We start from the raw sequence: 57,671 nt of genomic DNA, 5'->3' as shown, positions 1-57,671 counted from the left end.
AACACAGGACATAACCAAAACCTTTACTTCTCTTACCGAAAGGAATATGGCCAAATCGGAGGAATCGAACCAGGTTCAAAGAAAGGTGTTCAATGTAATGGTTGAATGTTTACAAAACATCAGCAAACATGCCGACACACTTTCTGAGGACGATGAGGATGAGCGCCGTGGTATTGTGATGGTCAGCCGGGGAGAAGAGAGCTATAAAATCATCACAGGAAATGTGATCAGGAATGCTAAAATTCCCGGACTTAAAGAGAGTCTTGAACACATCAACAGCCTGGACAAAGCAGGTTTGTCATCTCTCTACAAACAACAGATTGTGGAGAGTAAAATTTCCGAAAAGGGTGGTGCCGGCCTGGGACTGATTGATATTGCCAAGAAAACAGGCAGTAAATTATCCTATCAGTTTAAGGAGCTCAACGAAGAGGTCTCTTTCTTCATCCTTACTTCTACCATTAACAGAAACAGATAAAAAGATATAATATGGACGTGATAAACATTCAGGGAACCGACGATACCCCTAACGTTATTTTGGACAAAGCAAGTGGTCAATTTGAAATTTCAGGCCGATCATTGCCCGAGGACGTAAACATGTTTTACGAGCCTATCCTTGACTGGATTGACCAATACTCTGAAGATCCCAACGATCATACCGAGTTTAACTTCAAGCTGGAGTACTTTAATACCGCTTCTTCAAAAGTGATTCTGGATATTCTTTTGAAATTTGAAGAGATTGTGGAGAACGGGAAAGAGGTAGTTATTAAATGGCATTACCACGAAGACGAAGAAGATATGCTGGAGGCCGGTGAGGAGTATTCAGACATCGTGGAAATCCCATTCGATTACGTGCTTTACACCGATTAATTGACAGTTTGCCAACCCACCTTTTAATACTGATCGATGAGTGAAGAAATTCTAAAAGCCCTAATGCAACTGTTTGGATTGATTGCCAAACAGGATGGAGGAGCTGAATCTAATGAAACAGAGTATGTAAGAGTGTTTCTGGAGCAACAGCTGAATGCTGAAGCTGTGGAAGAGTATTATGCGCTTTTTCTGAAACATTCCACCGATCAAAAAGGGGGTAAAGACGAGGAGGAGGGAAAGGTTCGCCTTACCTCAATGAAAGACTCGGTCAGGATTCTGGGAATCTGTAAGAAGATCAATAAACAGCTTAACCGGGAACAAAAGGTCGTTGTGTTGGTTCGTCTGTACGAGCTGGTTAATGCTGATCATAAGTTTACCGAGCAACGCATGGCTATCATCAATACGGTGGCCGATGTATTTAAACTGCCGAGAAACGAGATTTCGCACATCGAGAATTTCGTGATTAAAAATGAGCCCGGGAGTCTCGATTTTGAAGAGCTGATGATGGTCAGGGATGAAAATCCTGGTCTTGAAAAAGGCGGATTTATTCATGCTCCGGGTCTTGACGGTTCCATCATTATTCTTCGGGTTAAGAGTGCCGATCTCTATTTTATGCGTTACACAGGTGATCAGGAGATTTTCCTGAACGGCCTGGTGATCAACACACGTCGTATATATCTTTTCCCCAATGGTAGCTTTATTCGCGTGCCAAAGGGAAAACCCATCTACTTTACTGATGTTGTGGGGCATTTTCTTACCGATGCCGACTCTCCGCGTATTACGTATGAAGTCAAAGATGTGGAGTTTCAGTTTAAATCGGGAGATATCGGTCTTCGCAACATCCAGATTGCTGAAGAGCAGGGGAAACTCATTGGTGTGATGGGGGCCAGTGGTGCGGGTAAGACCACATTGCTCAACGTGCTTTCAGGCATCGAAACGCCTACCAAAGGGCAGGTGCTCATTAACGGACACGACCTTCACCACGACAAGGAGGCATTGGAAGGAGTTATAGGTGTTATTCCACAGGATGACCTTCTGATTGAAGAGCTAACTGTTTTTGAGAATCTCTATTACAACGCCAAACTCTGCTTCAAGGATAAGAATGAGGAGGAAATCAATCAGCTGGTTAACGATACGCTTAAAAGTCTGGGGCTTTATGAACGTCGTTTGCTGAAAGTGGGCTCACCGCTCAATAAGATGATCAGTGGTGGGCAGCGAAAACGACTGAATATTGCGTTGGAGCTCATCCGCGAACCGGGTGTGCTCTTTGTTGATGAGCCTACGTCCGGTTTGTCTTCGCGCGACTCGGAAAATGTGATGAATCTTCTGCGGGAGTTGTCACTCAAAGGGAAGTTGATCTTTGTGGTGATTCACCAGCCGTCATCCGACATCTACAAGATGTTCGATAAGATGTATATTCTTGATACAGGCGGATACCCTGTTTATTACGGAAACCCGAGTGAATCACTGATATATTTTAAGCGACTCGATGCTCAGATCAACAGTGATGTGGGAGAGTGCCCTACCTGTGGTAACCTCAACCCTGAACTTATTTTCAACATCATTGATTCCAATGTGATCGATGAGTATGGAAATTATACCGATAAGCGGAAAGTGTCGCCCGAAGAATGGCATGGTCATTTTCAGGAGAAAATTCCCATTCCGTCTGTCAGTCAGGTGAATGACACCCCGCCTAAGAGTCTTAATATTCCGTCGTGGTTCAATCAGTTTAAGATTTATACACTTCGCGACTTTTTCTCTAAAATCAGTAATACCCAATACATCTCGTTAAACCTGCTGGAGGCCCCCTTATTGGGCTTTATCCTGGCTTACCTGGTGAGGTATATTGCTGATCCCACCTCCAGCCTGTATATTTTCAGGGAAAATGAGAACATCCCGCCCTATATCTTTATGGGGATTGTGGTGGCATTGTTCTTTGGTTTAATTATCAGTGCCGAGGAGATCTTTAAGGATGCAAAGATTTTGAAACGGGAAGCCTTTCTGAATCTTAGCCGGTCCAGTTACCTTGTATCCAAGATTCTGATTCTTTTTACCATCTCTGCTATTCAGATGGTATTGTTTGTAGGTGTTGCCAATACGGTTCTGGGGATTAAAGATATGTACTTTGAATTTTGGCTGGCATTGTTCTCTGTCTCTGCTTTTGCCAATATTCTGGGGTTGATTATTTCTGCCTCATTTAACTCCATCATCACCATTTATATTCTAATCCCCTTGTTGATGATTCCTCAAATGGTGCTGGGCGGTGCCATGTTTACTTTTGATAAACTGAATAAAGATTTTACCAGCCCCGATGTGGTGCCTGCCATTGCTGAATTTATGCCCTCCCGCTGGGTTTATGAAGGTCTGATGGTGCATCAGTACAAGAATAATAATTTTAAGAAGAATATTTTTGAGGTTGAGCGGAAAGAGAGTGCTGCCGACTTTAAACAGGTTTATTACATTCCTGAATTGAGAGATATCATTTCCGAATCGGTTCGTTATGCCGAAGGAGATTCAAATATCACCCGTAAGGAATATGTCAGCAACGTGGAGTTGATTGCCAATGAAATTTCCCTTGAGGTGGAGCGTGTTGCCGGTATATCTTTTGATGAGTTTGAACCCATAACGCCCGAGAATTTTTCTGCGGAAATGGCTGCCGACATCAATAAGTTTCTGGATCAGTTGCTGGCCTATTACCAGAATGAGTTTTACAAGGCAAACACCATTAAGGAAGAATTTCTCACTGCCAACATATCAGCCAATCGTGAGAAATTTGAGCGGATTAAGAATGATTACTTTAACGAAAGTATCAACGACATTGTGAGAAAGGTTTTCGATAAAAATAAGATTTTGAGAGAGGACAATCATTTGATTCAGATGGTTGATCCCATTTATCAGAAGCCGGAACCGAGCGGGGCGTTGGATTTCAGAACACATTTTTTTGCTCCTTCCAAGCATTTTATGGGCCATTATTATGAGACACTTTGGTTCAATATTGCAGTTGTGTGGATCATTACCGCCTTTTTATATGTGGTGCTTTATTTTGATTTGTTAAAAAAAGGACTGAATTTTGCAGGCAATATAAAATGGAAAAGAAAGAAATCTTAGTAACTTTTTTATTATCATTGCAGTATAAGAACCATAATTAAGAAATTAGGAAAAATAAATCTATAAGTTATGATTAGGAATCTGATTTTTGCTCTGTTAATATTGACCGGTGGCAGCTTTTTGTACTCATGTGCCGGAAATTCAGAAAAGAAAAGTGCTCAACAGGATGATGAGCTTGCATTACCCGATTCAATTACCGGGGAGGCGCCATTGAAGCTTTCTGAGGAAATTATTGGAGATGTAATTCAGAACATTTCCTCACCTGTGGAGATGGCCAACCTCATTAAGTCCACCGGGGTGGATTTCTCGCAACAAATACTTAACAATCCTGAGAATATATCGGATTACAGCACCAGCTTTAAAAGAGCATTGAACCTTGGTGTTTTTAGTGCCGATTTGGGATACATCAACTCATATGACAAAAGTAACATTGTTGTCTCGTATCTCCTGGCAGTTAAAAATCTGGCCGATGGAATCAGGGTTGGACAGTTTTTCGATTTTGAATCTTTGAAAAGGATGGCTACCAACTCCAGCAATCTGGATTCACTGATGCAGATGTCTGTCTCAAGTTTTAACCAGATGGACTCATATTTGCGTCAGCAGAACCGGAGCAATGTCAGCGCCCTGGTAATTGCAGGAGCCTGGGTTGAAGGTTTATATATTGCCGCCAATGTCATTGAGAATACCAATGATGAAGAGCTGATCAATCGTCTGGGTGAGCAGAAGGAGATTGTGGACATTCTTTACATCATTCTTCAGAATTATGAGCAAAACAGCAGCTTCAAAATGCTGATTGATCATTTGTCTGAACTTAAAGCGCTGTACAAACAGGTGAAAATAACCAAGGAAGTTGGTGAACCTAAGACCATTGAACAAGATGGAATGCTTATTATCGTTCAGGACGAGGTAAGTCATGTGGAAATTTCACCCGAAACGCTTGGCACAATAATTGATAAAATTAAGGAAATTCGTACTGATATTGTTAAATAAGGCTGTATCAGCATCTTTGTATCATTCCTTTTTACAGTACGATTAAAATTTTGAACGATGAGAAAATTAATATTTACACTTCTTCTTTTGGTGGGCGTTGGGTTTTCCGGTGCTAATGCTCAGTGCAATCATGAGGCGCTTTTGAAGGATGCCCTGGCTCAAATGGGAGACGGACAATATATCAAAGACTTTATTGTTGATTTGAAAAATGACAAAGGCGGTGAAAGCGGAACCGTAAAATATTCTGTTATCCTGAACAGTCGCAGCCAGTACAAATTTAATGTGGTGAATGGCGGAGCCAATTCTGAGAAGGTTCACATGCAGCTGTACGACGGCGATAAATTGCTTGTAAGTAACAAAGCCCAGGGTAAGATGTATAGTGCTTTTGGATTTGTGTGCCGATCTACCAAAGTTTACAGCCTTGTTTTTTCTTTCCCCGAGGGTAATGAAGGATGTGCAAGAGCTGTCCTTTCCCTGCAAAAGCAGTTTGCTGCAGGAGAGGGAGGATTCTGATACTAACGCAAGAAACTCTTATAAAAAAACACCATCAGAATTTTTGATGGTGTTTTTTTATACATGAGAATGCAACCTTTTCCGGTTTTTTTCGTCTTCAGTATAGTGTTATGGTAACCCTATGTTATTAAACCCATTAAAAAACCATTCATTATGTCTTTAAAAAAGAGTTATTCATTCGATTTGCCTCAGCGTATTCTGCTAGCACAGGCTATTATTGTTTTTGGCCTTCTTTTTCTGATTGTGTTTTAATTCGAAATTGTGCACTACTAACCCGAAAGTCCGGGTTAAAAAACATTCTTCACCCCGTTGAAATTGGTTCTGAATTCTGATGGGGTGCAATTTTGTTTTTTCTTAAAGGTTCGGTTGAAGTTTGAAATGTTGTTGAATCCGCATTCGTAACAGATTTCTGATACGCTTTTGTTGGTTTCAATGAGCATTCTTGTTGCATAACCCAGCCTTATTTCATTTACAAAATCGACAAAAGACTTTCCTGTTCGTTGTTTGATAAGGCGGCTGAAAGAGACGATGGACATATTCAGAAGTCCTGCTGCGTCTTCCAGCATTATCCTTTTGTTGTAATTCTCGCGTACGTAATTGTATATTTTCTCAATTCGGTCGCTGTTGAAAAAATCGCTTGTTTTCTGGAATGAGATATTTGTCAGCAATCGCTGATCTCTGGAGATGGCAAGGTCGTATAGCAGTGATTGAAATTCCATGTAAGAGTCAAAGCCTCTTTTTTTGCTGATCTCCATTAACCTTTCCGAGGCCATTTCCGTGGTTTGTTCCGAAAATAGAATTCCACGGTTGGCATTTTGCATCATCTCTCTTATTGGTTTCAGGATGTTCTTCTGCAGCAGATGTTCCTGAAACAGGTCTCTCGGAAATTGAATGGTGATCTCATGATGCATATGATCACTGATGTTTTTGTAATTCTCCCAGCCATGATACAGGTTCGGTCCCACCATTACCAGTTCCATATCAGTAATTTCTCCTATGTGGTCGCCAACTACTCTTCTGGCTCCTTTTGCTTTGGCGATGAAGTTAATCTCATATTCCGGGTGAAAATGAATGGGGAAAGTGAAAAGGTCGCGCTCCCTGTCGAAAACCAGAAAACAATCATCTTCCTGTAAAGGGGTAATTTCTCTGTGTATCTGATTTCTCATGGCTGTAAGTTGAAATTTTGTAATGCAAAAGTAGCGAAAGAGATAATATAGTACAAGGGTGTTGTGTGGAATTATTAAAAATTGAATTCATTAATTCCTGATAACCAGTGAGTGACTTTAGCATGACATTCCTGCAAAGTAAGATTGAGTTGATATTTCCTCTTAAAAAGTTTAAAATAGTATATAAAAATGAGTGGAAAGTATTAGTAAGGGGGTGTTTTAAGAAAATTTTTTTGAAGAATTCGATCTCTTAAATCACAGAAAATCAAGCTTGTAGTTAGGAGCACACTCTCATAAATTAAAAAAACTTAAAAAAGGTTTCATTTTTCCGGGACTATACCTTATATTTGTCGAACCACATAGAACAGAACAGTTGAGATTTTGTAGAGCGGGAGATGATTGTCTGGTAAAGAATATATGTGGCTTCCAACTTTACAAGCAGTTGGTTTAACCTGGTTTTAGTGATAATTAATAAAACGAGTAGTGTGAATAAAAGTGAATTGTAATCTCTAATTTTTAATTTTAACTCTATGGCTATGAAAAAAAGAGTTTTGTTTTTAATCTTTGGCTTATGTCTTAGCATTGCCTCCTTTGCACAAGTGCAGGTGAGTGGTAGTGTTAGTGACTCACAGGGCGAACCTATTCCGGGCGTGACAGTGCTGGAAAAAGGTACGCAAAATGGAGTGATTACCGATATTGATGGTAATTACAATTTAAGTGTTGCCGGACAGGAGTCTGTTCTGGTATTTTCGTTTGTGGGTATGCAAACCCAGGAGGTAACGGTAGGTGGTCAGACAACCATTGATGTTGTTTTGTCTGAGACTTTCACTGACCTCGACGAAGTTGTGGTTGTTGGTTATGGTGTTCAGAAGAAAAAACTGACTACCGGTGCTAACCTGAATGTTAGCAGTGATGATCTTCAGGCCCAGAATACTAGTGAGCCTTTGGAGGCTATTCAAAGTATGTCGCCTGGTGTTAATATTACTCAAAGCTCGGGGATGCCTGGGTCTGGTTATAAAGTAAATATTCGTGGCTTGGGTACTATTGGTAATTCACAGCCACTGTATGTAATTGATGGTGTTGCAGGTGGTGATATTAATAACTTGAATCCTGCTGATATTGAATCTATTGATGTTCTGAAAGATGCTGCATCTGCCGCAATTTATGGAGCAAGGGCTGCAAATGGTGTTATCCTCGTGACAACCAAGCAGGGACGTCAGGGGAATATTGAGGTTACCTATGATGGGTATTATGGGGTTCAGGATATTGAGAATATTGCAGAACCGCTTAATGCCCAACAGTGGATGGATATTTACAATAAAGAAGCCGGTTTGGTTGGCGGAAATGTACTGGATTGGGCTGCTGTTGTTCCCGAATTATATCAACGTGTTCAAAACGGTTGGGAAGGAACAGACTGGATGCAGGAAACCTATAATAAAAATGCCCCTGTTCAGAATCATGCTATAAATATTTCTGGTGGTTCCGAGCAATCGATTTTCTCTATGGGGTTTTCTTATTCTTCTCAGGAAGGTGTCTTGGGGAAACCTGTTGAACCTAAACATGATAAATATACTTTTCGTTTGAATAGTGATCATGTTATTTATGAAAATAATGGTCTGGAAATAATTAAGGTTGGTCAAACGCTTAATTATAGCCATCGAAAGAGATCCGGGGTTGCTATTGGTGGAATGTATTATAATGATATACGAAACATGTTGCAGGGAAATCCTTTAGTTCCTGTTTATGATGAAGAGGGTAATTACACTGATCGAGATTTTATGCTTGAATCTGGCCTTGAAAAGGAAGTAAACTCTCGAATTTATAACCCTATCGCGTTGATGGATGTTAACCGGGGAATGAATGAAACCAAAAATTATAATATTAATGGTAGTGCTTATTTCCAGGTGCAACCGATACAAGGTCTTACGTTTAAGAGTAATTTGGGATATCGTTATGGTGGAAACAGTTACCGGAGTTACCAACCGGAATATAGCCTGGCTTCTGATGTGTCAATGAGCCCTGGACGTATCACTCAGTCTTCTGGCAATGGACATCATTGGACATTTGAAAATACTCTCAATTATAGTTTTGATCTGGGGCTCAATTCTTTTGATGTACTTGTTGGTCAGTCTGTTGAAAAATGGGGTATTGGAGAGGGTATGAACACTACTAATGCAAATCCGACCTTTATTGGATATGATTATGCTTATATTGACAATACCGATGGGCACACTCCAGGTGTTTCAACAATGGAAGGCAGTCCGTGGGATAAAGGCTCTCTGTCCTCCCTTTTTGGTCGATTAACTTATGATTTTGATGAAAAATATTTGTTAACGCTGGTTATGAGGGCAGATGGATCCTCTAATTTTGCTGAGGGTAATCGTTGGGGTTATTTCCCCTCTGTTTCTGCAGGATGGGTTGTTTCTGAAGAGAGTTTTATGGAAAATAGTGATGTTTTTGATTTCTTAAAGCTTCGTGCTAGTTGGGGTCAAAATGGTAATTCAGATATAGATCGTTTTCAATATTTGAGTTTAATTGGCTTCGATACTGAAAATAATTATTCTTTTGGAAACAACAGAAGTCAGCAGCAACTAGGTGGATACCCTGCAATTCTACCTAATCCAGACGTTACATGGGAAACCTCAGAGCAGTTGGATATCGGTTTGGATGCTTATTTTCTTAATTCACGTTTACAAGTTGCTTTTGATTACTATAATAAAGAAACCAAAGACTGGTTGGTTCAGGCCCCTCTTCCAGATATTTTCGGCCCAGAAGCACCTTTTGTTAATGCTGGTGATGTTGAAAATAAAGGTTTTGAATTGGCCCTTCGATGGAATGATTCCCTGGGAGATTTAGACTATGGTCTTCAATTTAACGTATCCAAGAATGAAAATGAAGTAACAAAACTTGGTAATGCAACAGGGTTTATTCAAAGCGAGGATGGTATCATAGCTGAGCAAACAGGACCTGTATGGAGAGTGCAAACAGGTTATCCGGTAGGATATTTTTATGGATATAAAACAGAAGGTGTTTTTCAAAACCAACAGCAAATAGACGATTGGTCTTTCGGCTTTTTACAAGAAAACCCTGAGCCTGGAGACTTGATTTTTTCTGATACAAATTTAGATGGGGATGTTACTGAGGAAGATAAAACTATGATTGGTAATCCTCACCCAGACGTTAGAATCGGTTTTGGAATAAACCTAGCTTACAAAGGATTCGATTTTTCCGTAAGTGGGAAGGGAGCTTTTGGACATCAAATAATGAAGTCGTATCGATCGTTTGTGGATAACTATTGGCACAATTATACTACAGATATTATTGGCAAATACTGGGATGGAGAAGGTACCTCCAATTCATACCCTTCTCTTAAGCTGGGTACAAGTAGAAATAGTATTTCCGATATTTATGTAGAGGATGGCGATTTTATTAAGATTCAAAATGTTACTCTTGGATATGATTTTAAAGAGTTATTTCCCGAAATGCCTTTTGGCCAAGCTCGTCTTTATGTAGCTGGTCGTAATCTTCTTACCATCACAGATTATTCAGGTATGGATCCTGAAGTGGGTTTTGGAGATGAGCAGCCTTATGTGTCAGGTATTGATCTTGGTTTTTATCCTGCCCCACGTACTTATCTGGTAGGAATTAATTTGAAATTTTAAAAACCTAAATTAGTGATTGTTATGAAACGAATAATATATTTTGTTGCTGCGGCCTTAATGGTTGCAGGATCTGGGTGCGAGGACTTTTTACTTCAAGAGCCTCTAACTCAAAAGACTTCTGACAACTACCCGCAAACAGCAGCTGATGCTGCCCAGATGATGGCTGGTATCTATACAACCATGAATAATGAACAAAGATTTGTTGATAAAAGTTACTTCTTTGCAGTAGAAGTGGCTAGTGATGAGAAGCTTGGGGGCGGAGGCGCCGGAGATACCAAGGCTCAGGCTTATGAATGTTTTCAATATACAGGGCCTGATATGCTGGACCATATGTGGGAACAGCATTATGAAGGTATTCACAGAGCAAATTATGCTATTGAGAATATTGGTTTAATTTCTGATGAAGTTCTTAGCCCCGGTGTAAAAGATCAGTATAAAGGTGAAGCTTTATTTCTAAGAGCTTGGTTCTTTTATCGATTAGCCACTGTTTTTGGTGAAGTACCGCTTAAAATTTCAACAGAGGCTATTAATTTGCCTGCTGCTTCTGCATCTGACATTTATGGACAAATAGCAGCTGACCTTAAAAATGCTATTGATTTATTGCCTGATGTTTCATATGATCAAACACAGGATGGTAGAGCAACTAAATGGGCAGCTGAAGCTTTGATGGCCAGAGTTTACCTTTTTTATACCGGGTTCTACGGAGCAGCAGACATTGCTTTGCCTGAAGGAGGAACGGTAACTAAAGCAAATATTGAAACTTGGTTGCAAGATTGCATTACAAATAGTGGTCACACCCTTGTTAATGACTTTCATGAACTATGGCCCTATACCAATTCTGAGACAATAGATGAATATCAGTATATTCAGGATTATATGGCGGAGACAGGTAAAAACTTGACTTATGCTAGTGACAATGGTGCCAGAAATCCCGAAAGTATGTTTGCTTTGAAGTTTTCTACTTTTTCGGATTGGGGAGTGAAAAGAGGGTATTCCAACCAATATCAGTTGTATTATGCATTACGTGGATTGCAGAATCTGGAAAACACTTATCCCTTTGCCGGTGGTTGGGGTCAAGGAAATTCAGTTCCGGAATCTTTGGTTGACCAGTGGCTTGCAGATGAGCCTGATGATCCTAGGTTGTGGGCTTCAATTATTGATATTTCCAGTGAAGTTCCTGAATATAATATTAATCATTGGGGAGATCATGTTCTGGAATCTAACTGGTGGGGAAAGAAATATAATGGTGTTACAGCCAGAAATGAGAGTGGGGCTCTTATGAACGATTACAGTGTTGTCATGTATGATAATAATGATAATAATCAGCTTTCTCATTGTGATGATTTGATTTTTATTCGCTATGCAGATGTGCTACTGATGATGTCTGAAATAACGGAAGATGCGTCTTACATGAATCAGGTTAGAGATCGGGCTGATTTGCCCCCGGTTACTTATTCTTTAGAAAATATTCAGAAAGAGCGGCAGTATGAACTCGCATTTGAAGGCCTTCGATGGAATGATATGCGCCGGTGGGGGGATCAATATGCTAAAACAGCATTGGAGAGCCAAGTTGGTGTTCCCGTATATAATAAAGGAGTTCTTGAACCGAATGAAGCCTTACATTCCACTGGATATTCTGGCAGGTATGATGCAACCAAAGGTTTTTTCCCAATACCACAGTCACAGATTGACATGTCTGAGGGATTATTAGAACAAGTTGATGGGTATCAGAATGGAGAGGGATTGTATTCCGGATGGACAGACTAAATCCCGGGTAAAACCAATATTCTTTTTTCCAAGCCACCTCGTTTCGGGGTGGCTTTTTTTGTTATAAGACGACTTCCAGTCTAAAATTCAAGGAACATAAATAATGATCGGGTAAAATTGAAACTAAAATCAAAACGCAAAAAAATGTAAAAAAACAGCAAAAAAGTGAGTGAATTGTATTAGGAGAAGATTGTAAGCCAATATAACTTTGCAGCCATAATGTTATACATACACATCCTTAGAATACATATAAATAAGGCTATGTGTGTGTTTTTCTGCTGCAAAGCGTATTACATACAATTAAATAAGCTGTTTTGCTTGGCTGAAAACGACTGTTAAAAAAGTAAAACATACGCGTTTTTTTAGTTTTAATTTTAACTCTATTATTATGGAAAAAAGAGTGTTATTTTTTTTGATCGGCTTGTGTTTCAGCATTGCCACATTTGCCCAGACTCAGGTGAATGGCCATGTTACCGATTCGCAAGGTGATCCGGTTCCCGGTGTGACTGTCTTGGAACAGGGGACTCAAAATGGTGTGATTACCGATGTGGATGGTAATTACAATTTGAATGTGGCCGGACAGGAGTCTGTGCTGGTTTTTTCTTTTGTGGGAATGGAAACCCAGCAGGTCCCTGTGGGTAACCAGACTCAGGTTAATGTGGTAATGCGTGATGTCTTTACCGATCTGGATGAGGTAGTCGTAGTCGGTTATGGAGTGCAAAAGAAGGCGCTTACTACCGGTGCCAATTTGAATGTTTCAGGAGAGGATATTCAAAAAATGAACACTGTGAGTCCTTTGCAGGCCATGCAAAGTCAGAGTCCCGGTGTGAACATTACCCAATCTTCAGGGATGCCCGGTGAAGGATATAAAGTAAACGTTCGGGGACTTGGAACTGTAGGTAACTCCGATCCGCTTTATGTTATTGATGGTGTCACAGGCGGGGATATCAATGCCCTTAACCCTGCAGATATTGAATCAATTGATGTTCTTAAGGATGCTGCATCGGCAGCGATTTATGGTTCTCGAGCTGCCAACGGTGTGATTTTGGTGACCACCAAAAAAGGGAAGGCCGGGAAAGTTCAGGTAAGTTATGATGGTTATTATGGCGTTCAGAATGTATATAAAATGCCTGCACTTTTGGATGCCAGAGAGTATATGACCATGATGGACGAAACCCGTTTTAATGACGGGAAAGAAGGTTATGACTGGGCTAGTTTTGTTCCCAATTATGAGGCTATTATGGCTGGTGATTCTAATGGAACCAACTGGCTTGAGGAGATTCGGGAGGAGAATGCTCCTACCCAAAATCATGCACTTAATATTGCCGGGGGTAACGACAAATCTACCTATTCATTTGGGTTCTCTCATACTTCCCAGGATGGTATTCTGGGTAAACCGGTTAATCCCAGTTATGAAAGAACTACGGCGCGGGTTAATTCCGATCATGTTCTTTATCGTGTGAATGATTTGGATGTTGTACGCTTTGGTGAAAATCTGAACTACAGCTACAGTACCCGAAATGGTATTCAGATTGGAAACATCTATGCCAACGATATTCACTCTATGTTGGTTGCTTCTCCTCTGATGCCCGTTTACAATGAAGAAGGCGAATATTTCGATGCTGATGATAAAAGTTCTACCGGTTTGGTCAACTACGATTCACAAACCAGTAATCCCATTGCTTTGATGGAATACCGGAGCGGGCGTAATTTATCTAAAAATCATAATCTTCAGGGAAACGTATTTTTCGAATTACAGCCTCTGGCCGATCTGAAATTTAAAACCAGCTTCGGATATAAACTCTCTGCCAGTAGCTACCGACGCTATGTACCAACTTATGAATTGAGTACCGCAGGAGACGGGTATAATCCGGAGAATGATCAGACCCAGCAATCTATGAATCTTGGATTTCAGTGGCAGTGGGAAAACACTTTGAATTATTCTTTCCGTACCAATGGACATTTTATTGATGCGCTTGTTGGTCAGTCTGTTGAGAAGTTTGGACTTGGAGAAAATGTGGATGTAACCAATAGTCGTTCCATCTTTTCTGATTTTGACCATGCATGGCTGAGCAATACCAAGGGTTATACTGCCGGTGTGACCAGCATTAAAGGAGAGCCCTGGGGAGAAGGGGGAATTGCTTCTTTCTTCGGACGTGTTAACTACAACTTTAATGAAACTTATATGGCTTCTGTGGTCATGCGTGCTGATGGCTCTTCCAATTTTGCACAAGGGAATCGCTGGGGATATTTCCCTTCGGTTTCTGCCGGATGGGTAATGTCTAATGAAACTTTCATGGACGGAGTCAGTGGCATCCTTAATTTCTTTAAACTTCGGGGTAGCTGGGGCCAAAATGGAAACTGTAACATCGATAACTTCCAGTATATTGCTACAGTAGGGTTTCCCGAAACAGCAAAATACTCCTTTGGGAATACCAAAACAGAACAAAGTCAGGGAGGATATCAAAATATTCTGCCCAATGAGGATATTACCTGGGAAACATCTGAGCAGATTGACCTTGGATTTGATGCCCGATTGTTGAATTCCAAACTCGGGGTAGCTTTTGACTGGTATGTGAAAACAACAAAAGACTGGTTGGTTGTTGCTCCCGCGTTGGCCTCATACGGTACAGAGCCCCCCTTTATTAATGGTGGTGATGTGGAGAATAGTGGTATTGAACTGGCGTTGAACTGGAATGATCGCGCAGGTGATTTGGCTTACACCGTAGCTCTCAACGGGGCATATAATAAAAACGAAGTGACCCGGATTGCCAACAGTGAAGGAATTATACATGGTGAGCCGCACGTGTTGAGTCAGGGAACTACAGAGATGTATCGTGCCGAAGTTGGCAAACCCATTGGTTATTTCTGGGGTTACAAAACTGAAGGAATTTACCAGAATCAGACGCAAATTGATGCAAGACGTGCCGAAGGCCTGGGTGTGATGGAAGGTGCCCAGCCGGGTGATGTTATCTTCGCCGACACAGATAAAAACGGAGTCATTGATGACAATGATAAAACTGAAATTGGCAATCCTCATCCCGATTTCACTGCAGGGCTGAACCTCAGCTTGTCCTACAAAGGTCTTGACTTTGGTCTGACAGCCAATGGTGCTTTTGGACAGCAAATTGCAAAATCTTACCGGTCATTTGCTGATAGCGAACGTCAAAATTATACAACCGAAATTTTTGGTCGTTGGCACGGTGAAGGAACTTCCAATAAATTGCCGCGCCTTACCCCCGGTACAAATACCAACTGGCAGAATATTTCTGACATCTATATTGAAGATGGTGATTACGTAAAAATCAGCAATGTCACCCTTGGGTATGACTTCAAGAAACTCTTTACTAATTTGCCCTTACAGCAAGTGAGATTTTATGTTTCTGCTCAAAACCTGTACACTTTCACCAATTATTCGGGGATGGATCCGGAGGTAGGATATGGATATGACGGTGGATCCGGGAATCAGGGAAACTGGTCTTCCGGTATTGATCTTGGGTTCTATCCTGCCCCAAGAACTTATTTGGTTGGATTAAATCTCAAATTTTAATTAGGAGAAGAATATGAAAAGATTAATATATTTCGCAATAGCCATTCTGGTATTTACCAGTTGTGAAGATTTTCTTGACACAGAAAACCTCACCGAGAAAAATACCACTAATTTTCCCGCCAATGTGGAAGATGTGGAACAGGCAGTCATAGGGATTTACAATACTCTCAATACGGCCGTCGCCGATCCTCAGTGTACCTATTTTTATGCGGCCGAACTTGCCTCTGATGACCGCTTTGGCGGTGGAGGTGACAACGATAAGCTGATGCAGGCCTGGGATAAAATTATGAATCATGGAACTGATGCTTCCCGCCCTTTTTGGAAGGCCCGCTACCAGGGAATTTTTAGAGCCAATAGCGTTATTCTCTCCATTGAAAAGATGGGCTTGGAAGGCGATGAGGTTAACCAGTTGAAAGGCGAAGCTCATTTCTTGCGTGGTTTCTTTTATCATGAATTGGCTGAAATGTATGGAGAGGTTCCCATGCCTTTAAATTCGGATGAAGCAGAGAATCTGCCTAATGCACCTGCAGATTCACTTTATGCACAGATTGGGTATGATCTGGTGTCTGCCATTTCTTTGATGAAGGATGTGCCATACAATGAAACGGTTGCCGGGCATGCCACCAAATGGGCTGCAGAAGCTTTGCTGGCGCGTGTTTACCTGTTTTATACCGGATATTATAATAAAGATGCGATGCCTTTGGCTGATGGAAGTTCTCTCGGCAAAACGGATGTTGTAAGTTATCTGGAAGACTGTATTGCCAATAGTGGACATGGTCTGGTTGGAGATTTCAGGAATCTTTGGGCTTATACCAATGAATACACGCTTCCTGATTTTGATAAAATGACCGGTGAAACAGGGGTCAATGGAAATGATCTGAATTGGTCCGGAGATGGAAATCAGGAGTCCGTTTTTGCCATTAAGTTTTCCAATTTTGCCGATTGGAATACTACTATTGGATACTCTAATCAGTATTTACTTCATTTTGGTATTCGCGGAGGTCAGCCTTATGGTAATACTTTCCCTCTTGGTCAGGGATGGGGTGCCGGACCTGTCAACCCAACTCTTTGGGAGACCTGGGAAGATGCCGAACCCAGTGACCTGAGGAGAGAAGCCTCAATTATGCCTGTTGCCGATCTGCCGGATTATTCTTTTGGCGGCTGGACAATGATGGAAGAAACAGATTACTGGCAAATGAAGAGTGTTCATATTAGTGCCAAAACAGGCGAGGTGGACGGTGAAGGTAATCCGACATACTACTCATCTTTTTCAGTGCCAATGTTTGGAGCTTCTGATAACTTTCAGTTGGATGGTGTAAATGACCTGATGTTGATCCGATTTGCGGATGTCTTGTTAATGCACTCAGAATTGACAGAAACAGCTGATAAATTGAATGAGGTGCGTGCCCGGGCCGGACTGAATCCTGTGAGTTATTCATTGGAGGCCTTGAAGCGTGAACGTCGTTTTGAGCTTGCATTTGAAGGAAGGCGATATGCTGATATCCGGCGTTGGGGAGATGCTCCTGAATTGCTTGAAGGACAGTTGGGCGTGAAAGTATATGAAAGTGGAACCCCAACGGTTATGAAATCCTTTGGAGGAGGCTACAGAGCACGATACGAAGCGACAGGAGGATTTTTCCCAATTCCTGAGTCTGAAATTGCCTTGTCGGAAGGTGTATTGTCGCAAACTCCGGGTTATGGAACTGCTTCCAGTAATTTTACGGGTTGGTAAAACTTAAAAACAGAATCTTATGAAACGAGCATGGCAACGATTTCCACAACAGAATATGTATAAGTTTCTGCATGCGAGTTCCATTAGACTTTTATTATTAAATTTTATACTAATGAAAAGAATAATATTATATATTGCCCTTATTGCTGCTGTTTTTGCAGCTTGCGATCCCATCGAAGATCGTGATTCATTATCGGGTGTTGTTAGCCAGGAGAACCTTCAGGTATCAGCTGATCCGATAGTGGTCGATGGCAGGAATTCAAATGAAGTTATTGTAGAGAATAATTCTCCTCTTCTTTCGAGATGGATCTCGGATCGTTCTCAGGTTGAATCTTCTTATGCAACAGTTGTATTCGATAATGTCGGGACTAAAGAGGTTCAATTTGTTGGATTGAATGGAAACGGGTCAAAAGTGGAAGATAATCTTTCAGTTCAGATCGATACGATGACCAATCTTCCTGCAAATGTCAAGACACGTCTGGGTATAAAATACAAGGCAGATGGCTCAGTCGATAAAACTTCCAAACCCTATTTTTGGGGAAATGCCAATTATGTGGAGGGGGTTGATTACAATGTGAGTGTGGTACAGGAAGTTGCTGTTAACGGAAGACTTGGTAATAAACTGACGTTGAGTTGTGATGCACCTTATCTTTGTGATTGGACCTTTGGTGATGCTAAAGGAAATAAAAATCGTGTAGAGCTCTTTATCACAGCTCGTGGTACTTTTACGCTCTCGCTGGATCTGACCAAGGCTGATGGATCCGTTATTGAAAATGCTTATTCACAAGAGATTAATGTAGAAGAATTGACTACGGTTCCTGATGAATACGTAAATCTTTTTGGTGATTTCCTTTCTAACCCGGATGTATCTAAGTCCTGGCAATGGTCACGCAACGGGAAGGTTTGGGCCAATGGTCCTTATCATGGTTTTACCGATCCTGGTGCCGGATGGTGGCAGAATAGCTATGAGGATATGATTGGCCGTCAGGATGGAATCATGACCTTGAAGTATTCAGATATGACACTGACCAAAGAGGTTTTCGAGGGAGGTGATACCAGTATTGACGCTGTTGGGACTCATACCGGATCTATAGAATTGGATCTTGGGTCGAAGGTTGATGGTTATTCAGTGGGAACCATTAAGTTGGATGGTGTCAGTATCCTGTATGGTGTGAATGTAAATGGTGGAAATGCCGTCTTTACCGAATTGGCACTTGTGTCTGTAACCGAGAATACGCTTATCCTCGGGGGTGACAATGGGACAGGCGAGACCTGGCTCTATAAATTTGAGGCTGTCAATGAATAGTGTTTATCAATAATAATGGCTTAAGGGCGGGCAGTTTCTGCTCGCCCTTATTTGCTTAACAGAATACTATTTTTTTCGGAAGCCGCAGTATCTGTAATTACTACTGGTAAATGTTTTATTGACTGATTAGCTTTTATGTTGAAGAAGATATCTCTTTCCGGTTTAAGTTCCCTTTTCTTTGGGTTAGTTATCTTTTTGTTTTTTGGATTGTTTTATGCTTTCCACCTTCACTATCAGGAGCAGTACCAGTTATTTCTTTTTACTGCCCATTATTTTTTTGAAAGGGTAATGCAGCCAGGTGGTCTGAGTAATTATTTGGGGGCATTTTTTACTCAGTTCTATTTTTACCCATGGATCGGAAGTTTCATTCTGGCCACATTGTTAATTTTTTTTCAGAGGATTCTGCTTGGAACGGCCCGAAATCTTGGAGCTGCAAAGAACTTTTTTGTGCTTTCCTTCTTTCCTGTTTTGATGTACTGGGGACTCTTATGCGATGAGAATTACCTGACAGGCGGACTTGTTGCCATTCTTTTCGTAAGCTTGTCCAATTACTTATATACTTTTAGCAGATCGGGCACAGTGAAAATACTGTTTATCCTATTAGGAATCCCGCTACTATATTTAATTGCCGGAGGAAGCGTCCTCTTCTTCTTTTTGTTCCTCTTAATCTATGAATTGAATGAAAAAACACGTTCGTGGAAATTCCTGCTTTTATTTAATTTATTAGGTGTTTTACTTATTCTGACGATACCTTTTTTCCTGAAAAACAGGTTAGGAATGTTTCCTCCTGTTTCTTCTTTTTTAGGTGTTAATTACTTTCGTTTTCCCATAAATTTCCCGGTAATTGTAGTGGTTATCGGATTTCTGCTTGTGGCTTTGCCATTTGTGTCGAAATATCTTTCCAGCAGACAATTCCCATTAAAGAAGAGTATTCTTATTGTTCAGGTGATTGTTTTCTTACTTTTTGGAAGCTGGTTTATACATCGGTCGGTGGATTTTGAAAGAGAGGAAATAATGGAATATGATTTTTATGTAAGAATGCGTAAATGGGAAGAGATTATCCATAAGGCTGAAGTAAAAACTCCTCAAAGTCCGCTTTCTGTTACTTGTCTGAATCTGGCTTTAGGTAAAAAGGGACAACTGGGAGACAGAATGTTCGAATTCTTTCAAAAGGGGGACGAAGGATTGATCCCTGACTTTGTAAAAGATTTTACAATCCCTATGGTTGCTGGTGAAGTCTATTACCATTTGGGTTTGATTAATACAGCGCAGCGATTTTCTTTTGAAGCAATGGAGGCTTTACCTGATTATCAGAAGAGCGTGAGGACAATAAAACGGTTGGCCGAGACAAGTTTGATTAACGGCAATTATGTGCTTTCAAAGAAGTATTTGAAAATTCTTCAAAACACATTTTACTACCGTAAGTGGGCTACTTATCTTGATAGAGCCATGAAAAATGAGGATTTAATCAATCAACACCCTGAATATGGAGTCTTAAGAAGGATGAAGCTGGACAGAGATTTCTTCTTTAGTGATCAGGAAAAAGATATGATGCTTGGAATTATTTTTTCCGAAAAGAAGAGTAAGCTGGTTTTTGAGTACCTGATGGCTTACTGTTTGTTGAATAAAGATATTCAGCATTTTGTGCAGTATTTCCCTCTTGGTGAGACTTTGCCTTATTTTACAATTCCCCGGCATTTTCAGGAGGCTCTGGTTTATGCATGGGATGTGTCAAAGAGTGAGGTTATTAAGGATATACCGTATCCCATCAACCGGGAGATCCAGTCTTCATTGAATAAATACAGGAAGGTTTATACGTCCCAATCCAATCCGCAATCATTGTTGCGCAAAGATTTTGGCGATACTTATTGGTATTATTTTCATTTTAGGAATTAAAAGGTTTGTCATGAAGGGTTTTCATTTCTCAATACTCCTCAGTATTCTTTTTCTGGGAATTAGTTCTTGTGCCCGGGAGAAATCAGGCGTTCAGAAAACAGGGACACATCCTGATATTTTCCCGGATTATGTGGGAGTGACCATCCCGGAAGGGATTGCACCGCTCAATTTTCGAATTGAATGGGATTCTGTTCGTCACTCAGAATTGTTGATAGAGAACAGTAAAGGTAAGAGCTTGAGGGTGAGGGCAGGCCAGGCAATGAAGATTCCGTTGGATGAATGGAAGCATCTTCTTGAGACGTCGAAAGGAGATAGCCTTATGTTTCACCTTGAGGTAAATCGCAATGGAGCATGGTATCGGTTTTCGCCTTTCCCGGTTTATATCAGCAGTGACCCGATAGATTATGGACTTTCCTATCGACTGATCGCACCAGGATATGAGATTTACAGTAAAATGGGGATTTATCAGAGGTCTCTGAATAGTTTTGATCAGGATGCGATTGTTGAGAATACGCTTTTCCAGGGGAGTTGCATGAACTGTCATTCCTTCAGACAAACGGATGCTGAAAATATGAGTTTGCATATTCGCGGATCTCAGGGAGGCACAGTTTTGCTCAATGATGGAAACTTAAAAGTGCTGGATACCAAAACTAAAGAAACACTTTCAAATTGTGTGTATCCTTATTGGCATCCCGGTGGCAACTATATTGCTTATTCGGTAAACAAAACTCAGCAAACGTTTCATAGTGCCAATCCCAAAAGGATCGAAGTCTTTGACCATGCATCAGATATTGTAATCTTTGATGTTAAAAGGAATAAACTTTTTTCGTGTGATCCCCTGAGAAGTGGGAAGAATATGGAAACGTTTCCAGCTTTCTCGCCCGATGGTAAATCTTTATTCTTTTGTTCTTCAAAGGTTGACACTCTTCCTCTTCAAGTCAAAAATATTAAATACAATTTGTTGAGAATTGACTTCAATCCGGAATCCGGAAAGTTTGGAAGTTCTGTAGATACTATTGTCAATGCTTCTGCGTCAGATTACACTATATCCTTCCCACGGCCTTCTTATGATGGTCGGTTTATTGCTTATACCAGGTTTAACTATGGGAATTTTTCAATCTGGCACCCGGAGGCGGATTTGTGGTTGTATGACACGGAAACAGGAATTAATAAACCGCTTGAAGCACTTAACAGCGACCAGACAGAGAGTTACCATTCATGGTCTTCTAATTCCCGGTGGATTGTGTTTAGCAGTCGCAGAGTTAACGGTCTCTACACCATGCCTTTTATAGCACACATCGACGCTGATGGAAATGCAGCCAAACCATTTTTGTTGCCTCAGGAAGACCCTGATTTTTACGATATGACCTTCTACTCATTTAATGTGCCTGAGTTTATTAATCAACCTGTTAATATGAATCCTGATCGATTGGAAGAAGCTGTAAACAATGAGCATGTTCAGTTGAGGTTTGAAGAGAGGAACGATTGATAAAGGTATTAAAATATTAGTTGAGGTGAATTTTTCGAAAGATGATTCTATGGGGATAGAAAAGAGTTACAAGGTTTTAGGGCTTGAAAAAGACAATAATTCTATTGGAGGGATAATGAGGTTGCTGCACAAAGTTAAGAAATACGGGGCAGCAATAAATGGACAGGTTTTTAAATTAACTGTCTTTACGAGTTGTGAGGATGAAGATAGCTACAGAAGCAAAGCTGCTGATTTTTCCAGGGCCATTTTTGAGTATTTTCGTGATGAAGTTCCTGCCTTCAATATCGTTTCTCAAAAACCTTTTCCTGATTCTTTGTTTGCTGTGGAGGCGGGATTTGTAACCGGACAAAATTTGCAGATTCATTATAAAATGCATCGGGATACTCCGTACATTCTGATTGAGGATGCTATGGTTAAGGAATTATGGATGAGTGGAGCCGGAGAACCTGATCATTTTAGAGACATCGAGCAGGATGCCATTTGTGCCTTTGAACAGGTGGTCGAAATTCTGGAAAAAGAAAGCATGACGATGGATCATATCATTCGTCAATGGAACTATGTGGGAGAGATTTTGAAAATGAATGATGCCGATGGCCGGTATTTGCAGAATTATCAGGTTTTTAATGAAGTGCGTGGCCATTTTTATAAGCAGTATCGCACCCGGAAGGATTTTCCGGCAGCTACCGGAATCGGGGTTAAAATACCCGGAGTAACCATCGATTTTTGTGCAATAAAGTCATTGGAGAATCGTGTTGCATCAGTTCCTGTAAATAATCCAAACCAACAGAATGCTTATGTGTATGGACAGGAGGTGCTGGTTGGCTCAGCTCCGGCAACCAATGCTGTGAAGCAGCCCCCGCAGTTCGAAAGGGGCAGGTTGCTGAAGATGCAGGGGTATTCAACGTTGTTTTTGTCCGGAACGGCCTCCATTATTGGTCAGGAAACGATTGGAATTGACGATGTGAAGAAGCAAACTCGTGTTACCATTGACAATCTGGAAAGATTAAGCAGATCGCCGGAAGGATTTCCAAATCGGGAAACCTGGAGCTATAATTTGCTTCGGGTGTATGTGAAAAAGGAGGACGATTTTCCGGTTGTGCAACAAATTTGCAAGCGGCATTTCCCGGAGGTTCCGATGGTCTTTGTGCAGGCGGATGTTTGCCGGGATAACCTCCTCGTTGAGATTGAAGGGGAAATGGTTGCGAAGAATTGATCGCTGCGTTGAACTTTGGTTTTTCCACGATTGATTAGTATAGACCTACTTGTTTTGTGATGAAGCTGTCTGATTTTCAGGCGGCTTTTCTTTTTATAATACAATTTACCCCTCAATCAAATACAAATGAGCCCTGTTGTGAGTTGTTGATTTGTTTTTATTTGTTAAAAAAAGATTATTCAGTTCAATCGTTTCTTCAGGTATATTATGAAAATATCAGGATGAAACCTGTCTTGGTTGTTGAAAAGGTGAACAAACTGGGTAATAAATGATCAATTTTTGGAACTCATATTTCATTAATAATGGATGATGCTCATGAAGGTGATTAAAAATGCCATTTCGATCTCAGTGGCTCTGTTTTATTGATTATAGTGAGTTGTAGAAGTTATTTCCGGTTTCATATTACTTAAAATTAATTTTTTGATAGGGTTTGGGAATGATAAAGGGAATGTAAAAGTGTAAAAAAAGCAAAAGGAAATGATAGAAAAGTATTAGAATGAGATTGTGTCAAGCAATACATTTGTAATGTAAAAAAATGTAAAAAGACTTTCTGGCAATAATTGGATTTTACAGTGTAATTTTAATTTGTTTCTTATGAGAAAAAATCTGCGGTTTTTTTTAGCTATGTTTTTTCTGGCCTTTCAGGTAATGGCCTTTGGGCAGGGGAAAACAGTAACCGGAAACGTTACCGATGAAACCGGGGCACCGCTTCCCGGGGTGTCCGTTGTTATACAGGGTACCACACAGGGTACTATTACGGATATGGACGGTAACTACAGCGTAACTTTAGAGGAAGGACAAAACGTTCTTCAGTTTTCTTTCATTGGGTTTGAGAATCAGACCATCGATGTGAGCAACCAATCTGTTGTGGATGTTCAGATGGAGCCCGAAACCCGTTCCATAGATGAGGTTGTGGTAGTGGGGTATGGTAGTATGAAGAAAAGCGATGTTTCTACCGCGAGTGTCTCGGTAAAGGGTGAAGATTTGCAACAAACTGTTTCAGCCAACCTTGATCAGGCTTTACAAGGACGTGCAGCAGGTGTCACAGCTATTTCAACCTCCGGTCAACCGGGGGCATCTGTTTCTATACGCATCCGGGGCCAGAGTACTTTGAGTGCCGGTTCGGCAGAGCCGCTTTATGTGGTTGATGGTGTGCCCATTCAGAATGTTAGTCAGGGTGGCCATGGTGTTGGTCTTGGTGATAAATTGGGAAATGCTCCTGTAAGTACCTTTGGTGGTGGTTTGTCAAACATCAACCCCGCTGATATTGAATCGATGGAAATTCTGAAGGATGCTTCTGCGACTGCCATTTATGGTTCGCGCGGAGCTAACGGTGTTGTGCTTATTACTACAAAAAGAGGAAAGAGTGGTGAAGCAAAATTCAACTATAACTTTCAGTATGGTATTCAGGAGCAGGCCAAAAGAATTGATGTGATGGACCTGCGTCAATATGCCTCTTACAGTAACAATATTGCTGCTGAGACAGAAGGTCGTGAATCACGGGAAGAGTTGCTGGATCCTTCTCTTTTGGGTGCCGGAACTGACTGGCAGGATGCTGTGTTTCAAACAGCTCCCATGCAAAACCATCAGATTAGTGCTTCAGGAGGAACTGAAAAGAGCAAGTATTTCATCTCCGGTAGTTATTTCGATCAGGAAGGTACCGTAGTTGGTAGCGGCTATGAGCGTTTTACCGGTCGTGTGAATCTTGATTCTGAGTTAAAGGATTGGTGGACCATCGGTACCAACATTACGTTTGCTCAAAGTGAAGATCAATTGGGGTTGAACAACAGTGATAATGGTATTATCAATGTGGCACTGAAAACCTCACCGGATGTACCTGTTTACAATGTGGATGGTAGCTGGTCCGGTGATGAGCGTGAAGGTTCCCCTGGTAAAATTAACCCTATTGCAAAAGCCTTGGATGAAGAAATCCGTCTTGAACGAACCAATTTTACAGCCAATGTTTACAGTGATATTACCTTTATTGAGGGGCTGACACTCAGGACAGAGGCTTCCATGGATGTTGGTAATACCAATGCCTATACGTTTACTCCTACTTATCAGTATGGAAATGTTGCCAATACTCAGAACAGCTCTCGTTGGCAATACAATAAGAACCGTTTCTGGGAGTTAAAGAACTACCTGACTTATTCCAGAAGTTTTGGACGACACAGTGCAAGTCTGATGGCAGGTCAGGAAGTATCCGAGTCCACCTGGGAATACCTGAGCGGCTCCAGTAGCGCTTTGCCCAGTAACCTGATTCACTCCCCCAGTTTGGGAGACAACAATACAATGGTTGTTGGTTCCGGGTTTGGCAGTGGTTCAATGGCCTCTTTCTTTTCAAGAGCCAACTATAATTACAGTAGTAAATACTATCTGACCTATACCTACCGTTATGACGGATCTTCAAACTTTGGTCCCGAAAACCGCTGGGCCCCTTTTCATGCATTTTCCGGAATGTGGCGTGTGTCGGATGAACCTTTCTGGGATGGTTTGAGCGGAATAGTGAATAGCTTTAAAATTCGCGCAGGATGGGGGCAAACAGGTAATGCCAGTATCGGTGGTTATCAGTGGGGTGCCTCTATTACCAAAATGCCAACAGGATTGGGTGATGGTTATCGTCAGACCAATATTGCCAACCCCTATATTCAGTGGGAGAAACAGGAGCAGTACAACTTAGGTATTGATCTCGGGTTCTTCGATAACCGCATTGATGTTGTTGTGGATCTGTATCACAAAACATCGTCTGATATGTTGATGGCCATGCAGTTGCCCTCTTATATGGGGACACGCGGAAATGAATCATCCAGACTCAACCCTCCTTCAGGAAACTTTGGAGAAATAGAGAATAAAGGTGTGGAAATAACGCTAAATGCAAGACCTGTTCTGACACCGATGTTTCGCTGGGAAAGTGGAATTACATTCACTATGAATGACAATACTCTGCTTGGTCTTACCGGAACTCCTTCCGCTCATATCGAAGGTTACGGGCAATGGAGTGATGTGGTGACCATGACCGAACTGGGTCAATCGCTTTATGGCTTTTATGGCTATGAGGTGGACAGAGTATTTACCAGTAAAGAGGATATCATAAACAGTCCCCGTCAGGAGGCCTTCCCCAACGCAGATCCTGAAACAGGTGATCTAAACTGGGACAGAGCTACCACCACCTGGGTGGGTGACCTGAAATTCAAGGATCTTTCAGGTCCTAATGGAAAACCCGATGGTGTAATAGATGAGCATGACAAGACATTTCTGGGATCTCCATGGCCTACTTTTTCATTTGGATGGAACAACACATTCAGATATAAGAATGTGGAGTTAACCGTTTTCATGAACGGTAATTATGGCAATAAAGTCCTCAATTATATCGGACGCAGCCTTTCGGGAATGGATAATATGTGGGACAATCAGTTGGCGGAAGTAACAGACCGCACGATTCTTGGCCCCATTAATGACGTTGAAGGATGGTACAACGATATCGATAACGTGCAAATTGTTCAAACGGGGAAAGACAATATGCCCAGAGCTATTGCCGGTGACCCCAATGATAACATGCGCATATCAGATCGTTATATCGAGGATGGATCTTACCTGAGGTTTAAGAATATTTCTCTGGCATATTATGTTCCCAACCGTCTGACCTCTCGCTGGGGTATTGATAATCTGAAACTTTCTGCCGGAGTTCAGAACCTTTATACCATTACCAAATACTCGGGTTTTGATCCTGAGATTGGTGCCAGTCAGACCAGTCAGAATGTTTACGGACTTGATAACGGACGTTATCCGGCACCGCGTATCTATACCGTGGGTCTGAATGTGTCATTTTAGTAAATGATGAACGTGATTATGAGGCAAATCCTTTGGTATAAAAGGTGTTGCATGTTGCATAATTTTGAAAATTGGTATCACATGAAAAGAATAATGAAATATAAAGTGTTATGGATCCTGGCGGTGTTATTGATTACTGCTACTTCCTGTGAAGATTTTCTTGACAGGCCTACGGAGGATTCATTTACCATTGATAATTTTTATCAGACAGATGATCAATGCTTCCAGGCGGCGAACATCTTGTACAACTCCCCCTGGTATGACTTTCAGCGCGGATTCCTGTGGATTGGTGATCAGCTGGCAGGAAATGTTTACACCGGAACTGAAACGATTTACCAGAATTTCAACCTGAACTCAACCAATGAGGATCTGGTGAATGCATCTAACTCGCTTTGGCTGGTAAATGGTCACTGTAATGCAGTAATCGAAAATGTCAGAAGTAAGGCAGGTCCGGACGTGAGCCAGGAGGTGAAAAATACGGTTATTGGTGAAGCCATGACCATGAAAGCGCTGGCCTATTTTTATCTTGCCCGTATCTGGGGCGCTGTTCCGATTATTCACAGCAATACGGAGATTATTGGTGCAGGAACTGCCAATCAGCTTCAGAAGAACAGGCTGGAAGATGTTTACGAGTATATTCAGCGAACCCTCCTGAGAGCCATTGAGTTGCTTCCTGAGGAGAATAAAGCCGGACGTATCCATAAATATTCTGCTATGGGTCTGTTGTCAAAGGTTTATCTGACTCGTTCAGGACTTGGACAATCCGGGACCCGCGATCAGCAATACCTTGATCTGGCCAAACAATATGCAAAGCAGGTGATTGATAACTATCCCGGGCAGTTGGAACCGGTTTACAGCAATCTTTTCCGCATCAGTACCGGAAACTATAATTCTGAAAATCTGATTTCCTGGAGATGGACCATTTCCAATACCTGGACTTCACAGAACTCTCTTCAGTCGGATGTGGCCCTGAACAACTTTACAGGAATTGCCGGAGACACCTGGGGATCCTGGAGAGGTGTTACCATTGATCTTCAGAACCTTTTTGGAGAGGATGCGCTTAGTGCCACCCGCCAGAGTGATGATACCCGCCGGAAGGCTACCATGATGATGTGGGGCGACCATTACGAGTATTTCTGGCGCCACGAGGGAGGTTTTACCGCCACCATGGACAATGACAACAATGTTGCAGGTGCCACATTTGGAGTTCCCACAGGTGCCAATATTGTGAAGCACATTGTCGGGCATTACGAGGGAGACCATGCTGCAGAGAACGGAAATCTCGGGCAGCGTATGGCGTCGGATCTTGCAACTCATATTCTGAGGTTGGCTGATGTTTACCTTATTTATGCAGAAGCTATTCTGGGAAATAGTGATAACACTACTGATGCCGAGGCTTTGAAATATTTCAATGCTGTTCGTCAGCGGGCTATTCCCGGCGCTGAACCGATTAAGAAACTCGATTTTGAGATGATTTTTAATGAGCGCAGGAAGGAACTGGCCCTGGAAGGTGATAACTGGTACGATTATGTCAGACTTTCTTACTACGATCCCGACAAAGCTATAGCCATGATTAATGCTCAGGAACGTGGAAGCTATGAGGGTGACTTGTATGGATATTACAAAGGAGAAGTGGATGAATCAAATATATCCATCAATTCATTTAAAGTGAATATTTTCCGAGGGGATTTCACACTTCCATTCCCGGAAATTGATCTGTCTATGAACCCATGGTTGAGCGAAGGCGCAGTGCCTTTTGACTTTGAGACCATTGAGTATTAAAAGGTAGTCTAATTTTAAGAATGAAGAAACGAGTCCCGATTGGTCGGGACGAGTTCCATTAGATCTTAATAATTAAATTTTATACTAATGAAACGAGCATGGCAAGGGATGTCACAAAAGACAATGTATAAATTCCTTACATGCGAGTTCCATCAGACCAAAAACTTAGATAAATTATATACTGATGAATATGAAAATATATATAAAGAAAGGCAGACCATTTTCTTTGATGCTGCTTTTGTTAATCGGATTTCTTGCAGGATCTGTGATGAGTTCCTGTGAAGATGACTCGGATTCAACGGGTGATTCTCCGAAAATTGAGTATGTCCGGGTTACAGATCCCCTGGCCTCTGATTCCCTGGTTGTACGAGCCTTCCTGGGAAATACCATCGCTATGGTAGGAGAAGGTTTGGGTGATGTGGTGGAAGTATGGTTCAATGACCAGTCTGCCAAACTGAATAAAAACTACATTACTGATGAGACCATTATTGTAACCATTCCCAATGTTATTCCTGAAGAAGTTACCAATCAAATTCGGTTGGTAACTGCCGGAGGAACTGAATATACTTATGGGTTTGAAGTGCAGGTGCCGGAGCCTCTGCTTTCATCTATGAAATGCGAATATGTTCCAGCCGGAGGAGTGGCCATTATAGAAGGAAATTACTTTCTGGGTGATGAAAACAAACCCCTGGAAGTTATTTTTCCGGGTAATGTTGCTGCAGAGGTGGAAAGTTACGACGTGGATGAGATTCGGGTGATTGTTCCGGAAGGTGTGGGCGTAGGGCCCATCACTGTTAAGTCGATGTACGGATCTACAAGATCATCCTTTTATTTTCGTGATGATAGAAATGTTTTTCTTGACTTCGATCAGACTTTCGGTGCTGGTTGGAGAAACGGAGTGACACAGGGAACAAGCCCCGATGGTGTTTCGGGAGATTATCTTGCACTCACCGGTACGATTGGCGACTGGGGATGGGTGGAAGACAACCTGGCAATGAACCTCTGGGCTCCCTATATTAGCAACCCGCTGCAGCAGGATCCCTTGTTTGATTTAGGGGACAACGCACTTGCCGATATGGCTCTTAAATTCGAAGTAAATGTTGTCAATCCATGGGCCGTTGGATACCTCCAGTGTATTTTTACCGGTTCAGATGTGGCCGATGGTAATAGTTATTATAATGATATGGAGTTGGGCCGTGCCTTGTGGCGCCCCTGGCATGAGAACGGAGAAGAATTCCAGACGGATGGCTGGATTACTGTGAGCATTCCGATGAAGGAATTCAGGTTTTCACATGATGCCTCCATAAACAGTCTTTCCCTCGAATATCCTGGAGATTTTGGTGGCTTTACCTTTTTTGTTTTTGGGCCGGCTATGGATCCCGATCTTGAGCAGGACATTTTTATTGCCATTGACAATGTGCGTGTAGTTCCCAGATAGTTGATCAAACGTAAACTTTACAATTATGCAAAAAAAATATAAGCAATATATCCGGTACTCATTCAGTATGTTGATGCTGTTTGTGCTTGGTGCCGGTATGCTTTTCACATCGTGTGAAGATGACGATGATGAAAATGGAAGCAAAGTGGAACTTCTGAGCTATGGGCCCATGCCGGTAGCCAGAGGGGGAGAACTGAGATTTATTGGTAATAATCTGGATAAAGTTACCTCAGTTGTTATTCCTGATGGTATTGAAATCGCCTCGGCTGACTTTACCAGCAGATCTACAGATTTAATTACCGTAACTGTACCTCAGACAGCTGTTGAGGGTTTGGTGGTGCTTAAAACCTCTGAGGGGGATATTACCACCAAGACTCCCATTGGTTTTTCAGAGCCTATCTCTATTGATGAATTCGGCCCTGCATCCATTAAGCCGGGAGATATTCTTACCATCAAAGGAGATTATCTGAATCTGGTAAAAGAGGTGATTTTTACGGATCGGGTGGTTGCTGTTGATTCTGTTAGTTTTGAGTCTCAAAGCCGCAAAGAATTGCAGGTGGTTGTGCCTGATGGAGCACAAACCGGTATTATCGGAGTCTCTGATGGTGCTGAAGATCCGATTATTATTTATACGGAAGAAACCCTGGATGTGGTTTTGCCTTCATTTGCTGAAGAGAATGCATTTACCACCGATCCTGTTAAAGCAGGGGAAGAGCTTACGATCTCGGGTTCAAACCTTGATGTTGTGCGAAAGGTTGAGTTTTCCGGGGAGCAGGTAGTGGAAAGTGATGATTTCGTAAGTCAGACAGAAGGCGAAATTGTTGTGGTTATTCCTGCAGCAGCTCACGATGGCACTATAACCATCATGCCGGGTTCCGGACTCGAGATTGTTTCTGTAGAGGAAATAGAACTGATGGTTCCAACAATAACCGGCTTTAATGTGAACCCGGTAAAACCAGGAACCCTTTTAAGGGCACTCGGGGAAGATCTTGATCTTGTCACACAAGTGGTGTTTGGGTCTGTTTCACAAACAGAGATTGTTGTCATTTCTGATACAGAGATTGAGTTTACAGTTCCCGTTGATGCTCCTGGTGGAGTTGTAGGGTTTGTAACTGCAGCAGAAAAAGAAGTGACTTCTTCTGAAGAACTTCAGATGATTATGCCTTCAATTAGCGAACTTGCACCTGATGCAGCTCCTGCTGGCGATACAATTCGTCTTGGTGGAGAGAACCTTGATTTGGTTGCCAGTGTAACTTTTACCGGAGGGGTAAATGTGGAGGCTGAATATGATGAAAACAAGGATTCGGTATATGTGGCGGTTCCCAATGGAGCAGAAAATGGTCCTTTGACTGTTGTTGCAAAGAATAGTGAGGAAGTTGTCACTACCCAGAGTTTTACATTTATTTCCATTAATGTACCGGTAATTAATAGTATCCCGGGTGCTGTTATGCCCGGTAGCTTGCTGGTAATTGAGGGGGAGAAACTCGACTTGCTGACTGATGTGATTTTCCCGGGTGATATTACAGCCACCATGTTTGGGAATAAGAGTGCCACCTTGTTGGAGGTTTATGTTCCTGAGAATGTTACAATGGGCAAGGGTATAATCACCTTTGTTACTGTTGATGGAGAAACCACGACCTCTCCGGAGATCTCATTTGGTGTGGATCCCATTACACCGGAAACCATTATTGTCAACGACTATGAGCCTCACGGAGGACATGACGGATCCTGGGATTCTGGTTGGAGTGGTGGAACTGAGATTACCACCGAAGATGGTAATACATTCCTGAAGGTTGTCGCACAAATCGCAGAGGGCTGGATTATTAACTGTAATCACCAGTCCAGTGGTGCCCCCGGACCCGTGATCGAAAATATTGAGAATTATGTGCTCAAGTACGATATTAGAATAGATGAAGGGGTTACCGGTGCTGAGAATGCCCAAATGCAGGTGGTTCTTGGTGAGGGCTGGCATTGGTACGGTCCCGGGTTCTTCCCTGCTACGACAAATGGGGGATGGATGACAGTCGAAATCCCTGTGAGTGCTCTTGGCCTTTCAGGCACAGTAGATATGTCTTCCGGCACAAACGGAATATTTGGAGGAGTGATTCCTGCCGGTATATCTATAGATAATTTGAGGTTTGATCCTAAGTAGTTTCTGTCCATAAAGTACCACTTGCGTCGTTACGCTTGCCGCCAAAATACTCATTTACGATTAGTAAACTCCGTTTTTGGCGGCTTCACAAGCCTAGCAATTGGCACTTTCTGACCAGAAACAGCTCTAAAAACAGAATTTGTTTAGTTTATGGACAGACTCTAAGTAGAGTCTGTCTATAAGTAATAGAAAATAAATATTTTGAAGCGGCCCTGCTTCCCGCGGTGGCCGCTTCTTTTATAAAATATATTTGGGTATGTTGAGAAGTTTATTTTTGATTTTTGCTGTTTTGATTTCGGTTTCCGGTTGTTCCAGTGATTCAGATACCCCCAAAGTACCACCTTTGTTTGTGTCCTCTACTCCTGCTGATGGCGCAGAAGATGTGGCTGTATCTTCCGAAGTTTCAGTGACCTATGATGAGGTAATTACGCTTGCTGAAAATCACGGGATTACTGTAAACGGGCAATCTGCAACAGCTTCGGCCCATCTGACCAAAGTAATTATTGAAGAAAACCTGGAAAAAGGGAAAGAATATAAGGTTAGCGTTCCGTCCGGTACTGCAATCAATACTTCCGGAGTTCCATCGGAAAGCGGGGTGGAGTTTAGCTTCACAACAGAAGCAGCACCCCAGCCGTTGGAGATCAGTGCGGATCTGGTGGTGACCAACCCCTCTCAGGAGGCCCGGAATGTTTACAATTTCCTGAAAGAGAATTATGGCACAAAGATTATTTCAGGGGCTGTGGCCAATGTGAGTTGGAATACCAACGAAGCCGACTGGGTTTATAGGCATACGGGTAAATATCCGGCTATGAATACTTTCGATTATATTCATTTGAACTGGTCGCCGGCCAACTGGATTGATTACAATGACATTGAGGTGGTCAAAAACTGGTGGGCCAATAATGGTATCGTTAGTGCCTGCTGGCATTGGAACGTACCCCCATCTGAAGGAGTAACCGATAATAATGATTTTACGGCAACTGCTGATGAGACTACGTTTAGTGCTGCCAATGCACTGATAGAAGGGACCTGGGAGAATCAAATCCTGAAAGCTGATTTGGAAGAGATGGCGGGATATCTGAAGTTGTTGAGCGATGAAAACATTCCTGTTGTTTGGCGACCTCTTCACGAAGCTGCAGGAAATACTTATGAATATGACAATGGCACTGCCTGGTTCTGGTGGGGCTACGACGGAGCTGAAGCGTTCCGGAATCTTTGGATCTATATGTTTGATTATTTCGAGCAGCAGGGTTTAAACAACCTGATCTGGGTATGGACAACCCAGACAAAGGACGAAGCCTTCTATCCCGGAGATGAATATGTGGATATTGTTGGACGTGATATTTACAATATCGGATCTGCTGAGAATATTGCTTCTCAGTTTGAAGAGATCCAGACCACTTATCCCACGAAGATGGTAACCCTGAGTGAAAACGGGAATGTGGCTGATATTTCGGCACAGTGGAACAGTGGCGCCCTTTGGTCTTACTTTATGCCCTGGTACGACTACAACAGAACTGTAGATCCCGAATCTGCCGAATTTAATGAGACCTCTCACGGGCATGGCAATATCGATTGGTGGGAGGATGCCTTTTCCCACGATGCAGTGATTACATTGGATGAAATGCCGGATCTGAAATAGTCTCAAAAGATATAAAGATTACCGGTAAGTTAAAGATAGTATTGGTTGGTTATATGGCCCCGGGCCTGATTGTTTTAACATGAGGTTCGGGGCTTATATGTTGACATGCAATGTATTGCATCTTCAGTGGGTGTTGTTGTCGAGAAAGGTTGTGGTAATCAATTGCTTCAATGGACCGAGATCACTATTGTTTTATGTCCAAATTATATAAATAACTGAAAGAATTCTACTTGTAGAAGCTGTTTTTATTCCTCTATTTTGTTGAAAATTAGCCTGCTTGATTCATGAATTATTGTAATGAGATGTCCAAATCTCAAGAAATACAATCAACCGCAAATAAAATGGGTGCCGGGAATAATGAAACGAGCAAGTCTGCGAGTTCAATACAACCATAAAAAATAATAGTAAACCGTATTAATTATTTTCAAACCCATTTTGTTGAGGACGGTTGTATCTCGCAGATATTTGGGCATCGGAATAAATAATTTGCGAATAAAGCAGGTAAAAGCTTAATAACAGAAAAACCATTTTACTATGATTAATAAGAGTTTCTGGCTTGGGGCCATCGTTTTGTTTATTGGAATGGGTGTACATGCCCAAAAATTTGAAGGATTGGCTGATACTCCTCCAATGGGGTGGAACAGCTGGAATAAGTTTGCCTGTGATGTGAATGAAGAAATGATTCGTGGCATTGCAGATGCGATGGTGGAAAGTGGAATGAAAGATGCCGGATATGAGTATGTGGTCATTGACGATTGTTGGCATGGGGGTCGCGACAGTCTCGGGTTTATCTATGCCGATTCTGCCAAATTTCCCAATGGAATGAAGGCGCTGGCAGACTATGTACATTCCAAAGGACTGAAGTTGGGAATCTATTCTGATGCGGGAACTGAAACCTGCGCCGGGTACCCCGGCAGTCGGGGCTATGAGTATCAGGATGCGCTCCAATATGCCGAATGGGGCATTGATTATCTGAAATATGACTGGTGCAATACCGAGAATGTGAATCCGATAGGTGCTTATACCACCATGCGCGATGCATTGTATAAGGCGGGGCGACCAATTCTGTTCAGTATGTGTGAGTGGGGTGACAATCAACCCTGGGAGTGGGCCGAAGATATTGGTCACATGTGGCGCACTACCGGAGACATTTACCTCTGTTGGGATTGTAAACATGATCATGGTGGTTATTATTCATGGGGTGTTACCCGTATCCTGGATATGCAGGACGGATTGAGAAAATATGCCGGACCGGGTCATTGGAACGATCCCGATATGCTGGAAGTGGGGAATGGAATGCCTGTGAATGAAGATCGTGCTCACTTCTCCATGTGGGCAATGCTTGCCGCTCCTCTGATTTCAGGAAATGACTTGCGTGACATGACTCCTGAAACCATTGAAATATTAACCAATGATGATGTTATTGCTGTTGATCAGGACTCGCTTGGTGTACAGGGCTTTAAATACAGCAGTGTGGACGGTTTGGAAACCTGGTTTAAGCCATTGGATAATGGGGAGTGGGCTGTTTGTTTCTTCAACAGAGGAGAAGAAGAAGCCAAAGTTAATTTTGACTGGAAGAGTGAGAAAGTCGTGGATGAAATATTTGGTTACGAGGCCGGTTTTGATGAGATTACCTATTCGCTGCGTAACCTGTGGACAAAGAAAAACGAGGGTAAGACTAAAAAAGCATTTAAAGGAACTGTTCCTTCGCATGATGTGATTATGCTTCGCCTGACACCGGTGAAGTAACCCGATTTGTTGTTGATCTCAGTAATGCTTTTAGTAAGATGAAGAAATTTATTGTAATAATACTTTCCGGGGTTTTGTTTGCTTCTTGTGGATCAGCACCTGTTGCAGAGAATCCGGTTGATGTTCTGTTTGAACAGCTGAAATCTGTTGGTGACAATGGTGTTTTATATGGACACCAGGACGATCTTGCCTATGGGGTAAACTGGGCTTACGAAGAAGGCCGGTCAGATACAAAAGAGGCAGCAGGTGATTACCCGGCACTGTTTGGCTGGGAACTTGGAGGAATAGAACTGGGGCATTCGGTAAATTTGGACAGCGTCCCTTTCAACAAAATGCGACAGTTTGTCCTCAGCGGCTATGAAATGGGAGCTGTAATCACTTTCAGCTGGCACCCTTACAGCGCTGTGGATAACACCAAAAGCTCCTGGGATACCGATCAGAGAGTGGTTGAACATATTATACCGGGTGGTAGTCACCATGAGGCATTTAAAATACAACTGGATGCTGTAGCCGCATTTTTTTCATCACTGAAAACACAAGACGGGCAAAATGTTCCTTTTATCTTCCGTCCATGGCACGAAATGGATGGCGGTTGGTTTTGGTGGGGAAGCACTTTGTGCTCTCCTGAAGAATTCAAAACGCTGTTTCGTTTTACTGTGGAATATCTGAAAGATGAAAAAGGGCTGGATTTTCTCACAGCCTATTCTCCCGACAATCGGTTTAACACTGAAGAGGAATACCTGACCTGGTATCCGGGCGATGATATTGTGGACATTATAGGTATGGATAATTACGGTGATTTCCGCGTGGGGGCTGAAAATGTGGAGGCGGCAACCAAAAAGCTGGAAATCGTGGTCAATTATGCTAATAAAGTGGATAAAGTTGCGGCATTTACGGAGTCCGGACTGGATAAAGTGACCGATGATCAATGGTTTACCCGGAAGCTGGGCCCTGCGTTTTTGCAAAGTAAAATTGCGGCTCAGATTGCTTATGTGATGTTGTGGCGCAACGCAGATACCACTCATTTCTTTAGCACCTATTCCGGCCATAGTTCGGAGAACGATTTTAAAGAATTTGTTTCCCGGGAGAAGATTTGGCTTCTTGAAGACTGGAATGAGTTTAAAAGGAGATAATTGACCACTTAACGATATTTACCAAGTAGAAGTATGAGTTTGTTTGAAGAACGATTTGAGCGCATCAGCAAAGACCACGAGGACTTGCTTTCACGCTCCAACGAGGAGGTGTTTAGCACCAATGGGATTTTTAATAGGTACAAACATCCGATTCTCACCCGTGATCACGTGCCTTTGCACTGGCGTTTTGATATGAATCCGGAAACAAATCCCCGTTTCATGGAGCGTATCGGGTTCAACGCTGCTTTCAATGCCGGGGCTATTAAGTGGCAGGGCAGGTATGTTTTGGCCGTGCGGACAGAGGGGAATGATCGTAAATCCTTTTTTGCCATTGCCGAAAGCCCCAATGGGATGGACAACTTTCGCTTTTGGGATCGCCCCATTACACTTCCGCAAAATGATGTGCCGGATACCAATGTCTATGATATGCGATTGACAATGCACGACGACGGTTATGTGTATGGTGTTTTTTGTACCGAGCGAAAAGATCCCAATGCCCCCGATGGGGATACCAGCAGTGCTGTGGCTGCGGCAGGAATTGCACGTACCAAAGATCTGATTAACTGGGAGCGTCTGCCCGATCTTAAATCCACCAGCGGACAGCAACGCAATGTGGTGTTGTTTCCTCATTTCATTAATGGTAAATATGGATTTTATACCCGTCCTCAGGATGGATTTATTGATACGGGAAAAGGTGGTGGAATTGGCTTCGGACTGGCGGATGATATCGAGCATCCGGAAGTAAAGGAAGAGGTTATTGTGGATGGAAAGCGGTATCATACCATATATGAAGTGAAAAATGGCCTGGGGCCTGCTCCCATTCGCACCGATAAGGGTTGGTTGCAACTGGCACATGGGGTGCGCAATACTGCTGCAGGTCTTCGTTACACCCTCTATATGTTTATGACCGATCTGGAGAAACCATGGATTGTGACCTATAAACCTGTCGGGCATTTTATGGGGCCGATCAAAAAAGAGCGTGTGGGTGATGTATCCAATGTATTGTTTGCCAATGGATGGATTGCTGATGATGATGGAAAAGTTTTCATCTATTATGCTTCGTCAGATACCCGGATGCATGTGGCTACTTCTACGATTGATCAGCTTGTTGATTATTGTGTGAATTCACCTCAGGATAAATTTCACAGTGCCGGGTCGGTGGAGAATATTAATGAATTGATTGATAGAAATAAGGCTTTTCTGAAAGGCTAAATAACTGATACCAATGGGAAATAGAGAACAACTGTCTGCCGAATTACGCAGGGAGTTATACAATATTCTTAATTTCTGGTCTTCACACACTGTGGATGAGGAGTTCGGCGGTTTTGCCGGAGAAGTGGATGCAAACGGGAAAATGGTGCACGGAGCTGAAAAGGGCTTGGTTTTAAATGCCCGTATTCTTTGGTCTTTTTCGGTGGCTTATAATTTTCTGCATGAGGAGAAATTTTTGCAGCTGGCGCACAGGGCCTATGATTATCTGATTAACCATTTCTGGGATAAGGAGTATGGAGGGCTGGTGTGGGCTGTTGATTACAAGGGTGCTGTTTCCAATTCCAGAAAGCAGATTTATGGTCAGGGTTTTGGTATTTACGGGCTCTCAGAATATTACAAAGCTACGGGAAAACAGGAAAGTCTCGATTACGCAATAAAACTGTTTGATCTTATTGAGCAGCACAGCTATGATGCTGTTCATGGAGGGTACCTGGAGGCTTTATCTGCCGACTGGCAACCACTGGAAGACATGCGATTGAGTGCCAAAGATGCCAACAGCCCCAAAAGTATGAATACCCACCTTCATATCCTGGAGCCTTATTCCAATCTCTTCAGGGTTTGGAAAAATGATAAATTGCAAGACCGGATGAAGTCTCTTGTCCGTGTTTTTCTGGATAAAATTCTCAACAACCGTACCGGGCATTTGCAGCTCTTCTTTGATATGGATTGGTCGGTTCAAAGCAATATGATCTCCTACGGGCACGATATTGAAGGTGCCTGGTTGGTCAATGAGGCTGCCGAACTGGTTGGTGATCCTGATTTATTGAAAGAATCGCAACAGAAAACGCTTAAGATGGTGGAAGCGGTAATGAACGAGGGGATGGCAGACGACCATTCGTTGTTTTACGAATACGATTTTGACGAGGGAAAAATGCACACCGATCGTCACTGGTGGGTGCAGGGAGAGGCCATGGTTGGATTGCTCGATGCTTACGGGCACTCAGGAAATGAGCAATTTCATAAAACATTTCTGAAAACCTGGCAGTACATCAAAGACCATGTGGTTGATCACGAAAACGGAGGATGGTTTGGATTGATTGGTGACGATGGAAAGCCATTGCCCAATGAGGTAAAAGCAGGTTTCTGGAAATGTCCTTATCATAACACCAGAGCTCTGATTGAGAGCATTGAACGAATTGATAAAATTCCTGAATCTCAATAGTAAATCTTACATACTATCTATGGTTTCAACCATAGTCTATTAACAAAAACTAACAAGACAAATGAGTTCAACAGTAATAAAGCTCAAAGAAAAAATAGGTTACGGATTTGGTGATGCTGCATCCTCCATGTACTGGAAGATTTTTACCTTTTATCTGGCTATTTTTTATACTGATGTTTTTGGTATTCCCGCTGCTGCTGCCGGAACCATGTTTTTGGTTACTCGTATCTGGGATACGGCCAACGATCCCATCATGGGAATTATAGGTGACCGGACCAATACCCGATGGGGGAAATTTCGTCCCTATCTCTTATGGATTGCTGCTCCCTTTGCCATCATCGGGGTTTTGCTGTTTACCACCCCCGATTTGAGTGTCAATGGCAAAATTGTATATGCCTACATTACCTACACCCTGATGATGATGGCTTATACGGCCATCAATGTGCCTTATGCAAGCCTTCTGGGTGTGATGACGGCCAGGTCTGATGAGAGAACCAGCTTTGCTTCTTACAGGATGGTCTTTGCCTTTGGCGGAAGTCTGCTTGTGGTGGCCATTTTTCAGCCAACGGTGGATTTCTTTAACAACATTGTGAATGTGGGTGCCGAGGTATCCTATCAGTTGACCATGGTAGTTATCGGAGTTATCGCCATTGGGTTTTTTCTGATGACTTTTTCCTGGACCCGTGAGCGAATCAAGCCACCCAAAAATCAGGAAAGCAGTCTGAAAGAGGATTTTAAGAATCTTCTGGGAAACATTCCCTGGTTTGTAATTCTGGGTGCCGGAGTGATGACTCTGATTTTTAATTCGGTGCGGGATGGCGTGGCCATGTATTATTTTAAGTATTATGTGGTGGACGAGACAGCGATCTCTCTTTTCTCAGCGACCTTTGCTTACAGTACACTCTATCTTTTCCTGGGGCAGGCTACCAACATGCTGGGGGTTATAATGGCCAAGCCTGTTTCGGCGCGCATCGGGAAAAGAAAAACGTTTATGTACGCCATGTTTATGGCCGCAGCACTGAGTGTCGTTTTTTATTTTTGTGACCGCGAAAACTATTTCTTTATCTATCTTTTGCAGGCATTGATTAGTTTCTGTGCCGGAATTATTTTCCCCTTGATGTGGTCAATGTATGCCGATGCAGCCGATTATTCGCAGTATAAAACAGGTCGTCGTGCCACCGGTTTGGTCTTTTCTGCTTCCAGTATGTCCCAGAAACTCGGGTGGACTCTTGGAGGTTCCATTACCTTATGGTTACTGGCTTTCTTTGGTTTTGAAGCAAATGTTGCGCAGACTCCGGAAACCATTCAGGGTATCAAGTACATGATGAGCTTTGTTCCGGGAGTTGCAGCACTTGTTTCGGGTGCAATTATGATCTTCTATAAATTGAGCGACGATAAAATGGATGAGATTATAGCGGAGTTGGAACGGAGAAGAGAAGCGGAAAAGTAGTTTTAGCCTGCTTTATACATGAAACAGGTAAGGTGGTAAACAGCCTTGAAATCTTGAGAGCAATAGCCCGGGGCACAACGCTCCGGGTTTTTTGGTATCCCCTTGGGCTCTCTATTCTTTATTTGAAGCCTCCAGCTCTTTCCAGATCATATCTTTCAATTCGGTAATCCCTTTTTGTGCCACTGAAGAGATGAAAACATAGGGAACATCAGGCAGATCTGCTTCAATTTCGGCCTGTAACTCATCATCAATCATGTCTGACTTTGTAATGGCCAGTAAGCGTTGTTTGTCCAATAGTTCAGGGTTGTATTGTTTGAGTTCGTTGAACAATACTTTGTATTCCTGATGAATATTGTCACTATCGGCCGGAACCATAAAAAGAAGAATGGAGTTGCGCTCGATGTGTCTCAGAAATCTCAGCCCCAGACCTTTCCCTTCGTGGGCTCCTTCGATAATTCCGGGGATGTCGGCCATCACAAATGAACGGTGATTGCGGTATTCTACAATTCCCAAATTAGGGACAAGTGTGGTAAACGGGTAGTTTGCGATTTCAGGCTTGGCGGCACTTACTACGGACAAAAGAGTTGATTTGCCTGCATTTGGAAATCCTACCAGTCCCACATCTGCAAGTACCTTCAGCTCCAGAATGGCAGACATTTCGGTTTCCGGCTCTCCGGGTTGCGCATAGCGCGGTGTCTGGTTGGTTGCCGATTTAAAATGGTTGTTGCCCTGGCCTCCACGACCTCCTTTTACCAGGATGCGTTCTTCGTTGTGTTCGGTGATCTCAAAAAGGGTCTCTCCGGTTTCTCCGTCTTTAACAACAGTGCCTAACGGTACCTCAATGTATTTGTCTTCCCCGTTGGCACCTGTGGACGTTTGACGCCCACCTGACTCACCATGTCCTGCAAAGATGTGACGCTGAAACTTTAGGTGCAGCAACGTCCAGGTGTTGCGGTTTCCCCTAATGATGATGTGTCCGCCACGGCCACCGTCTCCACCGTCAGGTCCACCTTTGGCGATGAACTTCTCGCGACGAAGATGTCTGGAACCGGGGCCTCCTTTTCCTGAGCGACAAAAAATCTTTACATAATCAACAAAGTTGGTACCCGACATGGTGCGATTTATTAAAAGTGTGTTTTAAAAATGTAATTAGCAGATATTGAGGTGCTTTAAGGTTCTGTTTCGAAAGAGTTTTTCTCGACTTTCCAGTGCCAGCAAGAAAACCAGGTCTTTTCCGAGTGCTTAATTAGAAAAGTTCAGGTTCAATGCTTGTCCTTCTTGAAAATCAAGTCGTTTACTTTCGTAAATAACTGTCCTCAGAAAGGACTTAACGCAGTAAATGGTGCTTTATGGACAGAAACTAAATAGTGCCTGTCTATAAAAAAGCACAATTTGTTTTTAGTCCTGTTTCTGGTCAGAAAGTGCCAATTGCCAGGCTTACGAAGCTGCCAAAAACGGAGTTTACTAATCGTAAATGAGTATTTTGGCGGCAAGTGTAACGACGCAAGTGGTACTTTATGGACAAAAACTAAATAATATTATCCATTACCGCAGCAATGCGGGCAAAAATCTCATCAATGCTACCAGAGCCTTTAATGGGCTGATATGTCCCCTCCTGCTTGTAAAAGTCAATGACCGGAGCGGTTCGTTCTTCATAAACCACAATTCGTTTCTCTATGGTTTCCAAATTGTCATCCGACCTTCCGGAGATGCGTCCTCTTTCCAGCAAGCGTTCAATCAGCTCGTCTTTCTCAACCTCCAGATTGAGCATGATGTTCACATCCTGTCCTTTGTCATTCAGAATTTTTTTCAACGTCACCGCCTGATCCACTGTGCGGGGGTAACCATCAAAAATTACTCCTTTGGTATTTGTGAGTGAATCCAGTTTCTTGTTCAGGATTTCGGTGATGGTTTCGTCCGGAATCAGTTGCCCGTTGTCAATTAATGACTTGGCAAGTTTTCCCAATTCTGTACCGGCATTGATCTCTTTGCGCAGAATCTCGCCTGTGGAGATGTGGGTTAGTCCGTATTTTTCAATGATTTTTTCACTTTGGGTGCCCTTGCCCGAACCCGGAGGGCCAAAAATTACAACGTTTAGCATAAGGGCTGTGTTTAATCAATTACGGTATAAATATCCGGAAGATTCCTGCCGTATCCGTCATAATCCAATCCGTACCCCACAATGAAGTCGTTAGGAATCTCCAGTCCTACATAGTCAAGTTTAACATTTTTTTTGCAAGCCTCCGGTTTGAATAACAAAGTGGCTACTTTAACATCTTTGGGCTTTTGAGAATCCAGTTGGTTCATCAAGTTTTCGATGGTAACTCCGGTGTCCACAATGTCTTCCAACAGAACAACTGTTCTGCCTTCAATTTCTTCATTCAGTCCGATGAGTTGCTTCACCTTTCCTGTGCTGCCCATTCCCTCATAGGAAGCTAATTTTACGAAACTGATTTCACAGGGAAAATCGATTAGCTTCATAAGGTCGGCAGAGAACATAAAGGAACCGTTCAGGATGCAAATCATAAGAGGATTTTGATCTTTTAGTTCCTTGTTCATTTTTTCGGCCATTTCCCAAAGGGCTTTTTTTATGTCGCTGGCAGGTATGGAAAGGGCAAATTGCTTGTCTAAAAGTTGAATGCGCTTCATCGGAGGATATCTCTTTATCGGTTTTTAAACTGCAAAAGTATAAAAAAATGAACAGACTTAGGGGATTTCTGTTATCTCTTTACGGATTAAAACTGGTTAAAGTTTGTAGTTTTGTGCTTTTTCACCAGAGATATTCAACCACAAAATATTTTGTTTTGCATAGTAAGTATTCCGATATCCGCAGAAATTATGAGCAGTGGGAGATGAAACGTGAAGAAATGGAGCTATCCCCGGCATTGCAGTTTCAGAATTGGCTGGAGGATGCCATTGCTGCTGAGGATACGGAACCAACGGCCATGTCTCTGGCTACTGTGGATGCTTCAGGACAACCCACTCAACGTGTGGTTTTGCTGAAGGATGTTTCCGACGCCGGCATCTCCTTTTTTACCAATTACAACAGTTCCAAGGGTTTGCAGATGGGGCATAACCCCAAAGTTTCAGCCAATTTCTTTTGGCCATTGCTGGAACGACAGGTGCGTTGGGAAGGACGGGTTTCAAAACTATCTGCTGAAGCCTCAGATAATTATTTTGCTTCGCGTCCCAGAGAAAGCCGGATTGGTGCCTGGGCTTCTCCGCAGAGCAGGGCAATAGGTGGAGATGATATGTTGATGGAGCGTTTCCGTAAATTTGAGCAGCAATTCAGGGGTAAAGAAGTACCTCGTCCCCCTCATTGGGGTGGCTACCTGATTGTTCCGCATAAAGTGGAATTTTGGCAGGGGCGTCCCAACAGAATGCATCAACGATTCGTATATACGCTTCAGCCTGATGGTGAGTGGGATCTCATGCAGGTGGCTCCCTGACCTCTGAGGTCAGACTGTGAGTGAATGGAACAAGTCTTCAAGTGATTCTTTTTCTACTGAAAGGGCCAGAATAACCAGGTTGTTTTCCACCGCAAGCTTAAACAAAGAAGGACGCACATCGTAACCTGATTGAACATTGACCAGGTAACCATTGTTTTTGGGGGAAACCGATTCTACACCTTGCAGGGCATTTATTTTTTCCGGTGCCGGATGCCCATCGTATTCCACATATACTCTGGATAACTTATTTTCAAAGCTTTTTTCCAGATCAGCTGCTGCTTCATCGGCAACAATGTCTCCTTTGTTGATGATGATTACCCGTTCGCAAATGGCCTGAACTTCCTGCATGATATGGGTGGACAGTAAAATCGTTTTTGCTTCTCCAAGTTTGGTAATCAGGTTTCGAACTTCTACAATTTGATTGGGGTCGAGGCCGGTAGTCGGCTCATCCAGAATGAGTACCTCCGGGTCAGGAAGCAGAGCCTGCGCCAATCCTACCCGTTGACGGTAACCTTTGGATAAGGCCCCGATTTTTTTGTGTCTTTCGGGAATCAGTCCGGTGGTTTCTATAATCTCAGCAATGCGTTTTTTACTGTCGGTTAACTTGTAAATGTCTGCAACAAATTTAAGGTACTCTTCAATATACATATCCTGGTACAGAGGGTTGTGCTCAGGCAGGTAGCCGACTTTTTTTCTGAGCTCCAGGTTGTTGCCGTCAATGAGCGTACCTGAAATCTCCACACTTCCCGATGATGCCGGCAGATAGCCTGTCAGGATTTTCATCATGGTGGATTTTCCGGCACCGTTGGGGCCAAGGAAACCAACTACCTGACCGGTCGGAATATTGAAGGAGACATTGTTGAGGGCCTTCTGTTTGCCAAAAAACTTCGAAACTTCGGATACTGTTATAGACATTTCTCTCTTTCTTTGCTTCAAAGTTATTAATTTTGGTTCCACCAAAAAAGATATTATGAAGGAGCGGCTAAATTTTTGTGATTCCTATTTTCAGTACAATAGACTGAAAACAGATCCTGTAAAAGTGGGTAGTGTTATTATTGGAGGAGATAATCCGGTGAGAATTCAGTCCATGACAACCACCAATACATTAGATACAGAGGCTACCGTTGATCAGGCTGTCAGGATTGCTGAAGCCGGTGGAGAACTGGTCAGGATTACTACACAGGGGCGCAGGGAAGCAAAAAATCTGGAATTTATTAAAAAGAGATTAGAAGAGAAGAATTGTAATGTCCCATTGGTGGCTGATGTTCACTTTAATCCTGCCGCTGCTGAAATTGCTGCCACACTTATCGAAAAAGTGCGCATCAATCCCGGGAACTTTACGGGAGGAGCCAAAAAGTTTAAAGAGATTGTGGCAGACAGTGATGAAGACCGGGAAGGGCTGCGCCAGATTAGAGAAAAGCTGATACCGTTCCTCAATTTGTGCCGCAAACACGGAACTTCCATTCGTATCGGGACCAACCATGGGAGTTTGTCTGACCGTATGATGTCGAAATTCGGGGACACACCCGAAGGCATGGTTGAGTCCTGCATGGAATACCTGAGAATTTGTAAGGAGGAAGATTTTAATAATGTTGTTCTTAGTATAAAATCCAGCAATACCAGGGTAATGGTACATACGGTGCGGTTGCTGGTTGCTGCAATGAAACGGGAAGAGATGCATTTCCCCCTGCATCTGGGTGTTACCGAAGCCGGTAGCGGAGAAGATGGCCGCCTGAAATCGGCAGTGGGCATCGGAGCTTTACTGACTGACGGCCTGGGTGATACCATTCGTGTTTCTCTGACAGAACCTCCAGAGAATGAGATTCCCGTGGCTGCTATGCTGGTGGAGCATTTCAATAAAAGGGCCGAGCATGTTCCTGTGCCTCCAGTCGAAACAGGGGTTTACAGTCCTTTCAAATATCAAAAAAGATCAACGCATCAGGTGCTGAATATTGGAGGCGAAATGCCTGCGGCTGTTGTTGTTGATGTCAGGGGTAAGTCCACGATTTCGGAAGGAACGGAAACCCCTGATATTGTAATTTGTGATGATGATCAATTCTCCGAAATCCCTGAGTCCTGGAAGCATGTCGTTAAAGTGGTTCCAGCTGAAAGTCATGAAAGTTCATCTTCTAACGTCTATCCTCTTTTTGATGCGGATGAAGACTGGAGCAGTCACGAAGGGGCTTTGTTTTTAAACTGTACCAACAGTGATTTGACCCCCGGGATGCAGGAATTGTTGAAAAATAAAAAGGATGTAGTCATCTTACTTGACTCAGATCATCCCAATCCTACCGCAGACAGACGCGCCTTTTTTCTGACAATGCAGAACGAAGGTCTTACACATCCTGTTATTGTGTCACAGTACTATGATGAATGTACAGATGAGGATTATCAGTTGAAATCAGCTGCAGATACGGGGCTCTTGTTTCTGGATGGCTATGGTGACGGAATAGCGCTTACAGGTTTTTTGCAATCGGTCCCGATCATGGTGTCCACGGGATTCGGCATCCTCCAGGCATCCCGTGTTCGTTTTTCAAAAACGGAATACATCTCTTGTCCCGGTTGCGGTCGTACCCTGTTTGATTTGCAGAGTACCACCGCAAAAGTGAGGCAGCAAACCGGACATCTCAAGGGTTTGAAAATAGCGGTTATGGGATGTATCGTTAATGGAATTGGCGAAATGGCCGATGCCGACTATGGTTATGTGGGTGCCGGTCCCGGGCGTATTTCTCTCTTCAGAAACAGGGAGCTGGTTAGAAAGAGCATTCCCGAATCAGATGCAGTGGAAGAATTGGTGCAGTTGATTAAAAATCATGGCGATTGGCATGAGCCGGTTGATTAAAAAATGCTGTTGGTCAAAAAAATAGATACAAAGGCGTAAAAGATGCTTTCAGGCCGTTGGCTTTTTTTGCACTTCGGGGGTTTAATTTTTAAATTGCACTACTGATTTTGGTAACAGGAGTTTAAAACCACATCCCCGAATCCTATGAGATTTCTTTGGATATTTTTGTTTAGCATGTTTGCCGCATCTCTGTTTGCCGGTGAGATAGAAATTAACGGCTCTTATCAGGGAGATAATCTTTATGTGCAAAATCCTTATGCCGAATCAGGTGTAGGTTTTTGTGTCTTTGAGGTAATGGTTAACGGACAAACTACCACCGATGAAATCAATTCCAGTTCGTTTGAAATTGATCTTACTGTGTTTCGTTTTGCTATCGGGGAACCTGTTCAAGTTGTTATAAAATATAAAGAGGGCTGCCAGCCTGCTGTCATTAATCCGGAAGTACTGGCTCCACGTGCATCTTTTAAAACTATTGATATTGCCGTAAATCAGGATAATCTCATTTGGAAAACAAATCATGAAGCCGGATCCCTACCGTTTATCGTAGAGCAATATCGCTGGAATAAGTGGGTGCAGGTAGGTTCAGTGAACGGAAAAGGTGTGCCGGGAACGCACGAATACCGTATTCCTGTCAGGATGCATTCGGGTGAGAACCGTTTCAGGGTCAGACAAACCGATCATAACAATAAACGGCAATTGTCGCCGGAAGTTGTTTTGGAAAAGAACAAACCTGTCGTATCGATTGCCTCCATGAAAGTGGAAGACAGTCTGGTGTTTTCTGAACCAACACTTTACGAAATCTATGATATTCAGGGACGTATTGTTTTTAAGGGCTATGATGATTCTGTTATTGTTCAGGGGCTGGAACGCGGTGACTATTACCTGAACTTTGACAATCAAATGTCCATATTTACCAAACAGTAATATTTGTACGAATGACCGAAGCTCCGTAACTTGCGCCGAAAATGATTGCGCATGACTAAATACATTCTCATTATTGCAGCATTGCTGATTGGTGGTTTCCTGTCGATTCAGGGCAGTATCAATGCCCAATTATCCTCTTTTCTTAAACATCCTCTGCAGGCATCATTAACCAATTTTCTGGTTGGCACCCTCATTTTGATTCTGCTAAATATCGTTTTGCGAACTTCCGTTCCCTCATTTTCCGATTTAAAAGCCATTCCCTGGTATCTGTTTCTCGGAGGGGCCATAGGAGCCATGTTTGTTACTTCCGTAGTTCTTTTGATTCCGCAGATTGGGGTGACCACCATGTTGGCGGCCTCTATTGCCGGACAGTTAATTATTGCTGCTGTGATTGATCATTTTGGCTTCTTTGGTGTCAGCGTGCATGCCATTTCCCTGAGCCGGGTAGCCGGTATTGTGTTGTTGATCCTGGGAATCCTGCTTATCCAACGATGATGGTTTAGCCGGCCTTGTACTAATGACAGGAAAAGTGTTTACTGGCTGAAAGTTTGAGAGCAATATCCCAAAGCTATGCCCTGTGTTTTGAAGTTTTTTTCACTTCCCACTTATTGTTGGAATTTACTAGATTGCTCTTCACCCATTTTGGGTATGAGGCATTTTGAAATCAATATTGGATATGGGCAGATTTGGTTTCGGGGCATTGGTCGTTGCCGATATTATTAAAAAAAACACCCGGGAAATTTCCTCAGGTGTTTTTTACTAAGCCTGTTTGGGTGTTTCGGGCTTGAATCTGTCAGGTGTTAAGGCATAGGGCAGGGGCCCTTTGTAGGGCAATCTTTCCTGTTTGGGACAACTTATGTTTTTCACCCGTGCTCACAATTTGGCTGTTGGGGCAAGGCTTACGATGACTGTTTTGAATTTAAACATAACGTATCGCTTTGAATTTGTTTAAATACATTCATTGTTGTTAGTCTGCTATCTTTTGGGAGGCAAAAATACCGAAGATTATGACGCTCTTCAATAGTACTTTAGTATAGTTTTTTATAATTGTTAAACACTAATGTCCGGAGAAACATGTTTTTTGAAAGGAGGTTGCTTTGCTTTGCAGATTTTAAGCTGGGTTGGTAGGGGTAGATTTTCGGCTTTGCCGAAAATCTACCCCTACCAACCCTCAATAGCCTGTAAAGTGCCGTTCATTGCGAACGTAGTGAAGCACTTTTATTTTTTTAACCGGACACCAATGATTTTTAAATAGGAAGTTTGTTGTTTCTTTCAGATATAGTGTGGTAGTATTTTCGCACTCATTTTTTTGGCTGATTTCTTATTTATTCTCTTCTGCAAATGCAAAACTGCTGTTTGCTCTTCTTTAAAAAGATCGTTTCAACATCACGAAAGGTATTACAGGGAATAGAGTCATGTTTTTGTAGCGGGCAGCGTCACTGTTGTAAAAGATGAGGTAAGTATTCCGGCGATTGTAAACATTGTAAAGGCCGAAGCTGAGGCTGCGTTTGCGAGGCTGTTTAAAAATCACTAGATACAACGCATTTGTTCTCTGATACTTTCTTTTTTAAACGCTGAATTTTCTAAAATAATTGATAGCTTTGTTTACCGGGTTACAGCAATACAAGCGTTAAAATCTCCATTTTGTTATGTCTTTTGTAAAACATCTTATTGATTCTGTGGGGAGTGCTTCCTCTGCCGGAGATGAGCCACTGGAAAAACCGGATGCATGGAAGATATTGGATATTTTCTCCAGATTGATGAATCAGAGTATTTATGTGGCAGATTTCAGCAAAGGAGAATTTCTTTATGTGTCTGAGCATCCATTGTTTTTATGTGGATATAGTGCGCAGGAGGTTAAAGAAATGGGATTTTCTTTTTATGAAAAGATTATTGCTCCTGAGGATATGCCGGTGGTAATGGATGTTAATGAAAACGGATTTCGGTTTTTTAATACCAAACATCCCGAAGATTATCGTGAGCACTGTTATTTGTCTGTTGATTTCCGTATTCGTCAGGAAGATGGAAGCCTGATATTGATTTCTCAGCGACTGGTGCCATTGCAGCTATCCCATGACAACCGGCTCATCTCGACCCTTTGTTTTGTGACTCCGTCGTATGCTGAGGGTCCCGGGAATGCGGTTATCCAAAATTTGCTGGAACCTTTCCAGTATCAGTTCAATGAACTCACCCGTCGATTTGACAGGCGTGAACAGAACCAACTCTCCGTTCGTGAAAAAGAAGTGCTTTCATTGTGTGTCAAAGGTGATGGCAACCAGTTTATTAGTAAAAGCCTTAACATCTCAGAGTCAACTGTGAAGCAGCATAAGCGCAATATTTTCCGAAAGCTGGGTGTAAGTAATACCTCCGAAGCGGTCTATTATGCCATCTCCAATCGAATGGTTTGATTGGTGATTGTTCAGTGGATTGTTCGAATTCTTCCGGATTATTTTCCGGATTTCATTAAGTCTTATTCATTGATAAGGGAACGCTTGTTGTTTTGTTACAATTGCCTTTGTGCTCGTCTTGTCCACTCAAACTGCCATTTCCAACAGTCACGAAAGAATACGACACCCTCAGCATCGGGATTTTGTAATTGCGAATAATTATAAATATAAGAGCCCTTCAGGCTCTGGTTACATAAGGTGTAAAGGAATTACCCCGAAGGTTAAGTCAATTATTTTATAACTTGCCTTTGGCAACTTCCCCTCGCCCTGACTAAGAGCTTTATATGCTCAATAACATGCCATAATAAGAACGGCTTTGTTCCCATTCCGGAATAATTTCGTTAATTTTGCGCCCTGTTAATTCGCACAAATAAACAGTTACATTATGGCAGATAAATCAAATCAACCGTTGTTTAGCGAATTCGCCCCTGTGTCAACACAGGAGTGGATGGACAAAATAACAGCGGATCTCAAAGGAGCTGATTTTGACAAAAAGCTCGTTTGGAGAACCAATGAAGGTTTTAATGTTCGTCCCTTTTACAGGGAGGAAGACCTTAAAAACCTTGAGTATCTTGACACGCTTCCGGGCGAATATCCTTTCGTTCGCGGAACCAAAGCTCATAATAAGTGGATGGTTCGTCAGGATATTGTGGTGAAAGATGTGAAGGAAGCCAACGAAAAAGCGTTGGATATCCTTAACAAAGGGATTGATTCTCTGGGATTCTTCATCGAGAAAGAAGAACTTATCACCAAAGAGAATATCTCTGCTCTTCTGAAAAATATTGTTCCCGAGGCAGTGGAACTGAACTTCTCAACACTGCATGGCAATAAGAAGCTCTACCAACTGGTGGTGGAAGAGTTTGCTGCACGTAATTGTAAGCTCGAAGAGATCAAAGGTTCTTTGAACTTTGATCCGCTGGGAAGTCTTACTGTAAGCGGAAAGTCGTGTGTGCCTGTGGAAGAACTTCTTGACGATGCTGCTGAACTGGCCGCTGAAGGAAAGGCTTTGCCTCAGTTCCAGACCATCAGTGTAAACGCCAAACATTTCAATAATGCCGGAGCGACCATCGTTCAGGAACTGGCTTTCGGACTGGCCATGGGGAATGAGTATCTGGCTCAGATTACCGAGCGCAATCAGGACATTAACACCGCTGCAAAAAACATTCGTTTCAACTTTGGCATCGGGGGTAATTACTTCATGGAAATTGCCAAGCTGCGTGCCGGACGTATGTTGTGGGCCAAAATTGTGGATGCGTACAAACCTACCGGACTTGAAGTGAAGAAAATGCATACGCATTGCGAAACTTCAGAGTGGAACAAGACCATTTATGATCCTTATGTAAATATGCTGCGTACGCAGACTGAGGCGATGAGTGCCACCATTGGCGGTACCGATTCTCTGACTGTGGCTCCTTTCGATCAGGTGTTCCGTCAGCCCAATGTCTTCAGTGAGCGGATTGCCCGTAACCAGCAACTGTTACTGAAAGAAGAATCTTACTTCAGCATGATTGTGGATCCGTCGGCCGGAAGTTACTACATCGAAAATCTGACCGACAGCATTGCCAACGAAGCATGGAAACTTTTTGTGGAAGTGGAAGAAAAAGGTGGATATACAGCTGCTCTGAAAGCCGGGTTTATTCAGACCCAGGTAAAAGAGGCTTCTGAAACACGTAAGAAAGATCTGGCCCGCAGAAAAGATACCCTGCTGGGTACCAATCAATATCCAAACAATCTGGAGACGGTTGCCAAAGAAATTAGTGAAGACAAGGCTTTCACCGATTCTGAAGAGGGTAACACTGTTGAACCTATTCAACTTTATCGTGGGGCTGAAGAATTTGAAGCATTGCGACTGGCTACCGAAAAAACGGCCAAACGTCCTAAGGTCTTTATGTTGACCTACGGAAACCTTGCCATGCGTCTGGCGCGTTCGCAGTTCTCCGGAAACTTCTTCGGATGTGCCGGATATGAAATCATTGATAACCTTGGTTTCGATACTGTGGAAGCTGGCGTTGAAGCTGCTAAGAAAGCAGGAGCCGATGTGGTCGTGCTTTGTTCTTCTGATGAAGAATATGCCGAAGCTGCACCTGCTGCCTTTAAAGCACTCAATGGCGATGCCATTTTTGTGGTAGCCGGAGCTCCTGCTTGTTCGGACGACCTGAAAGCACAGGGCATTGAATATTTTATCAATGTGCGTACCAACTTGCTGGAAACGCTGCAAGGATTTAACAAAATGTTGAATATTCAGTAAATTTTAAACGCAAAGACGCGGTGACGCAAAGTTTTTTATTTAGAAATGACAAAAGAGGCATTAAATAATATTTCCTCACAGATAATAGGAGGGGCTATCGAAGTTCACAAGGAGCTTGGACCCGGATTACTTGAATCTGTTTATGGTGCCTGCCTTGCTCATGAGCTGAGAAGCAAAGGATTGCTCGTAGAAGAGCAGGTACATTTGCCATTGATCTATAAAAACGAGTCTTTAGAGAAGGATTTTATTCTGGATTTATTAATTGAGAAAGAGGTGATTGTTGAGTTAAAAGCTGTTGAAGAAGTACATCCCGTTCATGAGGTCCAGTTGGTAACCTACCTTAAACTGGCCAATAAAAAGCTTGGGCTACTGATCAACTTATTGTTCCTGTTTTGCACAAGGCCATTTACCGAAAAGTCAATAACCTTTAATAATCTCAGCGCCTTAGCGCCTCTGCGTTAAAATATAATAATCATGAGACCAGATTTTTCAAAAATAGAATTCAAAGGAGATAAATGCCCGATTGATCCCAAAACCTGGGAGAAAAAGAACGGCATTAAAAAAGACTGGGTCACACCTGAGCAGATTCCGGTGAAACCCGTTTACAACAAAGAAGACCTGGAAGGCATGGAGCACCTGAACTATGCCGCAGGCTTGGTGCCTTACCTTCGTGGACCTTACTCGGCAATGTATGCCATGCGTCCCTGGACCATCCGTCAGTATGCAGGTTTCTCAACGGCCGAAGAGTCCAACGCTTTTTACCGTCGCAACCTGGCAGCCGGTCAGAAAGGTCTTTCCGTAGCGTTTGACCTGGCGACCCACCGCGGATATGACTCTGACCACGAGCGTGTGGTTGGTGACGTTGGTAAGGCCGGTGTGGCCATCGACTCTATCCTCGATATGAAAGTGCTTTTCGACGGGATCCCGTTGAACAAGATGTCGGTCTCTATGACTATGAACGGTGCCGTATTGCCGGTAATGGCTTTCTACATCGTAGCAGGTCTGGAGCAGGGTGCCAAGCTTGAGGAGTTGAGCGGTACCATTCAGAACGACATTTTGAAAGAGTTCATGGTGCGTAATACTTATATCTACCCACCGGAATTCTCCATGCGTATTATTGCTGACATCTTTGAATATACTTCTCAGAAGATGCCTAAATTTAACAGTATCTCTATTTCAGGATACCACATGCAGGAAGCTGGTGCTACTGCTGATCTGGAATTGGGTTATACCCTTGCCGATGGTTTGGAGTATCTGAAAACCGGTGTGGATGCAGGACTGGACATCGATGCTTTTGCGCCTCGGTTGTCGTTTTTCTGGGCCATCGGAATGAACCACTTCATGGAGATTGCTAAAATGCGTGCTGCACGTATGCTTTGGGCCAAGATCGTGAAGCGCTTCAATCCTAAGAATCCTAAGTCTTTGGCGTTGCGCACGCACTCACAGACTTCCGGGTGGTCACTGCAGGAGCAGGATCCATTCAATAACGTAGGTCGTACTTGCGTGGAAGCGATGGCTGCTGCGTTGGGACATACCCAGTCGTTGCACACCAATGCGTTGGATGAGGCGATTGCACTGCCTACCGATTTCTCAGCACGTATTGCCCGGAATACTCAGATCTACATTCAGGAAGAGACCAAGATTACCAAGGCGGTTGATCCATGGGCCGGTTCTTACTATGTGGAAGCTCTGACTAAAGAGTTGGCTGAAAAAGCCTGGGCACACATCGAAGAGATCGAGGAGATGGGTGGTATGACCAAAGCCATCGAAACCGGATTGCCCAAAATGCGTATCGAAGAGGCTGCTGCCCGTACTCAGGCCAAGATCGATAGTGCCAAACAGGTAATTGTCGGGAACAATCGTTACCGACTGGAGAAAGAAGACCCAATCGACATTTTAGAAATTGACAACACTGCTGTACGTAAGTCTCAGCTTGAGCGTCTTGCTAAATTGCGTGCTGACCGTAACGAAGAGGAAGTAAAAGCTGCCCTGGCTGCCATTACTAAAGCTGTTGAAACCGGTGAGGGGAACCTGCTTGAGTTGGCTGTGGATGCCGCACAAAAGCGTGCTTCTTTGGGTGAAATTTCTTATGCTTGTGAAAAAGTAGTTGGAAGATATAAAGCTGTGATTAGATCAATTAACGGAGTTTACTCATCAGAGGCCGGAAACGACAGCGAGTTTGAAAAAGCTCGTGCTCTGGCTGCTGAGTTTGCAGAAAAGGAAGGTCGTCAGCCCCGTATCATGATTGCCAAAATGGGTCAGGACGGTCACGACCGTGGTGCCAAAGTAGTGGCTACCGGATATGCCGACATCGGTTTCGACGTGGACATGGGACCATTGTTCCAGACTCCCGCTGAAGCTGCCCGTCAGGCCGTTGAGAACGACGTTCACGTGTTGGGTGTTTCTTCATTGGCTGCCGGCCACAAAACATTGGTTCCTCAGGTCATTGACGAGCTGAAGAAGCTGGGTCGTGAAGACATCATGGTGATTGCCGGTGGTGTAATTCCTCACCAGGACTACCAATACCTCTATGATTGTGGTGTTGTGGGTATCTTTGGCCCCGGATCATCTGTATCACGTGCTGCCATCGACATTATGAATCTTTTGCTGCAAAGTAGCGCAGAGTAAAGGATTTCATTTGTGATATTTTTATGCCCCTGCCGGATTCTGGCGGGGGTTTTTGAATTATAAACGGGGAGATGCAAAGTGAGTGAAGGGATAATTTGAGAGTACTTGGATATACGACCGCCTTCGGGGTCGGTTTCTATTCTTATTGCCACTTGCTATAAACATATGACCACCTTCGGGGTCATGGAGCAACGTTCATCTTTTTCTATAAATATTCGACCAACTTCGTGGTCGTTGGTTCTCTTTTTAATGCCAATTGCTATGAACAATTGACCGCCTTTGGGGGCAACTGTCACTTTTTTGTTATAACTGTGCGGTTGCATTCGTGGTCGTTGGTTGTGGATATTGATTTTTGAAAGATATTATGTTCCGGGTATAATTCCCCACGATGATAATGGACCGGGAGCCTGAAGGGCTCCAATATTTATAGAAATGATGGTGTTTGATAAAATCGACGCCGAAGGTGTCGTATGTTGAATACAAACATGGATTCCCAAAATTAACGATATAATTGCTACCTTTATTTTTATATTACGAACTCTAATCCAACAATTATGCCCGGAACATTTTCTCAAATTTATATTCAGATTATTTTTGCTGTAAAAAATCGTGATGGTCTTATAAAAACTACCTGGGAAGAAGAACTCTACAAATACATTACTGGTATTGTCAGGGAGAAGCAACAGAAAATGCTTGCCATTAACGGTACATCTGATCATATTCATTTTCTCATTGGAATGCGTCCATCATGTTGTCTTTCAAATCTTGTTCAGGAGGTTAAGAAGTCAACAAATAACTTCATTTTAGAGAAGAAGTTTTGTCCTTTCCATTTTGAATGGCAGCAAGGATATGGGGCCTTTTCTTATAGTCATTCTGCTCTTGATAAAGTGATTGGATATATCCAAAATCAGAAAGAACACCATCGAAAGAGAACCTTTCGTGAGGAATATCTAGAATTTCTTGAGAAGTTTGGTGTTGATTTTAAAGAAGATTATTTGTTCAAATGGCTTTGATATACGACCGCCTTCGGGGTCGGTTTCTATTCTTATTGCCACTTGCTATAAACATATGACCACCTTCGGGGTCATGGAGCAACGTTCATCTTTTTCTATAAATATTCGACCAACTTCGTGGTCGTTGGTTCTCTTTTTAATGCCAATTGCTATGAACAATTGACCGCCTTAGGGGCTAATTGTCACTTTTTTGTTATAACTGTGCGGTTGCATTCGTGGTCGTTGGTTGTGGATATTGATTTTTGAAAGATATAATGTTCCGGGTATAATTCCCCACGATGATAATGGACCGGGAGCCTGAAGGGCTCCAATATTTATAGAAATGATGGTGTTTGATAAAATCGACGCCGAAGGTGTCGTATGTTTAAAAATAATTGAGGGCTTCACTTCAACTGATACCCTCAATAAAGTTTGTAAGGTCTGTTTAATTGATCTTTCAAATCATTTTTTAGAGAAAAACTCTAAAAAACCCTGTTAACCATTAAAAACCGAGACCTGAAATGAAAAATTTAAAACCCATTTTCCCGGTATTTATCTTCTTTTTATTAGTTTCTTGTAATTACAACGCGGAAACAGAGAGTCCATTGGTTGGAGAGTGGTCGTTTATTGAAGGCTTTTCCAATGGAAAGCCAAATTTTATTGATGAAGAACATAGAACTAAAGTTTTTAATTCAAATGGAACGTTTTATATTTCTCATTGTGAAAATGGCAATGAGAATATAGAATTTAAGGGTAAATTTGAGACTGTTGATGGCAATCATTTTAAAGAAATATTGAATCGCTCAACATCTGTTATTTATGAGTATGAGATAAAAAATGATACACTAACTTTTGAGGGAGAATTAAAAATCCCAATGGAAAATGGGAGTTATAGAACTGTGTTAGTGAAAGAGAAATGGGCGAAAAGATAAAATCTACTGCATTTGACAAAGCTTAAACTCAAAGCAAGATCAGAATTGGTGTAAACTACTTTCTTTAATTTCCATAGTATGCAAAAGACTCAAAAGAAATCATCAGAAAGAGGGGGTGAATCATTGATTACAGGATTCTTTATTGACAAAGAAGATCTCAATGATCAAGACTTTCCAGCGTTAAAAAGAAGACTTAGGCATAAAATGCTTAGCTACTATTTGCCAGTGGTAATTGGTTTTACCATTCTTTTCTTAATAAAGGAAAAAACCAACTATGATTATATCCTGTTTTTTGTGGTTTTAATTTTTAGTGCAATCCTCTATTATTTAGTTTATAGG

39 protein-coding genes (2 of these 39 only partly in view) are annotated in these 57,671 nt (G+C 42.5%); 34 read left to right on the top strand and 5 right to left on the bottom strand.

Annotated features, from left to right (window positions below; all coding sequences use genetic code 11):
- The 5 genes from BY457_RS04320 to BY457_RS04300 all read left to right on the top strand — a co-directional run.
- Nucleotides 1–475, top strand: the 3' portion of a protein-coding gene (locus BY457_RS04320) for a SiaB family protein kinase (protein WP_106152086.1). 101 nt of this gene lie to the left of the window's left edge; 475 of the gene's 576 nt are visible here — the last part of the coding sequence; the start codon falls outside the window, past its left edge; its stop codon occupies nt 473–475.
- An 11-nt stretch (nt 476–486) separates the two neighbouring features.
- Nucleotides 487–867, top strand: coding sequence for a DUF1987 domain-containing protein (locus BY457_RS04315; RefSeq protein WP_010662135.1), 381 nt, complete (start codon nt 487–489; stop codon nt 865–867).
- Between the two features lie 36 nt (nt 868–903).
- Nucleotides 904–3,975, top strand: coding sequence for an ATP-binding cassette domain-containing protein (locus BY457_RS04310; protein ID WP_181256365.1), 3,072 nt, complete (start codon nt 904–906; stop codon nt 3,973–3,975).
- A 69-nt stretch (nt 3,976–4,044) separates the two neighbouring features.
- Nucleotides 4,045–4,965, top strand: coding sequence for a hypothetical protein (locus BY457_RS04305; RefSeq protein ID WP_106152085.1), 921 nt, complete (start codon nt 4,045–4,047; stop codon nt 4,963–4,965).
- 57 nt (nt 4,966–5,022) lie between these two features.
- On the top strand, nt 5,023–5,478 hold the full coding sequence (locus BY457_RS04300; RefSeq protein WP_106152084.1) for a hypothetical protein: 456 nt from the start codon (nt 5,023–5,025) through the stop codon (nt 5,476–5,478).
- 287 nt (nt 5,479–5,765) lie between these two features.
- Here BY457_RS04300 and BY457_RS04295 read toward each other — a convergent pair whose 3' ends face one another.
- Entirely contained in the window at nt 5,766–6,644 is an 879-nt protein-coding gene (locus BY457_RS04295; RefSeq protein ID WP_106152083.1) for a helix-turn-helix domain-containing protein, read from the bottom strand.
- 536 nt (nt 6,645–7,180) lie between these two features.
- Between BY457_RS04295 and BY457_RS04290 the strand changes: the two genes are divergently transcribed.
- From BY457_RS04290 to BY457_RS04200, 18 genes are all read left to right on the top strand, one after another.
- Complete coding sequence (locus tag BY457_RS04290) at nt 7,181–10,306, top strand: SusC/RagA family TonB-linked outer membrane protein (protein WP_106152186.1); 3,126 nt, start codon at nt 7,181–7,183, stop codon at nt 10,304–10,306.
- Between the two features lie 21 nt (nt 10,307–10,327).
- Nucleotides 10,328–12,073: a RagB/SusD family nutrient uptake outer membrane protein gene (locus BY457_RS04285; protein WP_106152082.1), complete on the top strand. Its 1,746-nt coding sequence runs from the start codon at nt 10,328–10,330 to the stop codon at nt 12,071–12,073.
- A gap of 388 nt (nt 12,074–12,461) precedes the next feature.
- Nucleotides 12,462–15,623, top strand: a complete 3,162-nt coding sequence (locus BY457_RS04280; RefSeq protein ID WP_106152081.1) for a SusC/RagA family TonB-linked outer membrane protein — start codon at nt 12,462–12,464, stop codon at nt 15,621–15,623.
- Between the two features lie 13 nt (nt 15,624–15,636).
- Nucleotides 15,637–17,355: a RagB/SusD family nutrient uptake outer membrane protein gene (locus tag BY457_RS04275; protein ID WP_106152080.1), complete on the top strand. Its 1,719-nt coding sequence runs from the start codon at nt 15,637–15,639 to the stop codon at nt 17,353–17,355.
- A 112-nt stretch (nt 17,356–17,467) separates the two neighbouring features.
- Nucleotides 17,468–18,661: a hypothetical protein gene (locus BY457_RS04270; protein WP_106152079.1), complete on the top strand. Its 1,194-nt coding sequence runs from the start codon at nt 17,468–17,470 to the stop codon at nt 18,659–18,661.
- Between the two features lie 135 nt (nt 18,662–18,796).
- Nucleotides 18,797–20,557: a DUF6057 family protein gene (locus BY457_RS04265; RefSeq protein ID WP_106152078.1), complete on the top strand. Its 1,761-nt coding sequence runs from the start codon at nt 18,797–18,799 to the stop codon at nt 20,555–20,557.
- Nucleotides 20,558–20,567: 10 nt separating this feature from the next.
- Nucleotides 20,568–22,046 carry a TolB family protein gene (locus BY457_RS04260; RefSeq protein WP_106152077.1) on the top strand — a complete coding sequence of 493 codons (1,479 nt, stop codon included), beginning with the start codon at nt 20,568–20,570 and terminating at the stop codon, nt 22,044–22,046.
- Between the two features lie 25 nt (nt 22,047–22,071).
- The gene (locus BY457_RS04255; RefSeq protein WP_146130951.1) at nt 22,072–23,259 is read left to right on the top strand and encodes a RidA family protein; all 1,188 of its coding nucleotides are present in this window, start codon (nt 22,072–22,074) and stop codon (nt 23,257–23,259) included.
- A gap of 594 nt (nt 23,260–23,853) precedes the next feature.
- The gene (locus BY457_RS04245; protein WP_258176585.1) at nt 23,854–27,090 is read left to right on the top strand and encodes a SusC/RagA family TonB-linked outer membrane protein; all 3,237 of its coding nucleotides are present in this window, start codon (nt 23,854–23,856) and stop codon (nt 27,088–27,090) included.
- Nucleotides 27,091–27,171: 81 nt separating this feature from the next.
- Nucleotides 27,172–28,872 (top strand): RagB/SusD family nutrient uptake outer membrane protein, encoded by a 1,701-nt coding sequence (locus BY457_RS04240; RefSeq protein ID WP_181256358.1) that lies wholly within the window; start codon nt 27,172–27,174, stop codon nt 28,870–28,872.
- A 190-nt stretch (nt 28,873–29,062) separates the two neighbouring features.
- A complete protein-coding gene (locus tag BY457_RS04235) occupies nt 29,063–30,310 on the top strand; it encodes a glycan-binding surface protein (protein WP_258176584.1) in 1,248 nt (415 codons plus the stop codon).
- A 25-nt stretch (nt 30,311–30,335) separates the two neighbouring features.
- Nucleotides 30,336–32,462 (top strand): glycan-binding surface protein, encoded by a 2,127-nt coding sequence (locus tag BY457_RS04230; RefSeq protein WP_146130950.1) that lies wholly within the window; start codon nt 30,336–30,338, stop codon nt 32,460–32,462.
- A gap of 256 nt (nt 32,463–32,718) precedes the next feature.
- Entirely contained in the window at nt 32,719–34,104 is a 1,386-nt protein-coding gene (locus BY457_RS04225) for a glycosyl hydrolase (protein WP_106152070.1), read from the top strand.
- 534 nt (nt 34,105–34,638) lie between these two features.
- Nucleotides 34,639–35,853: a glycoside hydrolase family 27 protein gene (locus BY457_RS04220; RefSeq protein WP_181256356.1), complete on the top strand. Its 1,215-nt coding sequence runs from the start codon at nt 34,639–34,641 to the stop codon at nt 35,851–35,853.
- 38 nt (nt 35,854–35,891) lie between these two features.
- Complete coding sequence (locus tag BY457_RS04215; RefSeq protein WP_106152069.1) at nt 35,892–36,986, top strand: glycoside hydrolase family 26 protein; 1,095 nt, start codon at nt 35,892–35,894, stop codon at nt 36,984–36,986.
- A gap of 33 nt (nt 36,987–37,019) precedes the next feature.
- The gene (locus BY457_RS04210; protein ID WP_106152068.1) at nt 37,020–38,198 is read left to right on the top strand and encodes a glycoside hydrolase family 130 protein; all 1,179 of its coding nucleotides are present in this window, start codon (nt 37,020–37,022) and stop codon (nt 38,196–38,198) included.
- A 13-nt stretch (nt 38,199–38,211) separates the two neighbouring features.
- Nucleotides 38,212–39,420, top strand: coding sequence for an AGE family epimerase/isomerase (locus tag BY457_RS04205; protein WP_106152067.1), 1,209 nt, complete (start codon nt 38,212–38,214; stop codon nt 39,418–39,420).
- A 61-nt stretch (nt 39,421–39,481) separates the two neighbouring features.
- The gene (locus tag BY457_RS04200) at nt 39,482–40,870 is read left to right on the top strand and encodes an MFS transporter (protein ID WP_106152066.1); all 1,389 of its coding nucleotides are present in this window, start codon (nt 39,482–39,484) and stop codon (nt 40,868–40,870) included.
- Nucleotides 40,871–40,981: 111 nt separating this feature from the next.
- On the opposite strand, the gene obgE is transcribed toward BY457_RS04200, so the two are convergent.
- The 3 genes from obgE to hpt all read right to left on the bottom strand — a co-directional run bounded on the left by obgE (nt 40,982) and on the right by hpt (nt 43,519).
- Complete coding sequence (obgE, locus tag BY457_RS04195; RefSeq protein ID WP_106152065.1) at nt 40,982–41,983, bottom strand: GTPase ObgE; 1,002 nt, start codon at nt 41,981–41,983, stop codon at nt 40,982–40,984.
- A 415-nt stretch (nt 41,984–42,398) separates the two neighbouring features.
- A complete protein-coding gene (locus BY457_RS04190) occupies nt 42,399–42,971 on the bottom strand; it encodes an adenylate kinase (RefSeq protein ID WP_106152064.1) in 573 nt (190 codons plus the stop codon).
- Between the two features lie 11 nt (nt 42,972–42,982).
- A complete protein-coding gene (hpt, locus tag BY457_RS04185) occupies nt 42,983–43,519 on the bottom strand; it encodes a hypoxanthine phosphoribosyltransferase (protein WP_106152063.1) in 537 nt (178 codons plus the stop codon).
- A 47-nt stretch (nt 43,520–43,566) separates the two neighbouring features.
- Between hpt and pdxH the strand changes: the two genes are divergently transcribed.
- Complete coding sequence (gene pdxH, locus BY457_RS04180) at nt 43,567–44,319, top strand: pyridoxamine 5'-phosphate oxidase (RefSeq protein ID WP_181256354.1); 753 nt, start codon at nt 43,567–43,569, stop codon at nt 44,317–44,319.
- A gap of 9 nt (nt 44,320–44,328) precedes the next feature.
- Here the strand turns inward: pdxH and gldA are convergent, their stop codons facing one another.
- Nucleotides 44,329–45,234, bottom strand: a complete 906-nt coding sequence (gldA, locus tag BY457_RS04175) for a gliding motility-associated ABC transporter ATP-binding subunit GldA (protein ID WP_106152062.1) — start codon at nt 45,232–45,234, stop codon at nt 44,329–44,331.
- 55 nt (nt 45,235–45,289) lie between these two features.
- On the opposite strand from gldA, the gene ispG reads away from it, so the two are divergent.
- The 10 genes from ispG to BY457_RS04125 all read left to right on the top strand — a co-directional run.
- On the top strand, nt 45,290–47,161 hold the full coding sequence (gene ispG / locus BY457_RS04170) for a (E)-4-hydroxy-3-methylbut-2-enyl-diphosphate synthase (RefSeq protein WP_181256352.1): 1,872 nt from the start codon (nt 45,290–45,292) through the stop codon (nt 47,159–47,161).
- 144 nt (nt 47,162–47,305) lie between these two features.
- On the top strand, nt 47,306–48,085 hold the full coding sequence (locus BY457_RS04165) for a hypothetical protein (RefSeq protein WP_106152061.1): 780 nt from the start codon (nt 47,306–47,308) through the stop codon (nt 48,083–48,085).
- Between the two features lie 51 nt (nt 48,086–48,136).
- The gene (locus BY457_RS04160) at nt 48,137–48,580 is read left to right on the top strand and encodes a DMT family transporter (protein WP_106152060.1); all 444 of its coding nucleotides are present in this window, start codon (nt 48,137–48,139) and stop codon (nt 48,578–48,580) included.
- Nucleotides 48,581–49,734: 1,154 nt separating this feature from the next.
- Nucleotides 49,735–50,493 carry a LuxR C-terminal-related transcriptional regulator gene (locus tag BY457_RS04155; RefSeq protein ID WP_106152059.1) on the top strand — a complete coding sequence of 253 codons (759 nt, stop codon included), beginning with the start codon at nt 49,735–49,737 and terminating at the stop codon, nt 50,491–50,493.
- Between the two features lie 424 nt (nt 50,494–50,917).
- Nucleotides 50,918–52,780 carry a methylmalonyl-CoA mutase small subunit gene (gene mutA / locus BY457_RS04150; RefSeq protein ID WP_106152058.1) on the top strand — a complete coding sequence of 621 codons (1,863 nt, stop codon included), beginning with the start codon at nt 50,918–50,920 and terminating at the stop codon, nt 52,778–52,780.
- Nucleotides 52,781–52,825: 45 nt separating this feature from the next.
- Nucleotides 52,826–53,242 carry a GxxExxY protein gene (locus BY457_RS04145; protein ID WP_258176582.1) on the top strand — a complete coding sequence of 139 codons (417 nt, stop codon included), beginning with the start codon at nt 52,826–52,828 and terminating at the stop codon, nt 53,240–53,242.
- A 12-nt stretch (nt 53,243–53,254) separates the two neighbouring features.
- The gene (gene scpA, locus BY457_RS04140) at nt 53,255–55,408 is read left to right on the top strand and encodes a methylmalonyl-CoA mutase (protein ID WP_106152057.1); all 2,154 of its coding nucleotides are present in this window, start codon (nt 53,255–53,257) and stop codon (nt 55,406–55,408) included.
- A 554-nt stretch (nt 55,409–55,962) separates the two neighbouring features.
- Entirely contained in the window at nt 55,963–56,421 is a 459-nt protein-coding gene (gene tnpA, locus BY457_RS04135) for an IS200/IS605 family transposase (RefSeq protein WP_106152056.1), read from the top strand.
- Between the two features lie 500 nt (nt 56,422–56,921).
- Complete coding sequence (locus tag BY457_RS04130) at nt 56,922–57,332, top strand: hypothetical protein (protein WP_106152055.1); 411 nt, start codon at nt 56,922–56,924, stop codon at nt 57,330–57,332.
- Between the two features lie 78 nt (nt 57,333–57,410).
- Nucleotides 57,411–57,671, top strand: the 5' portion of a protein-coding gene (locus BY457_RS04125; protein WP_106152054.1) for a hypothetical protein. Its footprint extends 48 nt past the window's final position; the window shows 261 of its 309 coding nt (coding positions 1–261); it begins with the start codon at nt 57,411–57,413; its stop codon lies off the right edge, out of view.

The sequence above is a fragment of the Marinilabilia salmonicolor genome (assembly GCF_003003035.1).
Classification (GTDB): domain Bacteria; phylum Bacteroidota; class Bacteroidia; order Bacteroidales; family Marinilabiliaceae; genus Marinilabilia; species Marinilabilia salmonicolor_A.
This window is presented reverse-complemented; position numbering and strand designations above follow the sequence as displayed.

Excerpts from the sequence above, each read along its gene's own strand:
- BY457_RS04315 (WP_010662135.1), top strand. The coding sequence starts at position 487 with ATGGACGTGATAAACATTCAGGGAACCGACGATACCCCTAACGTTATT.
- BY457_RS04310 (WP_181256365.1), top strand. The coding sequence starts at position 904 with ATGAGTGAAGAAATTCTAAAAGCCCTAATGCAACTGTTTGGATTGATT.
- BY457_RS04305 (WP_106152085.1), top strand. The coding sequence starts at position 4,045 with ATGATTAGGAATCTGATTTTTGCTCTGTTAATATTGACCGGTGGCAGC.
- BY457_RS04300 (WP_106152084.1), top strand. The coding sequence starts at position 5,023 with ATGAGAAAATTAATATTTACACTTCTTCTTTTGGTGGGCGTTGGGTTT.
- BY457_RS04295 (WP_106152083.1), bottom strand. The coding sequence starts at position 6,644 with ATGAGAAATCAGATACACAGAGAAATTACCCCTTTACAGGAAGATGAT.
- BY457_RS04290 (WP_106152186.1), top strand. The coding sequence starts at position 7,181 with ATGAAAAAAAGAGTTTTGTTTTTAATCTTTGGCTTATGTCTTAGCATT.
- BY457_RS04285 (WP_106152082.1), top strand. The coding sequence starts at position 10,328 with ATGAAACGAATAATATATTTTGTTGCTGCGGCCTTAATGGTTGCAGGA.
- BY457_RS04280 (WP_106152081.1), top strand. The coding sequence starts at position 12,462 with ATGGAAAAAAGAGTGTTATTTTTTTTGATCGGCTTGTGTTTCAGCATT.
- BY457_RS04275 (WP_106152080.1), top strand. The coding sequence starts at position 15,637 with ATGAAAAGATTAATATATTTCGCAATAGCCATTCTGGTATTTACCAGT.
- BY457_RS04270 (WP_106152079.1), top strand. The coding sequence starts at position 17,468 with ATGAAAAGAATAATATTATATATTGCCCTTATTGCTGCTGTTTTTGCA.
- BY457_RS04265 (WP_106152078.1), top strand. The coding sequence starts at position 18,797 with ATGTTGAAGAAGATATCTCTTTCCGGTTTAAGTTCCCTTTTCTTTGGG.
- BY457_RS04260 (WP_106152077.1), top strand. The coding sequence starts at position 20,568 with ATGAAGGGTTTTCATTTCTCAATACTCCTCAGTATTCTTTTTCTGGGA.
- BY457_RS04245 (WP_258176585.1), top strand. The coding sequence starts at position 23,854 with ATGAGAAAAAATCTGCGGTTTTTTTTAGCTATGTTTTTTCTGGCCTTT.
- BY457_RS04240 (WP_181256358.1), top strand. The coding sequence starts at position 27,172 with ATGAAAAGAATAATGAAATATAAAGTGTTATGGATCCTGGCGGTGTTA.
- BY457_RS04235 (WP_258176584.1), top strand. The coding sequence starts at position 29,063 with ATGAAAATATATATAAAGAAAGGCAGACCATTTTCTTTGATGCTGCTT.
- BY457_RS04230 (WP_146130950.1), top strand. The coding sequence starts at position 30,336 with ATGCAAAAAAAATATAAGCAATATATCCGGTACTCATTCAGTATGTTG.
- BY457_RS04225 (WP_106152070.1), top strand. The coding sequence starts at position 32,719 with ATGTTGAGAAGTTTATTTTTGATTTTTGCTGTTTTGATTTCGGTTTCC.
- BY457_RS04220 (WP_181256356.1), top strand. The coding sequence starts at position 34,639 with ATGATTAATAAGAGTTTCTGGCTTGGGGCCATCGTTTTGTTTATTGGA.
- BY457_RS04215 (WP_106152069.1), top strand. The coding sequence starts at position 35,892 with ATGAAGAAATTTATTGTAATAATACTTTCCGGGGTTTTGTTTGCTTCT.
- BY457_RS04210 (WP_106152068.1), top strand. The coding sequence starts at position 37,020 with ATGAGTTTGTTTGAAGAACGATTTGAGCGCATCAGCAAAGACCACGAG.
- BY457_RS04205 (WP_106152067.1), top strand. The coding sequence starts at position 38,212 with ATGGGAAATAGAGAACAACTGTCTGCCGAATTACGCAGGGAGTTATAC.
- BY457_RS04200 (WP_106152066.1), top strand. The coding sequence starts at position 39,482 with ATGAGTTCAACAGTAATAAAGCTCAAAGAAAAAATAGGTTACGGATTT.
- obgE (WP_106152065.1), bottom strand. The coding sequence starts at position 41,983 with ATGTCGGGTACCAACTTTGTTGATTATGTAAAGATTTTTTGTCGCTCA.
- BY457_RS04190 (WP_106152064.1), bottom strand. The coding sequence starts at position 42,971 with ATGCTAAACGTTGTAATTTTTGGCCCTCCGGGTTCGGGCAAGGGCACC.
- hpt (WP_106152063.1), bottom strand. The coding sequence starts at position 43,519 with ATGAAGCGCATTCAACTTTTAGACAAGCAATTTGCCCTTTCCATACCT.
- pdxH (WP_181256354.1), top strand. The coding sequence starts at position 43,567 with ATGAACAGACTTAGGGGATTTCTGTTATCTCTTTACGGATTAAAACTG.
- gldA (WP_106152062.1), bottom strand. The coding sequence starts at position 45,234 with ATGTCTATAACAGTATCCGAAGTTTCGAAGTTTTTTGGCAAACAGAAG.
- ispG (WP_181256352.1), top strand. The coding sequence starts at position 45,290 with ATGAAGGAGCGGCTAAATTTTTGTGATTCCTATTTTCAGTACAATAGA.
- BY457_RS04165 (WP_106152061.1), top strand. The coding sequence starts at position 47,306 with ATGAGATTTCTTTGGATATTTTTGTTTAGCATGTTTGCCGCATCTCTG.
- BY457_RS04160 (WP_106152060.1), top strand. The coding sequence starts at position 48,137 with ATGACTAAATACATTCTCATTATTGCAGCATTGCTGATTGGTGGTTTC.
- BY457_RS04155 (WP_106152059.1), top strand. The coding sequence starts at position 49,735 with ATGTCTTTTGTAAAACATCTTATTGATTCTGTGGGGAGTGCTTCCTCT.
- mutA (WP_106152058.1), top strand. The coding sequence starts at position 50,918 with ATGGCAGATAAATCAAATCAACCGTTGTTTAGCGAATTCGCCCCTGTG.
- BY457_RS04145 (WP_258176582.1), top strand. The coding sequence starts at position 52,826 with ATGACAAAAGAGGCATTAAATAATATTTCCTCACAGATAATAGGAGGG.
- scpA (WP_106152057.1), top strand. The coding sequence starts at position 53,255 with ATGAGACCAGATTTTTCAAAAATAGAATTCAAAGGAGATAAATGCCCG.
- tnpA (WP_106152056.1), top strand. The coding sequence starts at position 55,963 with ATGCCCGGAACATTTTCTCAAATTTATATTCAGATTATTTTTGCTGTA.
- BY457_RS04130 (WP_106152055.1), top strand. The coding sequence starts at position 56,922 with ATGAAAAATTTAAAACCCATTTTCCCGGTATTTATCTTCTTTTTATTA.